At 61.1% G+C, this 55,702-nt stretch carries 55 protein-coding genes and 1 tRNA gene (1 of these 56 cut by a window edge); 22 read left to right on the top strand and 34 right to left on the bottom strand.

What is annotated here, in order from left to right; translation table 11 throughout:
- Window positions 1-135: 135 nt before the first annotated feature.
- The 3 genes from msrQ to AQS8620_RS15790 form a co-directional block, all read right to left on the bottom strand.
- Entirely contained in the window at window positions 136-816 is a 681-nt protein-coding gene (gene msrQ / locus AQS8620_RS15780) for a protein-methionine-sulfoxide reductase heme-binding subunit MsrQ (RefSeq protein WP_306345913.1), read from the bottom strand.
- A gap of 16 nt (window positions 817-832) precedes the next feature.
- Complete coding sequence (msrP, locus tag AQS8620_RS15785) at window positions 833-1,759, bottom strand: protein-methionine-sulfoxide reductase catalytic subunit MsrP (RefSeq protein ID WP_085837993.1); 927 nt, start codon at window positions 1,757-1,759, stop codon at window positions 833-835.
- A gap of 101 nt (window positions 1,760-1,860) precedes the next feature.
- Entirely contained in the window at window positions 1,861-3,360 is a 1,500-nt protein-coding gene (locus tag AQS8620_RS15790) for an FMN-binding glutamate synthase family protein (RefSeq protein ID WP_085837994.1), read from the bottom strand.
- 305 nt (window positions 3,361-3,665) lie between these two features.
- On the opposite strand from AQS8620_RS15790, the gene AQS8620_RS15795 reads away from it, so the two are divergent.
- Window positions 3,666-4,886, top strand: a complete 1,221-nt coding sequence (locus AQS8620_RS15795) for a fasciclin domain-containing protein (RefSeq protein WP_143267564.1) — start codon at window positions 3,666-3,668, stop codon at window positions 4,884-4,886.
- 113 nt (window positions 4,887-4,999) lie between these two features.
- On the opposite strand, the gene clpB is transcribed toward AQS8620_RS15795, so the two are convergent.
- Window positions 5,000-7,630 carry an ATP-dependent chaperone ClpB gene (clpB, locus tag AQS8620_RS15800; protein WP_085837996.1) on the bottom strand — a complete coding sequence of 877 codons (2,631 nt, stop codon included), beginning with the start codon at window positions 7,628-7,630 and terminating at the stop codon, window positions 5,000-5,002.
- A 201-nt stretch (window positions 7,631-7,831) separates the two neighbouring features.
- On the opposite strand from clpB, the gene AQS8620_RS15805 reads away from it, so the two are divergent.
- Together AQS8620_RS15805 and pyrF are read left to right on the top strand one after the other, a co-directional pair.
- Complete coding sequence (locus tag AQS8620_RS15805) at window positions 7,832-8,119, top strand: hypothetical protein (protein ID WP_085837997.1); 288 nt, start codon at window positions 7,832-7,834, stop codon at window positions 8,117-8,119.
- An 85-nt stretch (window positions 8,120-8,204) separates the two neighbouring features.
- Entirely contained in the window at window positions 8,205-8,927 is a 723-nt protein-coding gene (gene pyrF, locus AQS8620_RS15810; protein ID WP_085837998.1) for an orotidine-5'-phosphate decarboxylase, read from the top strand.
- Window positions 8,928-9,030: 103 nt separating this feature from the next.
- Here pyrF and AQS8620_RS15815 read toward each other — a convergent pair whose 3' ends face one another.
- The gene (locus tag AQS8620_RS15815; RefSeq protein WP_085837999.1) at window positions 9,031-9,276 is read right to left on the bottom strand and encodes a hypothetical protein; all 246 of its coding nucleotides are present in this window, start codon (window positions 9,274-9,276) and stop codon (window positions 9,031-9,033) included.
- Between the two features lie 52 nt (window positions 9,277-9,328).
- The gene (locus AQS8620_RS15820; protein ID WP_085838000.1) at window positions 9,329-9,766 is read right to left on the bottom strand and encodes an NUDIX domain-containing protein; all 438 of its coding nucleotides are present in this window, start codon (window positions 9,764-9,766) and stop codon (window positions 9,329-9,331) included.
- Window positions 9,767-9,853: 87 nt separating this feature from the next.
- On the opposite strand from AQS8620_RS15820, the gene AQS8620_RS15825 reads away from it, so the two are divergent.
- A complete protein-coding gene (locus AQS8620_RS15825) occupies window positions 9,854-11,107 on the top strand; it encodes a DNA polymerase IV (protein WP_085838001.1) in 1,254 nt (417 codons plus the stop codon).
- Window positions 11,108-11,111: 4 nt separating this feature from the next.
- Here the strand turns inward: AQS8620_RS15825 and AQS8620_RS15830 are convergent, their stop codons facing one another.
- Window positions 11,112-11,972, bottom strand: coding sequence for an N-formylglutamate amidohydrolase (locus tag AQS8620_RS15830; protein ID WP_085838002.1), 861 nt, complete (start codon window positions 11,970-11,972; stop codon window positions 11,112-11,114).
- A gap of 189 nt (window positions 11,973-12,161) precedes the next feature.
- Here AQS8620_RS15830 and AQS8620_RS15835 point away from each other — a divergent pair.
- Window positions 12,162-12,236: transfer RNA gene (locus tag AQS8620_RS15835), tRNA-Val, on the top strand.
- A 90-nt stretch (window positions 12,237-12,326) separates the two neighbouring features.
- Entirely contained in the window at window positions 12,327-12,452 is a 126-nt protein-coding gene (gene ykgO / locus AQS8620_RS15840; RefSeq protein ID WP_005850168.1) for a type B 50S ribosomal protein L36, read from the top strand.
- A 93-nt stretch (window positions 12,453-12,545) separates the two neighbouring features.
- Here ykgO and AQS8620_RS15845 read toward each other — a convergent pair whose 3' ends face one another.
- The 10 genes from AQS8620_RS15845 to AQS8620_RS15890 form a co-directional block, all read right to left on the bottom strand.
- Window positions 12,546-12,941, bottom strand: coding sequence for a DUF3775 domain-containing protein (locus tag AQS8620_RS15845; RefSeq protein WP_085838003.1), 396 nt, complete (start codon window positions 12,939-12,941; stop codon window positions 12,546-12,548).
- A gap of 99 nt (window positions 12,942-13,040) precedes the next feature.
- Window positions 13,041-14,201: a DNA recombination protein RmuC gene (locus AQS8620_RS15850; RefSeq protein WP_085838004.1), complete on the bottom strand. Its 1,161-nt coding sequence runs from the start codon at window positions 14,199-14,201 to the stop codon at window positions 13,041-13,043.
- Complete coding sequence (mutL, locus tag AQS8620_RS15855; protein ID WP_234990521.1) at window positions 14,201-16,096, bottom strand: DNA mismatch repair endonuclease MutL; 1,896 nt, start codon at window positions 16,094-16,096, stop codon at window positions 14,201-14,203. Before mutL ends, AQS8620_RS15850 begins: the two co-directional genes overlap by 1 nt.
- Before the next feature lie 103 nt (window positions 16,097-16,199).
- Window positions 16,200-17,621: a M16 family metallopeptidase gene (locus AQS8620_RS15860; protein WP_234990522.1), complete on the bottom strand. Its 1,422-nt coding sequence runs from the start codon at window positions 17,619-17,621 to the stop codon at window positions 16,200-16,202.
- Window positions 17,618-19,012 carry a M16 family metallopeptidase gene (locus AQS8620_RS15865; RefSeq protein WP_085838006.1) on the bottom strand — a complete coding sequence of 465 codons (1,395 nt, stop codon included), beginning with the start codon at window positions 19,010-19,012 and terminating at the stop codon, window positions 17,618-17,620. Before AQS8620_RS15865 ends, AQS8620_RS15860 begins: the two co-directional genes overlap by 4 nt.
- Window positions 19,013-19,133: 121 nt before the next feature.
- The gene (locus tag AQS8620_RS15870) at window positions 19,134-19,634 is read right to left on the bottom strand and encodes a DUF3035 domain-containing protein (RefSeq protein ID WP_085838007.1); all 501 of its coding nucleotides are present in this window, start codon (window positions 19,632-19,634) and stop codon (window positions 19,134-19,136) included.
- Window positions 19,635-19,692: 58 nt separating this feature from the next.
- Window positions 19,693-20,208, bottom strand: coding sequence for a signal peptidase II (gene lspA, locus AQS8620_RS15875; protein WP_085838008.1), 516 nt, complete (start codon window positions 20,206-20,208; stop codon window positions 19,693-19,695).
- Between the two features lie 11 nt (window positions 20,209-20,219).
- Entirely contained in the window at window positions 20,220-21,809 is a 1,590-nt protein-coding gene (purH, locus tag AQS8620_RS15880) for a bifunctional phosphoribosylaminoimidazolecarboxamide formyltransferase/IMP cyclohydrolase (RefSeq protein WP_085838009.1), read from the bottom strand.
- Between the two features lie 21 nt (window positions 21,810-21,830).
- On the bottom strand, window positions 21,831-23,537 hold the full coding sequence (locus tag AQS8620_RS15885; RefSeq protein WP_085838010.1) for a heparinase II/III family protein: 1,707 nt from the start codon (window positions 23,535-23,537) through the stop codon (window positions 21,831-21,833).
- A 169-nt stretch (window positions 23,538-23,706) separates the two neighbouring features.
- Window positions 23,707-25,002, bottom strand: a complete 1,296-nt coding sequence (locus AQS8620_RS15890) for an RsmB/NOP family class I SAM-dependent RNA methyltransferase (protein WP_085838011.1) — start codon at window positions 25,000-25,002, stop codon at window positions 23,707-23,709.
- A gap of 57 nt (window positions 25,003-25,059) precedes the next feature.
- On the opposite strand from AQS8620_RS15890, the gene AQS8620_RS15895 reads away from it, so the two are divergent.
- On the top strand, window positions 25,060-25,239 hold the full coding sequence (locus AQS8620_RS15895; protein WP_085838012.1) for a DUF1674 domain-containing protein: 180 nt from the start codon (window positions 25,060-25,062) through the stop codon (window positions 25,237-25,239).
- A 42-nt stretch (window positions 25,240-25,281) separates the two neighbouring features.
- On the opposite strand, the gene dapB is transcribed toward AQS8620_RS15895, so the two are convergent.
- Window positions 25,282-26,097 (bottom strand): 4-hydroxy-tetrahydrodipicolinate reductase, encoded by an 816-nt coding sequence (gene dapB, locus AQS8620_RS15900; RefSeq protein ID WP_085838063.1) that lies wholly within the window; start codon window positions 26,095-26,097, stop codon window positions 25,282-25,284.
- Window positions 26,098-26,210: 113 nt separating this feature from the next.
- Between dapB and rbfA the strand changes: the two genes are divergently transcribed.
- From rbfA to AQS8620_RS15915, 3 genes are read left to right on the top strand one after another with little or no spacing between them, the layout of a single operon-like run.
- Complete coding sequence (gene rbfA / locus AQS8620_RS15905) at window positions 26,211-26,624, top strand: 30S ribosome-binding factor RbfA (RefSeq protein WP_085838013.1); 414 nt, start codon at window positions 26,211-26,213, stop codon at window positions 26,622-26,624.
- Window positions 26,624-27,529: a tRNA pseudouridine(55) synthase TruB gene (truB, locus tag AQS8620_RS15910; RefSeq protein WP_085838014.1), complete on the top strand. Its 906-nt coding sequence runs from the start codon at window positions 26,624-26,626 to the stop codon at window positions 27,527-27,529. The genes rbfA and truB overlap by 1 nt, the downstream gene beginning before the upstream one ends.
- A 22-nt stretch (window positions 27,530-27,551) precedes the next feature.
- Window positions 27,552-28,064 carry a DUF1643 domain-containing protein gene (locus tag AQS8620_RS15915; RefSeq protein WP_085838015.1) on the top strand — a complete coding sequence of 171 codons (513 nt, stop codon included), beginning with the start codon at window positions 27,552-27,554 and terminating at the stop codon, window positions 28,062-28,064.
- On the opposite strand, the gene AQS8620_RS15920 is transcribed toward AQS8620_RS15915, so the two are convergent.
- Window positions 28,061-29,602, bottom strand: a complete 1,542-nt coding sequence (locus tag AQS8620_RS15920; RefSeq protein WP_085838016.1) for a calcium-binding protein — start codon at window positions 29,600-29,602, stop codon at window positions 28,061-28,063. The genes AQS8620_RS15915 and AQS8620_RS15920 overlap by 4 nt on opposite strands.
- Before the next feature lie 168 nt (window positions 29,603-29,770).
- Between AQS8620_RS15920 and AQS8620_RS15925 the strand changes: the two genes are divergently transcribed.
- The 3 genes from AQS8620_RS15925 to pnp all read left to right on the top strand — a co-directional run bounded on the left by AQS8620_RS15925 (window position 29,771) and on the right by pnp (window position 32,930).
- Window positions 29,771-30,067: a DUF5665 domain-containing protein gene (locus tag AQS8620_RS15925; RefSeq protein WP_085838017.1), complete on the top strand. Its 297-nt coding sequence runs from the start codon at window positions 29,771-29,773 to the stop codon at window positions 30,065-30,067.
- Between the two features lie 201 nt (window positions 30,068-30,268).
- Window positions 30,269-30,538, top strand: a complete 270-nt coding sequence (rpsO, locus tag AQS8620_RS15930) for a 30S ribosomal protein S15 (protein ID WP_085838018.1) — start codon at window positions 30,269-30,271, stop codon at window positions 30,536-30,538.
- Between the two features lie 259 nt (window positions 30,539-30,797).
- The gene (gene pnp, locus AQS8620_RS15935) at window positions 30,798-32,930 is read left to right on the top strand and encodes a polyribonucleotide nucleotidyltransferase (RefSeq protein WP_085838019.1); all 2,133 of its coding nucleotides are present in this window, start codon (window positions 30,798-30,800) and stop codon (window positions 32,928-32,930) included.
- A 168-nt stretch (window positions 32,931-33,098) separates the two neighbouring features.
- On the opposite strand, the gene AQS8620_RS15940 is transcribed toward pnp, so the two are convergent.
- Window positions 33,099-34,298, bottom strand: coding sequence for a capsular polysaccharide export protein, LipB/KpsS family (locus tag AQS8620_RS15940; protein WP_085838020.1), 1,200 nt, complete (start codon window positions 34,296-34,298; stop codon window positions 33,099-33,101).
- 97 nt (window positions 34,299-34,395) lie between these two features.
- Window positions 34,396-35,049: a peroxiredoxin gene (locus tag AQS8620_RS15945; RefSeq protein ID WP_085838064.1), complete on the bottom strand. Its 654-nt coding sequence runs from the start codon at window positions 35,047-35,049 to the stop codon at window positions 34,396-34,398.
- A gap of 163 nt (window positions 35,050-35,212) precedes the next feature.
- On the opposite strand from AQS8620_RS15945, the gene AQS8620_RS15950 reads away from it, so the two are divergent.
- Window positions 35,213-36,154: a ring-cleaving dioxygenase gene (locus AQS8620_RS15950; RefSeq protein ID WP_085838021.1), complete on the top strand. Its 942-nt coding sequence runs from the start codon at window positions 35,213-35,215 to the stop codon at window positions 36,152-36,154.
- A 3-nt stretch (window positions 36,155-36,157) separates the two neighbouring features.
- Here AQS8620_RS15950 and AQS8620_RS15955 read toward each other — a convergent pair whose 3' ends face one another.
- Both AQS8620_RS15955 and msrC read right to left on the bottom strand, forming a co-directional pair.
- Window positions 36,158-36,814: a pseudouridine synthase gene (locus AQS8620_RS15955; protein ID WP_085838022.1), complete on the bottom strand. Its 657-nt coding sequence runs from the start codon at window positions 36,812-36,814 to the stop codon at window positions 36,158-36,160.
- 82 nt (window positions 36,815-36,896) lie between these two features.
- On the bottom strand, window positions 36,897-37,358 hold the full coding sequence (gene msrC, locus AQS8620_RS15960; protein ID WP_085838023.1) for a free L-methionine (R)-S-oxide reductase MsrC: 462 nt from the start codon (window positions 37,356-37,358) through the stop codon (window positions 36,897-36,899).
- 89 nt (window positions 37,359-37,447) lie between these two features.
- On the opposite strand from msrC, the gene AQS8620_RS15965 reads away from it, so the two are divergent.
- Together AQS8620_RS15965 and AQS8620_RS15970 are read left to right on the top strand one after the other, a co-directional pair.
- A complete protein-coding gene (locus AQS8620_RS15965) occupies window positions 37,448-37,792 on the top strand; it encodes an STAS domain-containing protein (RefSeq protein ID WP_085838024.1) in 345 nt (114 codons plus the stop codon).
- Entirely contained in the window at window positions 37,782-38,285 is a 504-nt protein-coding gene (locus AQS8620_RS15970) for an ATP-binding protein (RefSeq protein ID WP_085838025.1), read from the top strand. Before AQS8620_RS15965 ends, AQS8620_RS15970 begins: the two co-directional genes overlap by 11 nt.
- A 244-nt stretch (window positions 38,286-38,529) precedes the next feature.
- On the opposite strand, the gene hspQ is transcribed toward AQS8620_RS15970, so the two are convergent.
- Complete coding sequence (gene hspQ / locus AQS8620_RS15975) at window positions 38,530-38,856, bottom strand: heat shock protein HspQ (RefSeq protein ID WP_085838026.1); 327 nt, start codon at window positions 38,854-38,856, stop codon at window positions 38,530-38,532.
- Window positions 38,857-38,941: 85 nt separating this feature from the next.
- On the opposite strand from hspQ, the gene AQS8620_RS15980 reads away from it, so the two are divergent.
- Complete coding sequence (locus AQS8620_RS15980) at window positions 38,942-39,823, top strand: AEC family transporter (protein WP_085838027.1); 882 nt, start codon at window positions 38,942-38,944, stop codon at window positions 39,821-39,823.
- Between the two features lie 74 nt (window positions 39,824-39,897).
- Complete coding sequence (locus AQS8620_RS15985) at window positions 39,898-40,482, top strand: transglycosylase SLT domain-containing protein (RefSeq protein WP_085838065.1); 585 nt, start codon at window positions 39,898-39,900, stop codon at window positions 40,480-40,482.
- 72 nt (window positions 40,483-40,554) lie between these two features.
- Here the strand turns inward: AQS8620_RS15985 and AQS8620_RS15990 are convergent, their stop codons facing one another.
- The 4 genes from AQS8620_RS15990 to AQS8620_RS16005 all read right to left on the bottom strand — a co-directional run bounded on the left by AQS8620_RS15990 (window position 40,555) and on the right by AQS8620_RS16005 (window position 47,285).
- On the bottom strand, window positions 40,555-41,169 hold the full coding sequence (locus tag AQS8620_RS15990; RefSeq protein WP_085838066.1) for a LolA family protein: 615 nt from the start codon (window positions 41,167-41,169) through the stop codon (window positions 40,555-40,557).
- Window positions 41,170-41,277: 108 nt separating this feature from the next.
- Entirely contained in the window at window positions 41,278-44,625 is a 3,348-nt protein-coding gene (locus AQS8620_RS15995; RefSeq protein ID WP_085838028.1) for a DNA translocase FtsK, read from the bottom strand.
- A 10-nt stretch (window positions 44,626-44,635) separates the two neighbouring features.
- Complete coding sequence (locus AQS8620_RS16000) at window positions 44,636-45,814, bottom strand: aminotransferase class I/II-fold pyridoxal phosphate-dependent enzyme (protein WP_085838067.1); 1,179 nt, start codon at window positions 45,812-45,814, stop codon at window positions 44,636-44,638.
- Between the two features lie 130 nt (window positions 45,815-45,944).
- A complete protein-coding gene (locus AQS8620_RS16005; protein ID WP_085838029.1) occupies window positions 45,945-47,285 on the bottom strand; it encodes an amidase in 1,341 nt (446 codons plus the stop codon).
- 82 nt (window positions 47,286-47,367) lie between these two features.
- On the opposite strand from AQS8620_RS16005, the gene AQS8620_RS16010 reads away from it, so the two are divergent.
- Entirely contained in the window at window positions 47,368-48,591 is a 1,224-nt protein-coding gene (locus tag AQS8620_RS16010) for a UbiH/UbiF/VisC/COQ6 family ubiquinone biosynthesis hydroxylase (protein WP_085838030.1), read from the top strand.
- Between the two features lie 59 nt (window positions 48,592-48,650).
- Here the strand turns inward: AQS8620_RS16010 and AQS8620_RS16015 are convergent, their stop codons facing one another.
- From AQS8620_RS16015 to AQS8620_RS16035, 5 genes are all read right to left on the bottom strand, one after another.
- Window positions 48,651-48,878 carry a Trm112 family protein gene (locus AQS8620_RS16015; protein WP_085838031.1) on the bottom strand — a complete coding sequence of 76 codons (228 nt, stop codon included), beginning with the start codon at window positions 48,876-48,878 and terminating at the stop codon, window positions 48,651-48,653.
- Window positions 48,878-49,516 carry an LON peptidase substrate-binding domain-containing protein gene (locus AQS8620_RS16020; protein WP_085838032.1) on the bottom strand — a complete coding sequence of 213 codons (639 nt, stop codon included), beginning with the start codon at window positions 49,514-49,516 and terminating at the stop codon, window positions 48,878-48,880. Before AQS8620_RS16020 ends, AQS8620_RS16015 begins: the two co-directional genes overlap by 1 nt.
- Before the next feature lie 26 nt (window positions 49,517-49,542).
- Window positions 49,543-50,451 carry a thioredoxin gene (gene trxA / locus AQS8620_RS16025; RefSeq protein WP_085838033.1) on the bottom strand — a complete coding sequence of 303 codons (909 nt, stop codon included), beginning with the start codon at window positions 50,449-50,451 and terminating at the stop codon, window positions 49,543-49,545.
- Window positions 50,452-50,508: 57 nt separating this feature from the next.
- A complete protein-coding gene (locus AQS8620_RS16030) occupies window positions 50,509-51,297 on the bottom strand; it encodes an exodeoxyribonuclease III (RefSeq protein ID WP_085838034.1) in 789 nt (262 codons plus the stop codon).
- 219 nt (window positions 51,298-51,516) lie between these two features.
- Entirely contained in the window at window positions 51,517-52,203 is a 687-nt protein-coding gene (locus AQS8620_RS16035) for a response regulator transcription factor (protein ID WP_085838035.1), read from the bottom strand.
- 301 nt (window positions 52,204-52,504) lie between these two features.
- Here AQS8620_RS16035 and ribA point away from each other — a divergent pair, with 301 nt between their 5' ends.
- The gene (gene ribA, locus AQS8620_RS16040; RefSeq protein ID WP_085838036.1) at window positions 52,505-53,593 is read left to right on the top strand and encodes a GTP cyclohydrolase II; all 1,089 of its coding nucleotides are present in this window, start codon (window positions 52,505-52,507) and stop codon (window positions 53,591-53,593) included.
- Window positions 53,590-54,096: a L,D-transpeptidase family protein gene (locus tag AQS8620_RS16045; RefSeq protein ID WP_085838037.1), complete on the top strand. Its 507-nt coding sequence runs from the start codon at window positions 53,590-53,592 to the stop codon at window positions 54,094-54,096. The genes ribA and AQS8620_RS16045 overlap by 4 nt, the downstream gene beginning before the upstream one ends.
- Here AQS8620_RS16045 and AQS8620_RS16050 read toward each other — a convergent pair whose 3' ends face one another.
- Window positions 54,097-54,750, bottom strand: coding sequence for a YggS family pyridoxal phosphate-dependent enzyme (locus AQS8620_RS16050; protein ID WP_085838038.1), 654 nt, complete (start codon window positions 54,748-54,750; stop codon window positions 54,097-54,099).
- Between the two features lie 173 nt (window positions 54,751-54,923).
- Here AQS8620_RS16050 and AQS8620_RS16055 point away from each other — a divergent pair, with 173 nt between their 5' ends.
- On the top strand, window positions 54,924-55,702 hold the 5' portion of the coding sequence (locus tag AQS8620_RS16055) for a porin (protein WP_085838039.1). Its footprint extends 349 nt past the window's final position; only the first 779 of its 1,128 coding nucleotides appear in the window; it begins with the start codon at window positions 54,924-54,926; the stop codon falls past the right edge of the window.

Below are 55,702 nucleotides of genomic sequence, written 5' to 3' on the forward strand. Positions count from 1 at the left end.
CACCCCAAACGATAACAAAAACCACTTACCCACACCCCAAAGCGCAACTTTCGAAAAATCAAAACCAAACACACCAAATCACCCCCGAGTCACCAAAACAAAAATCACCAAATAAATCCAAAACAACGCAGCACATCACCCGGAACGACGCAAAGCGAGTCGCTTGATGCTGATGCGAGTCGCGAGCACGGCCAGCACGATGGCGAAATAGACCAGAGGTTCGACCTGCCAGCCTTTCACAAGGATGACGAAGTGCAATGCGCCCAGAACGGTGGCCGGATACGCCAGCCAGTGCAGTCTACGCCAGTTGCGCCCGAGCTTGCGGATCGACAGCGTGTTGGAGGTGAGCGCAAGCGGGACGAGCAGCGCGAAGGCAACCATGCCGATGATGATGTAGGGCCGCTTTACGAGATCCGCGAGGATCAGAGAGACATTGCGCACGTCAAGGAACAACCAGACATTAAGATGCAGGAAAATGAACCAGAACCCGATCAACCCGAGAGCGCGGCGATAGCGGATCAGGTTCACGCCGGTGTATTTGCGCAGCGGCGTCACGCAGAGCGTCGCGATAAGCACCTGCAGCCCGCGCAGGCCGATGGTGTGTTCAAGCTCCTTCACCGGATCGATCCCGAGGGTGCCGGTGACCGCCTGATAGAACAGCCACGCAGGGTAGATAAGCGCGAGTATGTAGAGCGGCCATGCAGGAACTTTGCGCAGCGCGCTGTTGATGCGGCGCGAGACAGGCTCGCGCGGGGGCGCGTTGGGGGTCATGGCAATGGCTTTCAGGTCTAAAGAAACGTCAAAAGGGCGGACCATTGGCCCGCCCCCACAATCAGAAGAATTTGGTGAGGTCCATTCCGGCATACATATCAGCGACCCAATCGCCGTAGCCGTTGAACATCAGTGTCTCTTGCGGCTTGGCAAAAACACCGCCGCCGATGCGGCGTTCCTGTGCCTGTGACCAGCGCGGGTGATTCACCGTCGGGTTCACATTGGAATAGAACCCGTATTCGCGGAAATTGGCGTCCTTCCACGTATTCACGGGTTCTTCGGCGGTAAGGTCGATCTTGACGATCGATTTGATCGATTTGAACCCGTATTTCCACGGCACCACGAGACGCAGCGGCGCGCCGTTCTGTTTGGGAAGGTCTTCGCCATACAGGCCCGTGGCCATCAGGGTGAGCGGATTCATTGCCTCATCCAGACGCAGCCCTTCGACATAGGGCCAGTCCAGAATGGCGCGGCGTTGGCCGGGCATTTCATCGGGTCGATAGAGCGTCTCAAAGCGCACATATTTTGCCGAGGGCTGCACCCCGACCTGTGCCAGAAGCTGGTTCAGCTCGAAGCCGTTCCACGGGATGACCATCGACCAGCCCTCGACGCAGCGAAACCGGTAGATCCGCTCGTCGATGTCCTTGCCACCGATCACATCCGCCAGATCATAGGTGCCGGGCTTATCGACCAACCCCCCGATCTCCACGGACCAGGGGTCGGTGGTGAGTTGGCCGGCATTGGCTGCGGGATCTTCCTTGCCGGTGCCAAATTCGTAGAAGTTGTTGTAATTGGTGATCTCTTCAAAGCTGTTGGGCTTTTCGGAGGTATCAAAGCCGTTAAAGCTGACATCCACCTTTTCCTGTGCAAAGGCCGGTGTCGCGGCCAGCAGGCCGGTTCCCGCAGCTGCCGCCATGATCTGGCGCCGATTGAGGTAAGCGGCACGCGGCGTGACCTCGGAATATTTCAGCTCGCTCTTGAAACGCATGTGCGGGTCTCCTCCTGTTGCCCGACATACAGTTCGGGCAGGTTCATGTAATGTTACGTCCCACCCTAGCTTTTGGTTCAATCAGAGCAAACGAAAGCCTCTCACTTCTGCGTTGGGCCGCTGTAACTAGGGAAAATCTTGTTGAAGGGGATGGAAATACCGTCCGCATTGATGATGCGCACGTGACGCCGCCGCATCATGCGGGGTTCGGCAACGCCCACCGAGTGCGCGATCATCTCGACCTCCTTGATCACGCTTTGCGCATAGGCCGCGACGCGTTTGTATTTTTCCTCCGGCACAAGGCCGCGTTGCAGATGGGGATCATGGGTGGTGATGCCCGTGGGACAGGTATTCTTGTTGCATTTGAGCGCCTGAATGCAGCCCAGCGAGAACATAAAGCCGCGCGCAGAGGTCACAAAATCCGCGCCAACACAAATGGCCCAAGCCACATCCGCCGGATTCACCAGCTTTGCGCCGGCAATGATCCGGATACGATCGTGCAGGCCGTGTTTGTCGCGCAGATCGACAATGCGCGGCAGCGCTTCACGGATTTGCATCCCCACAAGATCAATCAAGGGCATGGGCGCGGCCCCTGTACCGCCCTCCCCGCCGTCGATGGTGATAAAGTCCGGCGCGCTTTCAAAGCCACGCTCGACGATCAACTCGAAGAGCTCTTCCCAAGGATCGGCCGAGCCGACGACCATCTTGAACCCCACCGGTTTGCCCGTCACCGCGCGGATGTGGCCGATGAAATCCAACAGGTCGCCGAAATCATCGACACCCGCGTGGCGATTGGGGGAAATCCCGTCTTCCCCCGGACGCAGGCCCCGGATCTGGGCAATTTCCGGCGTGATCTTGGCCGCCGGAAGGATGCCCCCTTTGCCCGGCTTTGCCCCTTGGCTCAGCTTGATCTCGAACATACGGACGTTTTCATGGGCGGCCATCGCCGCCAAGAGACCGTCGTCCAGATTCCCCTCAGCATCGCGAATCCCGAATTTGGCAGTGCCGATCTGATAGACAAGGTCGCAACCCGACGAGAGGTGAAAGGGCGACATGCCGCCTTCGCCCGTGTTCATCCAGATGCCTGCCTCTTTCGCACCACGCGCCAGCGCCTCGACCGCAGGTTTGGAAATCGCGCCAAAGGACATGCCGGAAATGTTGAAAATGGATTTGGCCACATAGGGCGTGCGACAGTCGGCACCGATCACCATCGGCTCGGTGTTTGCGAACTGGTCGTCGAGCGGCGGGAAGGCCGCGTTCACGAAAATCGGCGTGCCCGGCACCGTAAGGTTGCGCGTCGAGCCGAAGGCAACGGTGTTTCCCTCACCGCTCGAGGCGCGATAAATCCAGTCGCGCTGTGCCCTGTTGAACGGCATTTCCTCGCGATCCATCGCAAAGAAATACTGTCGAAAGAACTCGCCCAGCGCCGAAAACATATGCCGGAAGTGGCCGATCACCGGAAAATTGCGCAGCACCGCGTCATCCGTCTGGCGTTTGTCGAGCACGAAAAGCACGAGCGCCCCGAACGACAAGGTCCCCAGCGCCAGCACAAACACAAGCGCCAACACTTCGAGAACATGCGAGGTATAGGTCCAGAGCATTCAAGCCTCCTACTTTTCCACAGCTAAGCCTAATGCGTTGAAACACGGTTAACGCGGCTCGAACAACCAGAATCACCCCAAGACGGAGTCACGTCAGCGTTGCAGGAATTCATGCACAAGATGTGAAACCACCCACAACACTGCGCCCGGAATCCCGCTTCTGTTTCGCAAAACGCCCCTGCGCGTCCGGCTCCTGCCACAATGAGAGCAAAATTCTTGCACAAAGCCCGTCGCGCGGACATGGTTAACGCTCTTTCCTTTTCGGCGGCACCCCCGCCCCAGTTTCGTTTTGCAGGAGTTTTCGCGTGCCAACTGTTTTGAATGTCCTTGAAGCCGACCCCCAATATTCCATGCTGATGACGCTCGCCGATCGCGTGACGCGCGCCAGCGGCGTCGATATCGCCGCCGCGCTTTCTGCCAGCTACAGCGGTGATTTCACCCTTTTCGCTCCCACGAATGCGGCGCTGATGGCTTTTGCTGCACAGCTTGGCTACGATGGAAGCAACCCGAATGCTGCCGTGAACCACATTGTCCTTGTTGTGGCTCATATCGACGGGGAGGCCGGTCTGGTCGACCTGTTCGAAGGCCTTGCCACCGGCGGGCTTGTGACCTCCGATGCGCTGCCTGACAGCCTTGCGATGCTGGAGGGAACGGTCACGGCCGAGGCTGGCGTGCTGTCGGACGGGTCAGCCCTGACCCAAGACGCAACCATCGTTCAGGCGGATGTTGCCGCCGACAACGGGATGATCCAGGGCGTCGATAGCCTGCTGACCACCTTCAACACCGTGCTGAACACCCTCGATGCGACCAACAAAGGTGACACGCTCGGCGGGACCGACGGCAACGACATGGCCTATCTTGGCCGTGGCGCGGACCAGATGGATGGCGGCGCGGGGGCGGATTTCATCTTTGGCGAAAGCGGCGCGGACAAATTGAGCGGCGGCGAGGGCGACGACTACCTCGATGGCGGATCGGGCGCGGATATCCTGCATGGGAACGCGGGCGATGACACCCTGTTTGGCAGCTCCGGCAATGACCTGATGTTTGGCGGTACGGGCGACGACATGCTCAATGGCCAAGCCGACAACGACCGCCTTTACGGGGGCTCGGGTAGTGACACGCTTTTGGGGGACAACGGCAACGATCGTCTCTACGGTGACGCGGGCGCCGACACCCTGTCGGGCGGCGCGGGCAAGGATATCCTTGAGGGCGGCACCGGAAATGACGTGCTCGACGGCGGCAAAGGCATGGATGTGCTGACCGGCGGCTCGGGCGCGGATATCTTTGTCTTTGGCGAATATTCCAACCTCGACACGCTCACGGATTTCAGCAATGGCGAAGACCGTCTGGATGTATCGGGTTGGGGCATCACCGGCTTTGGCGATCTCGATATCGCGCAGGTGGACAGTGACGCTGTCATCACCTTCCAATCCGGTGACGCCGTGACGGTGCAAGACCTCAATGCCGCGCTGTTGGATGAAACCGACTTTCTGTTCGCGGCGCCTGCCCTGGAGGTCATCCACTAAAACGCCCCGCGCGCGTCCACGACGCGCGCCGGCGCATCGCATGGCACAAAAAGGCCCCGCAGCGCGACACTGCGGGGCCTGTCTCAATCGCCGGTTTCACACCGCAGCGGGGATCAATGCACCACGGCGTCATCGGGTTTGGGACGATGGGTGCCGCCGGTGCGATCCCCGATCAACAACCCGTCCGCACCCGCCGTAACAGCCAAGACATCCCCGTCTTTGAGATCCCCCGCCAACAGCAGTTCGGCCAGCGGATCCTGGAGCGCACGCTGGATCACCCGTTTCAACGGACGCGCGCCAAACACCGGATCGTAGCCCTCGTTCCCAAGCCAGAGCTTCGCATCTGCGTCGAGCGACAGGGTGATGTCGCGCCGCGCCAGCCGCTTGGCAAGAAGCCCAAGCTGGATCTCCACGATCCCGCCCATGTCCTGACGTCCCAAACGGTCAAAGATGATCGTCTCATCCAGACGGTTGAGGAATTCGGGGCGGAAATGGGCCCGCACCGCATCCATCACGTGACGTTTGGCATCGGCACTGTCGCCGCCCTCGGGCAGTTGGCTCAAGGCCTGCGCGCCAAGGTTCGAGGTCAGAATGATCAGCGTCTGTTTGAAATCAACAGTCCGTCCCTGACCATCGGTCAGCACCCCGTCATCCAGCACCTGCAACAGCACGTTGAACACGTCGGGATGGGCTTTTTCCACCTCGTCGAACAGGACGACCTGATAGGGACGCCGCCGCACCGCTTCGGTCAAGACACCGCCCTCATCGTAACCGACATAGCCCGGAGGGGCACCGATCAGCCGCGAGACCGCGTGTTTTTCCATGAACTCGGACATGTCGATCCGCACCATCGCACTGTCGTCGTCAAACAGGAATTCCGCCACGGCTTTGGTCAGCTCGGTTTTGCCCACGCCCGTTGGCCCGAGGAACAGAAAGCTGCCCAGAGGTCGGTTTTCGTCGTTCAGCCCGGCGCGCGCGCGGCGCACGGCATTGGCGACGGCATGCACCGCCTGATTCTGGCCGATGACCCGCTTGTGCAGACCGTCTTCCATCCGCAACAGCTTGTCGCGCTCGCCTTCCAGCATTTTGGACGTTGGAATCCCCGTCCAGCGCTCGACAACCTGCGCGATCTGCTCGGGGCGCACCGCTTCCTCGACCATCATGCCCTCGGCATCGGCCATCGCCTCTTTTTCCTCGGCATCGGCCAGCTGTTTTTCAAGCTGCGGGATCACCCCGTAAGACAGCTCGCCCGCCTTGGCGAGGTTGCCCTCGCGCTTGGCGATTTCCAGATCGGCGCGCGCGCGGTCCAGATGCTCTTTCAGCTCGCGGCTTGCCTCCAGCTTGTCGCGCTCGGTCTGCCATTTCGCCGTCATCGCGGCGGAACGGTCCTGCAGATCGGCAAGCTCGGCTTCAAGTTTGACCAGACGCCCGCGCGAGGCATCGTCATCCTCTTTCGACAGGGCCATGGCTTCGATCTGCAATTGCAGGATCGAACGGTCAAGCGCGTCGAGTTCTTCGGGCTTGCTGTCCACTTCCATGCGCAGACGCGAGGCCGCCTCGTCCACAAGGTCAATCGCCTTGTCGGGCAGGAATCTGTCCGTGATGTAGCGGTGCGACAGGGTTGCCGCCGCCACCAGGGCGCTATCCGAAATCCGCACACCGTGGTGCATTTCGTATTTGTCCTTGATGCCGCGCAGAATCGACACGGTGTCCTCGACGGTGGGTTCTTCGACCACGATGGGCTGGAACCGCCGCGCAAGGGCTGCGTCTTTTTCCACGTATTTGCGGTACTCATCGAGCGTGGTCGCACCGATACAGTGCAACTCCCCACGCGCCAACGCCGGTTTGATCAGGTTGGCCGCATCCATCGCGCCATCCGATTTGCCCGCGCCCACAAGCGTGTGCATCTCGTCAATGAACAGCACGATTTCCCCCGCTGCCGACTCGATTTCCTTGAGGATCGATTTCAACCGTTCCTCAAATTCACCGCGATATTTCGCACCGGCAATCAGCGCGCCCATGTCGAGCGCCAGCAGGCGTTTGTTGCGCAAGGACTCAGGGACATCGCCGCTGATGATGCGCAGGGCCAAACCTTCGGCAATCGCGGTTTTCCCCACGCCCGGCTCCCCGATCAACACGGGATTGTTCTTGGTCCGGCGCGACAACACCTGCATGGCGCGGCGAATTTCTTCGTCGCGGCCAATGATAGGGTCGATTTTGCCCTGCTCGGCGGCTTCGGTCAGATCGCGGGCATATTTCTTCAAGGCCTCATAACCGTCTTCGGCAGAGGCACTGTCGGCGGTGCGGCCCTTGCGCAGATCATTGATCGCGGAATTCAACTTCATCGCGGTGATGCCACCTGCATCCAGCGCGTCCTTGGCTTTGGATTTCACCACAGCCAGGGCGGTCAGGATACGCTCGACGGGCACGAAACTATCGCCCGCTTTGGTCGCAATCTTTTCGGCCTCGTCGAGCACTTTGACGACAAGGTTGTCCATATAGACCTGCACACCGTCACCGGTGACCTGAGCGATCCGCTTCAGGTCGCCCTCGACTGCAGTGGTCACGATTTTCGCATCGCCCCCCGCGCGGGTGATCAAATTGGCCGCAAGACCTTCGCTGTCATCCAATAGTGCCTTCAGCAAATGTTCGGGCACCAGGCGTTGGTGATTCTCCCGCATCGCGATCGTCTGCGCGGCCTGAAGGAACCCGCGCGACCGCTCCGTGAACTTTTCCATGTTCATCGGTCGTCTCCTTTTCTTATGAGCACCCCATCTCTCGATGCCCGCTTCTTGCAGCGCATCAACGTTCGAGGCCTTGATTTGGAACATGGGAATTGGCGGCCACACAAACAAGTGACCAGAATGCCACGCGGGAACCTTTTTTAAAATCGCGGGTTGTGGATAAGTTGGAAGCATAAACCCGAGCAGTAAAAGAGGTCCCACATGCAACTCTATGGCGCAGAAGTCAGCGGTCTCACCTACAACGCCGCAACCCAAGCCTTTGAGGCCCTCGTCGTGTTCCACGAGAACGCAGACAAGGTGTCCTATCCCACCGAACTCCAGGCCCCGATCAATGCGGATTTCGACAGTATCGCCCGTGGTCTTGTGCTGCGCGCGCGGATGCGTCGCGCCCGCTCGAACGGTACCGGCGATCATGACTGCATCTCCCGCCTGCACAGCGCTGCGGTAGCGGCAGCATCGCAAGGCCAGATGAACCCGCACGCCGCCTGAGCGGCGCAGCTATCGCGCCTCCAGAGCTTGACCTGCGGGGCGCAGGTCGCCAAGACAGGGCAAATCCCGCCAAGGAGTTGCCCCAATGTCTGATTTGTCCCCGACTGCTGCCCACGATCTCGACAAGCTGATCGTCGCCCTCGACGTGCCAAATGCCCTTGAAGGGCTGGAGTTGGCCCAAAAGATCGGCAATGCCGCAAGCTTTTACAAAATCGGCCTCGGGATGCTGACCGGTGGCGGTCTGGCTCTGGCCAACGAGCTCAAACAAGAGCACGGCAAGCGCATTTTTCTGGACATGAAATTCTTCGACATCGGCGCGACGGTGGAAAAAGCCGTGCGCGGTATCGCGCAATATGACCTCGACTTTCTCACCGTTCACGGCGACCCCTATGTGGTGAAAGCCGCCAAGGAAGGCGCGGGTGGCAAGGACCTGAAAATTCTCGCCGTTACCATTCTGACCTCACTGGACCGCAACGATCTGGACGGCGCGCTTGTCAAAGAGGGCGACATCCGCGATCTCGTGCAGGAGCGCGCAGGGCGTGCCCTCGCCGCAGGTGCCGATGGTGTGATCGCCTCTCCCCAGGAAGCCGCGCTGATCCGCGCCCTGCCCGAAGCGCGCGGCAAGCTGATCGTCACCCCCGGCGTGCGCCCGAGCGGCAGCGATGCAGGGGACCAAAAGCGCATCGCGACTCCTGCCACGGCAATCAAGGACGGTGCGGATCACATCGTTGTCGGGCGTCCGATCTGGCAAGCAGACAACCCCCGCGCTGCCGCCATCGCGATCCAGAAAGAAATCGTACAAGGCTGATCCCCGCCACCATCCCAGACGCAAAAGGCGCCCCTGGCGGGGCGCCTTTGTTATGTCTGAACGCGGCGCGCCTGCGTTACTGAGCTGCGTTATTGGGCCTGCGTTACTGGGCAGGTGCTGCCTCTGGCGCGGCGGGGGCCTCGTTGGTGATCGACACATCGGGCGACGGTGTGGGCGCGTCGTTGTTGTTGATCGTCACCGAGCCGCCATCAGAGGCGGGCATGCTGATACCGGAATCGTTGCCTACCAAAAGGTAGACCACCACACCAAGCACGACGACAACCGCGCCGAGAATAAAGTACAAACCGCCATTGCTGCGGCCTTCGCGAACATAAGTTTCATTGGCCATGGGATGCTCCTAGCTCTCAGGTCATTTGGCGATACAACGCGCCTGCGCTTCCTCAGGTTCCCCCTGTCTTGCGCCTGTCTTGCGCCAGACACATCTTGAGGCGTGCAACCTGCGACGGGATCGCTTTGGGATGCGCAAGAAACGCGGCCACCGGCATATGCTGCCAGCGTTGGCCCTCTTCCCCCAGTCGCACGGCGCGCAGGTCAAGATCATCCCACCGCGCGCCAAAGAAATGCACGCGCGCTGCAGACCCGCCCGCGCCGTCGCTTTCCACGTGAAACATCACCCGCGCCGGATCAAGCACCAGCCCGAGTTCTTCGTGCAATTCGCGCAACGCCGTTGCCAGCGGCGTTTCAAGACCCTCGCGCCCCCCGCCGGGCAAATCCCAAAACCCGGGCCAAGGGATGTCACGCCGCAGATCGCGTTCGATCACCAGCACGCCCCCACGCACCAGAACGGCGATCTTTGCCCCGTCAAAAGGTTCGTCCATCTCGCCACTCCCCGATTTCGCGGTGTTGCGCGCCCGCAAACACGATATACTGCCGCCATTCCCCGCACCACAACCACAGGCACCGTCATGCCCTCCCTCTGCCGCGATTGCCTGACACGTTTCCAGACCGGCCCCCGCTGCCCTGCCTGCGGCCGTCCCCGCATCCTGACGCATGACGAACTCGACACGCTGACCATCGCCCATATGGATTGCGATGCGTTTTACGCCAGCGTCGAGAAACGCGACAATCGGGCATTGCGCGACAAGCCGGTGATCATCGGTGGCGGGCGGCGCGGCGTGGTCTCCACCGCCTGCTACATCGCGCGCATCCGCGGCGTGCGCTCGGCAATGCCAATGTATCAGGCCCTCAAACTCTGCCCCGAGGCGGTGGTCGTAAAAGGCCGCATGGAGGTCTACGCCGAAGTCTCGCGCCAGGTCCGCGCCCTGATGGACGAGCTGACGCCGCTGGTCGAACCTCTGTCGCTCGACGAGGCCTTCATGGATCTTGGCGGGACGGCGAAACTGCACGGCGCACCGCCTGCGGTCATGTTGGCGCGCCTGGTCAAGCGGATGCAGGACGAAATCGGCATTTCCGGCTCCATCGGCCTCAGCCACAACAAGTTTCTCGCAAAAATTGCCTCCGACCTCGACAAGCCACGCGGATTTTCGATCATCGGCAAGGCCGAGACCGCGCGCTTTCTGGCAGGCAAGCCCGTGCGGCTGATTTGGGGCGTCGGACAGGCGATGCAAACCTCGCTCGACAAAGCGGGTATCCGCAGCTTCGACGATCTTCTGCGCTGGGAAAAAACGGACCTGATCGCGCGCTTTGGCAGCATGGGCGAGCGTCTGTATCACCTTGCGCGCGGCGAGGATTTTCGCCGCATCAGCGCGCGCGAAAGCGTCAAAAGCATTTCCAAAGAGACCACTTTTTCCGAGGACACGGCCGATCCCGACCAATTGGACGGGCATCTTTGGCGGCTGTCCGAACAAGTATCGGATCGCGCCAAAGCCAAAGGACTGGCAGGGCGCACCGTGACCCTCAAACTCAAACGGGCCGATTTTTCGCTGATCTCGCGCCGGCATGCCTTGGGAGATCCGACGCAAATGGCAGACCGCATTTACCGGACCGCGCATGACCTCTTGGTGGCGACCGGGAAAGGGGGCCCCTACCGGCTGATCGGTGTGGGCATCAGCGACCTTGCCAGCGCCGATCTTGCGGACCGCTCGGGTGATCTTCTGGATCCTGACGCGGGCAAACGCGCCGCAGCCGAACGCGCTGCCGACGCGATTCGCAAGAAATTCGGCAAAGATGCGATCCTCAAAGGCCGCGCCCTGCGCTGACGCGCTATTCTGCCGCTAGGGGCAGCGCCTCACCGCCATAGCGTGCGATCTGCGCGCTGGCCTGCATCAAGGCCGCTTTGACCTCGACAAACTCCGGCTTGGGTTCAATCCGCCGCTCGTCCATGTAGAGAGAGCGGTCGATTTCGATCTGCACCGCGTGCTGCCCAAGCGAGGGGCGCCCGTAATGATGCGCCGTATAGGCCCCCGCGAAAGGCGTGTTGCGCGCGACCTGAAAGCCCGCGCGCTGAAACGCGGTTTCGACCATCTCCACCACATCGCGCGAGGCCGCCGCACCAAAGCGGTCCCCGATCACGATCTCGGGTCTGCGGCCCGACGCGGCACGCACACCTGCCACCGCTTCACGCGGCATCGAATGACAGTCCACCAACAGCACCTCCCCGTAGAGGTCGCGGGTCTCGCGCAGCAGCTGCACCAGCGTGCGATGGTAGGGATGCCAGACCGCCGCCAACCGCGCGCGCGCGTGTTCCAGCGGCATCTTTTGCGGGTAAATCGCCCGCCCCCCCGCGACCACGCGCGGAATCACCCCAAGGCCCGAGTTGATGCGCGGGTTCAACGAGGGGCGCGCCAATCCGGTGATCAAGGCAGGGTCCAGTTCTTCGGGGCCACGGTTGAGATCAACGAAGGCCCGCGGATATAGCGCCGCCAGCAAAGGCGCGCCCAAAGCGGTGACATCGCCAAACAAGCGATCAACAAAAGCGTCTTCAGAGGAGCGCAATACATGGGGATCAAGCTGGGACGCCCCCAGAAACTCCGGCGTGTAGTCGCAACCGCTGTGCGGCGAGCAAAACACAACAGCGCTTGTGCGAACGCGCGGCCGTGTGAGACGATAAGGCGCCTTGGTCATCCGGTTTCCTCTTTTGAGGGACTATAGCATTGCAAATAGATGCCAAAAGCCCTTGATCAATGCGCCGACTCCTTTTATACGCCTGCGAACCGAAGCGGCTATGCCCGTGTTTCTGACAGAGTGTTCAAGGATAACCTCCTGAAAGCGCTTGACGAATGAGGCACAAATGGCGGATACGCAGCGGCGGATGGGTGTATAGCTCAGTGGTAGAGCACTTCGTTGACATCGAAGGGGTCACAAGTTCGAACCTTGTTACGCCCACCATCCACCGCCTTTTTGCAAGCCCTTGCGGGTTTTCACGAAGGCACAGGTTTTGAAATGGCGCGCGCAGCGCCGCGATGAAGGAGAAGGCCGATGAAAGTCCGCAATTCACTCCGCTCGCTGAAGAACCGGCACCGCGATTGCCGCGTCGTGCGCCGTAAAGGCCGCGTCTACGTGATCAACAAGACGCAGCGCCGTTTTAAGGCACGTCAGGGTTAATCCCGGACTGCCTTTCGCCTCAGCAGCGATATAAAAAAGCCCGTTGGATTTATTTCCAACGGGTTTTTTCGTGTCAAACGGGGTCAAACGGCCTTAGCGGTAGAGTTCGTCCTCTTCTTCCTCGGGATCGATCCCGAGCAGGTTCAAACCCTCTTCCAGATAATCGGCCAAAAGCGGAATCCCGAGCAGGTAATCCTCGGTCGGCGTGTCGCCCGATTCGCCCTTGGCGGTCTCCACCGCCTCGTCCCAGTCATCGGTGGTGAAGGTATCGCGACCGATCCACATGATCGCGACCAGTTCCGCCTTTTCGTCATCGTTGAGGGAGGTCATGAATTCGCGCAATTCCTGATCGGTCGCATCGGTCGCGCGCGCCTCCAGAATCGCATCCGATTCCATCGCATCGCCGGGTTCATCCCAACGACCGACTTTCACGTCGATTTCGCGGGCCCGCACGATGACATGGGCCACGATGCTCGGTGAGATTTCCATCCGGTGTTCCTTTCGCAAATGCGTCTGTCAAATCCTGACGCAGAGCCACCCTGCGTCACTATGATTTGGGTCAAACGCACCGCCGCGCTCGGATGTTCCCTAGTCCGGGCGGCTCACTTGCATCACGCTTTCGGCACCTTTGGGCGGATCGGCGGCGAGCTCCTCGAAATCGAACTGGTCAAGGCGTCGCGCGCGCCGCCCCGCCTTATCCGCGGAGGTTTTGATTTCCTCGATATCGCGGGCCGCTTGCCCGAAATGGCGGTCCAGATTTTCCACCCGTACCCCCAGCCGTTCGACATCGCCGTTAAGCAGCGCCAGTTCTTTGCGAATCGCGCCTGCCTGTTCGCGCATCCGCGCATCCTTCAACACCGCGCGCATCGTGTTCAGCGTCGCCATGCAGGTGGTCGGCGACACGATCCAGACCCGCCGGTCAAAGCCTTCGCGCACGACTTCGGGGAAATTCGCGTGGATTTCGGCATAGACCGCCTCGGACGGCAAAAACATCAGCGCGCCCTCGGCTGTCTCCCCCTCAAGGATGTATTTATCTGCAATGGCTTTGATATGTGCGCGCACAGAGGCCCGCATGAATTTGGCCGCCTCGCTCACCTCCCATTGGGTTTTCGCCCGTCGAAGTGCCTCATAGGCCTCCAGCGGGAACTTGGCATCGACCACGATCGGACCCGGAGGATTGGGCAGGTGGATCAGGCAATCCGCGCGCCGGCCGTTCGACAGCGTGGCCTGCATCGTATAGCCATCCGAGGGCAAGGCCTTGGTCACGATGTCATGCAACTGGATTTCCCCAAAGGCGCCCCGTGCCTGTTTGTTTGACAGGATATCCTGCAAAGACAGAACATTGCCCGACAGCTTTTCGATATTGGCCTGCGCCTTGTCGATGGCAACCAAGCGTTGCTGCAAGTCCCCCAAGGATTGCGCCGTGCGCCGCGCCGAACCGTTGAGGTTTTCGGTCATCGCGAGGCCAACATCGGCCAGACGCCGTTCCATCAGCTTTAGCATATTTGCCTGCGCGGCGGACTGCGCTTCGGACACGTGATTCAACCCGCCCGCAAGCTGGTGTTGCCCGTCTGACAGATGCTGCACCCGTTGACCGAGAGTGGCCATCTCGCGCGCAATCGGCAGGACGGCGCGCGCCGCCTCACTGGTGCGCCGCAAAAGCACACCCATCAGAATCAGGACCAATAGGGCAATGAGGCCGCCCGCCAGCCCCGCAATCACCAGCGGATCGGCCAGATCAACCTGCATCAGGTGCGCCCGAACAAGCGTTCGATGTCAGATAATTTCAGCTCGACATAGGTCGGACGGCCATGGTTGCACTGGCCCGAATGCGGCGTGGCCTCCATTTCGCGCAGCAGCGCGTTCATCTCGTCGGCGCGCATCTGGCGGCCCGATCGGATCGAACCGTGACAGGCCACGCGGCTCAACACTGCCTCGATCCGCGCTTGAACGGTCGAGCTGTCACCAAGATCAGACAGCTCGTCCAGAATATCGCGGATCATCCGTTTCGCATCGACGCGCCCCAACACCGCAGGGGTTTCACGCACCGCAATCGCACCACCGCCAAAGGGCTCGATCCCCAGACCGAGCGTGGCCAGATCTTCGGCAATATCAAGCAGGCAAGCACAGTCATTGTCGCTGAGTTCAACGATTTCGGGAATCAGCAGCGCCTGCGAGGCCACGCCGTTTTGCGCCATCTGTTTCTTGAGCTTTTCATAGACCAACCGCTCGTGCGCGGCGTGCTGGTCCACAACCACAATGCCGCGCGCGGTCTGTGCGATGATGTAGTTTTCATGCACCTGCGCGCGCGCCGCGCCCAAGGGAAGATCGCTGTCAGGGGTGTCGAACGGGGTCGGCTCAACCCGCGCGGAGGCGGCCATCTGGCTGAACCCCGCTTCGGCAAAGCCGCGCGGGCTGTCACGCTCGGGGGCCTGCGACAGATAGCCCGCAGCGCGCGCCTCCTCGCTGGGACGCTCGGGCGTATAGCTGGCAAAGCTGCGCTCGAATCCCGTGGCGGGCGCCTGATAGCGATGCGGCGGGGCAGTGTCAGCGGCACCTGGTTCGGGGCGAAACGCCCCCAGGGTCGCTTGGGCCACCGTTGTCGAGGCGCGGTGCCCCGCCTCCGCCAGAGCGTGGCGCAGACCCGACACGATCAAGCCGCGCGCCATGGACGGGTCGCGAAAGCGCACCTCGGATTTTGCGGGATGGACGTTCACATCCACCAGATGCGGATCGCAATCGATGAACAGGCAGGCGGCGGGGTGACGGTCGCGGCTGAGGTAGTCGAAATAGGCGGCACGCAAGGCCCCGATCAGCACCTTGTCCTTCACCGGGCGCCCGTTCACGAAAAGATATTGCGCCACAGCAGAGCCGCGCGAATAGGTCGGCAACGCGGCATAACCCGTCAGGTGCAGCCCCTCGCGCTCGGCATCGATCGCAATGGCATTTTCCGCAAATTCGCGCCCCAACACGCAGGTCAGCCGCCCGTGCAGCGCGTCGAACATGTCGCCGCTTTCCGGCTCGGCGCGAAACAGCACACGCCCTTCGCCGCCGCCCGTGACATCGCGCAATGTGAAGCCGACAAAAGGTTCGGCCATCGCAAGTTTGCGCACCACCTCGCCAATCGCCTGCGCTTCGGCGCGGTCGGTGCGCAGGAATTTCAGCCGTGCGGGCGTGGCGAAAAACAGATCGCGCAGCTCGACCACGGTGCCGCCAGACAGGGCCGCAGGGCGCACCGGCTCGGCGTGGCCACCGCTGACGCTGAGCACACAGCCCTCGCCGCCTTCAACACGGCTGGTGATGGACAACCGCCCCACCGCCCCGAGCGAGGGCAGCGCCTCGCCGCGAAACCCGAAGGTGTGAATGTCGAGCAGATCGGAGCCGTCGATTTTTGACGTGGCATGACGCGACAGCGCCAGCGGAAGATCGTCAGCCGTCATACCGCAGCCGTCATCGGTGATCCGGATCAGGCTTTTGCCACCATCAGCGTAGGCGATTTCGATGCGGCGCGCGCCCGCATCGACGGCGTTTTCGACCAGTTCCTTTACCGCAGAGGCCGGACGTTCGACCACTTCACCCGCCGCGATACGGTTGATGGCACCTTCGTCGAGTTGACGGATCACAGGGCGCTCAACAGCACCCATCTTGGGGGTCACGGAATTCATGCCACTAGACGTAGCACGCCTCGCGGGATTTCTAAACCGATTCTGCGGCGCGAATTGTTCAAATCCGCGCCACTGCGCAGCGCTACTCTGTCGCGGATTCGGGCAGGGTTTGCGTGGGTGGATTGGTAAGATCGTTTTGATCCAGGGGCTGCAATCCGGGTGCGGGGTCCGGCGTTGCGGTGACCTCCTCGCCCTCGACGCCCAGCGGGTCCCCGACCACGACAACATGCAGCGCCTCGGGGTCATACAACCGCTTTGCCATCGCATTTGCCTGCTCCAGCGTCACCGCCTCGACCATCGCATTGCGGTCTTGCACATATTCCGGCCCAAGCCCGATCATCTGCATGCCAACCATAATTTTGGCAATCGGCGCGTTGCCATCAAAGCGCAGCGCATAGGCACCGGTCAGATAGGTTTTGGCCGCGTCGAGTTCCTCTTGGGTGATCCCGGTTTGCGCCATCTCGGCCCATTCCTGACGCACCACCGCAAGCGCTTCGCCCATTTTGTCATTGGCCGATGCGAATTGACCCAAGATCAGTTCGGAATAATCAGAGGGCAGCAAATAGGTGCCGATTCCATAGGTCAGACCCCGCTTTTCGCGCACTTCGCTCATCAATCGCGCCTCGCGCCCCCCGCCGAAAATCTCGTTGACGATATAGGCAACCACGTAGTCGGGATCGTTGCGGCGGATGCCTTCATGGCCAAAAACGGCGATGCTTTGGGGGGTGTCAAAGGGCACAATCGTTGTGCCCCCCGCAAGCTGGTAGGTCGCGTGATCGGGCAAAGGCGCCCCCACTTCGGGCAGGCCCGCAAAGAGACGATCCACCAGCGCGGACACTTCGGCGGCACTGATATCGCCCACCGCCGACACGTAAAGCCGGTCACGGGTCAAAATACGGTCGCGCGTGGTGAACATGTCGTCGCGCGTCAACCCCTCGACCGACACCGGCGTTCCATCCAGCGACGTGGCATAGGGGTGACCGGCAAAGGCCAGCCGATCAAAGGTCTGGATGGCGATATCGCCCGGATCAGTCGCCTCGGAGGCTATGATGGATTGCACCTGCCCTTTGACGCGTTCCACAGCATCTTCGTCAAAACGGGTTTCCATCAGCGCAGTGCGCAACAGATCGACCGCTTGCGTGCGATTTTCCGTCAAAAACTTGGCCGAAATGGCAACGCCGTCATCATAGGCATCGAATTTATAGGAGGCCGCCAGCGCTTCGCGGGCCTTGGCAAAGCCCTGCGCATCCATGTCGCCCGCGCCCTCTTCGATGAGCGCCATCATCAGGTTGACCTCACCGCGCTTGCCCGGACGGTCCAGCACCGCACCGCCCTTGAAGCGGATTTCGAGTGCGGTAAAGGGGATCGAATGCTCTTCGACCAGCCAGACGTTGATCCCGCCGGGCGTCTTGAGGGTCTGGATATCGACAGCCGCGCGCGCCGTCGGGGCGAATGCGACACAGGACAAAGCGCTGGCAACAACCAGCATCAAAACGCGGATCATTGCATCGCCTCCCCGGTGACTTCGCTTGGTAGGGTGATCGGCCCGCGCGCAGCACCCGTTTCGGGATCGGGCAAAAGCCAGCCGTTAACGGCCTTGCGCTCGTCAAAAATCAGACGCGCGGCCTCCATCACCTGATCGGCGGTGGTGGCGTCCAGAATGTCGGGCCAAGCGGCGACATCGGCAAGCGTCAACCCGCTGGTCAATTCCGCCCCGTAGCGGCGCGCAACCGATTGAATGTCGTCTTCCTCGTAGATCCGCGCCGCGCGCATCTGCATCTTGAGGCGGGCAAAATCCTCGTCATTGATGCCCTCAGCGAGGAACTCGGCGATCGCGGCGTCGAGCGCCGCTTCGGCCTCTGCTTGGGATGTGCCCGGCGTGGGCATCATCACCAAGCCAAAGGTCGAAGGATCAAGCGCCACATCGTCGTAAAACGCCGATGCGTAAATTGCCACGCGGTCGCGAAATTGCAGTTTTGATCCCAGTACCGACGTTGCCCCTTCGCCGCCCAAAAGCGATGCCAGCAAGGCCAACGCCGCAGGTGTTTCCTGCGCGCCGGGATTTCGTTCGGGCGCAAGGTAGGTGCGGATCAGATAGGGCTGTGACACGCGCGGATCGGAAAATTCCAACCGCCGTTCGGACAATTGCGGCGGCTCGGAAGGGCGCACACGTTCGGCAAGCCCTTCGGTCGGGGCAAGCGGGCCGAAATGTTCTTCGGCCAGCGCTTTGACATCCTCGGGCCGCACGTCCCCCGCCACGATCAAAATCGCATTATTGGGCGCGTAGTATTTGGCGTAAAAATCAAAGGCATCATCGCGGCTGAGGGCTTCGACCTCATGGCGCCAGCCGATGATCGGGATGCCATAGGGGTGATTGAGGTACTGCGCCGCGCTGCGCTGCTCGGAAAACAAGGCCCCCGGATCGCTATCGGTGCGCTGGTTGCGTTCCTCCAGAACCACCTCGCGTTCGGTGGCAACATCCTCTTGGCTCATTTGCAAATCGCGCATCCGGTCGGCTTCCATCTCGATCATGATGGGCAAACGGTCTGCGGCGACACGTTGGAAATAAGCGGTGTAGTCCCATGAGGTAAAGGCATTATCCGAACCGCCGTTTTGCGTCACGGTCGCCGATAATTCCCCCGCCGCCAGATCATCGGTCCCTTTGAACATCAGATGTTCAAGGAAATGCGCGATGCCGGATTTCCCCCAGGGCTCGTCAGCGGCTCCGACTTTGTACCAGACCATATTGACGACGACAGGGGCGCGATGATCCTCAAGGACGACCACCTCCATCCCGTTCTCAAGCGTGAAGGTCGTGGGCGTGGCCGCCTGCGCTGCAGAGAGCGAAAGTCCGGCGGACAGAACGAGCGAAGCAAGGCGTGTGAGGGTGCGCATGGGAGTCCTGTCTAATTCCAATGCACAACTCTTACCCTATGTGCGCACAGTGGCAACATCGGGTCGCACCGCACCGACATCAAAGTGATCGGGCGTGACAGGCGAACGGGCCGGATCGGCCCTAGCGCGCGGGCGCCATCGGGGTGACGATGCCAAGCGCAGCAAGCCGTTCGCTTTCGTCCCAAGGATTGATCCCGTAGCGGCGATAGGCTTTTTCATATTGGTTGCGGGCAATCATCCGGCTGATGAAATTGCCATCGTGAAACCGGCGAAACCGCAGGTCCGCTGCTGCCAATTCGGCACGGATCGACGGGGTTATGCCATAGCGTCCGGTCTGCGCCAGCAGCGCCCCGTTGCCTGTCACCGGCGCTCCCCGACCGCCCAGGGCCGCGATCGCGTCGGCTTTGGGTGTCTGGTCCGCGCGGTTCGACCCACCCGGTGTCGGGACGGGCAAAGCAGCGTAATTGGCGGGTTCTTCCAATGGTTTGAACGGCACAATCGCGAAAGCATCCGGCCCCGCACTGCGCGTGGTCAGGTCCAGTTTCGGATCACCGGCACAGCCCGCAACGACGAGCAAAGCAGCGCACAGCACAAAAGACGTAGATTTTACACCTACTGACATCAACGTAACCCCCCAAGGTTTGTCTTGTCGTTCGGTTTACCGGATTGCGCGGGTAACGTCACGCACGGTTTTCAGGACGTGGCGGCTTGGCGCTGTCACCGCCGGATTTTCCGTTCGCGCCCGGCGCAAAGAGGATCAACCCCAAAGCCCCCGCAAAGATCGCGATATCGGCCACGTTAAAGCTGTAGGGATTGCGAAACCCGCAGCAGGAGGTGTTCAGAAAATCGGCCACCGCGCCATAGAGCAGGCGGTCGATCACATTGCCAAGCGCCCCCCCGACCAGAAAACCCGCGGCAATATGGGCAAACCTGCCCATTTTCTCGCGCCGCACCCAGAGCAACACCCAGATCGAAATCGCAAGCGCCAACAGGATCAAGATCCAGCGGGTGAGGTCTTGTTGGCCCGAAAACAGGCCAAAGTTGATGCCGGTGTTCCACGCCATGCGAAACACCAGAACGGGGGGAAGCACGTCGATCTCCCCCACCGAGGCCAAATTCATGCCATGCACCACGACCACTTTGGTCAGCTGGTCGAAGAAAAACACAACGAAAGCAGTCAAAGCCGTCAGGCGCATGGGATCATTCCTTAGTGGCGGAAGTGGCGCATGCCGGTGAACACCATCGCCAAACCCGCAGCATCCGCGGCATCGATCACCTCCTGATCGCGCATGGATCCGCCCGGCTGGATCACGCAAGTGGCGCCTGCCGCGGCCGCTTCAAGCAGACCATCCGCAAAGGGGAAGAACGCATCCGAAGCGACAGCCGACCCGATGGTCAGCGGCTGGGGCAGGCCCATGGCCTCGGCCATACGTTCGGCCTTTTTCGCGGCGATCAGCGCGCTGTCAATGCGGCTCATCTGGCCTGCGCCCACGCCCACGGTGGCCTGATCCTTGACATACACAATGGCGTTGGATTTGACGTGTTTGGCCACTTTCCACGCAAACAGCATGTCTTTCATCTGCTCGGGCGTGGGGGCTTTTTTCGTCACAACCTTGAGATCATCAAGACTGATGAAGCCCGCGTCCTTGTCCTGCACCAACAGGCCGCCCGCCACCTGACGCACGGTCAGCGACTTGGCCAGCACATCGGGCAAACCATCGGTGGTAAGCAGGCGCAGGTTCTTTTTCTTGGCGAAAATCGCGCGCGCCTCCTCCGATGCGCCGGGGGCGATGACGACTTCGGTGAAAATACCCGCCATTTCTTCGGCGGTTTCAGCGTCCAGCGGACGGTTCAGCGCCACAATCCCGCCAAAGGCCGACGTCCGGTCGCAATCGAAGGCCGATTTATAGGCCTCCAGCAGGGTCGCGCCCTTGGCGACACCGCAGGGGTTTGCGTGCTTGATGATGGCAACCGCCGCCGTTTCGGCAGGATCGAATTCCGCCACCAGTTCAAAGGCCGCATCGGTGTCGTTGATGTTGTTGTAGGACAGCTCCTTGCCCTGATGCTGCGTGGCAGTGGCCACACCGGGGCGCTTGGACCCATCGGTGTAAAAAGCCGCCGACTGGTGGGGGTTCTCGCCATAGCGCAGGGTTTGGGCCAGCTCGCCCGCAAAGGCACGGCGGCGCGGCGCGGCCTCGCCGATGGCCGCCGCCATCCAGTTGGACACAGCCGCGTCGTAAGCGGCTGTGCGCGCATAGGCAGTCTGGGCAAATTTCTGACGGAACGCATAGGAGGTCTGGCCATCATTGGCGTCGAGTTCGCCAAGCAGGGCTGCGTAATCCTCGACATCGACCACAGTGGTGACAAACCCGTGATTCTTGGCCGCAGCGCGGATCATCGCGGGGCCACCGATGTCGATATTCTCGATCATGTCGTCGTAATCGGCACCGCGCGCCAGCGCCGCTTCGAACGGGTAGAGATTTACCACCAGCAAGTCGATGCCGCCGATGCCGTGATCTTCCATCGCCTGCGTGTGCTCGGCGTTGTCACGCAGCGCCAGAAGGCCGCCGTGCACTTTGGGGTGCAGCGTTTTCACACGCCCGTCCATCATTTCGGGAAAGCCGGTCACATCGGCCACATCCTTGACGGTCAGGCCCGCCTCGCGCAGCGCCTTGGCAGAGCCGCCAGTGGACAGCAACTCGACACCACGCGCGGCCAGCGCTTGGCCCAGCTCGATCATGCCGGTTTTATCGGATACGGAAATCAGCGCGCGGCGCACAGGATAGAGGTCAGTCATCAGGGGTCCCCGAGGGTAAGGTCAGTCCGGTGTCGCGCTGTCGTCCATTTCAAAGTCGCGCAGAGCCGTGGGCGTCTCTGTGGCCTTCGCCAATGTCCAGCGGACGCGCGTCGCATAATCCATTGCGACCGCAGAGAGAACCACTTGTTTTGTCGCACGGGGCTTTAATCGGCCTTTTTCGAGGTAAACCGACCGTTGCAGGCTTAATTTTGCCCGACCATCGTGACGAAACACCCAGATTTCGCCAGACTTGAGCGCCATCGACACGGCGGTGTCGCCCATGTCCAGCGTCGCCTCGACATCGGGATGCAGATGGAAGCGGACGTGGAACGGGATGCCTTGCAGCGTGCTTCGATCCATCGCCGCGTCGAAAATCCGCTCGTCTGTGTTGGTGATCGTCGCAAGCGTATCCTCGCCCACAATCCCGCGCCCGTCCCCCGAGAGATCGAGCTGGCGGATATGGGTCAGCCCGTGGGTCGGCAGATAGCCGTTGTGCCCGCCAACAAACCCCGCACCCTCCTCCGAGCGATGCGCCTCGACGCGCACGTCATCGGGAACATCGACCAGCAATTCACGCTCATGTCCGCCGATGTTGCGACGCGGCCCCAGACGCGACGACGAAAACCCCTCGATCCCCAGCGTGGAATGGGACGGGGTCGCGCGGCCCGCACGTCGCCATTCCTCGCCAAAATGCACCCCCGAGCCGCAGCTGACGATCACCGGTCGCCGCCCGGAGGTCATTTCGAAAGCCAGAGTCGAGGCATGGGCATTGTAGCTCGCGTCAAGAGGCGGCGGCGAGGCGGCATCCACAATCACCGTGGTGCGCCCTGCCGACAGGCGCAGATAGCCCATCGACAACGCGCCGTGATCCTTGGGTTTTACACCTGCATTGGCCAGCGCATGATCCAGCCGTCCGTCCATGCCCCGCCCGCCACCGTGAAACCGCGCAAGCCCGCCGTCGGCATGGCGCAAGGCCCGCAACGCCGGTGCAATGCGCGCAATCGCGGCCAGAATGTCGGGATCGGCAATGCGCCCCGCTTCCGACAGCGCCATGGTGACCCAGTTGAGCAGGGTGAACACCTCCAGCAACTCCTCGGGGTTGCGGGTCGGCAAGCCGCCCGCACCGTCGATTTGCGTCGCGCAGTCAACGGCCAGCGCCTTGATCGCGGAAGCGATGTGTTTTTCCATGCCGCGCAGCGCAAGCCCTGCGTAGATCAGCCCCGCCAAGGCCTCAAAACGCGGCAAGCCGCTTGACGCGACGCGCCACCGGCGGCTGAGAAACAGCGTCTGCTGTGCAAGCGTGCGGTAAAACGCATCCGAGGTCTCGCTCGACTGCCCCGACAGGAAAAACAGCGCATGGTTGATCCAGCGGATCAGACGGCGACCGGTAAGATCGGGCGTCCAGCCCACACCTTTGCCGGTCGCAAACCGTTCCATCCACTGGCGCATCCAGTCCTGCGCGCGCGCCTGCGCTGCCATGTCCCCGACCGCCGCCAGATCGTCGAGCCACGAAAACCCGTGCAACTCTTCGTCAAATCCCGGCCCCGGAGCACCAAGATCCCAGATCGACGTCTTGGGCGCTTCGACCAGATATCCGGCAAAGAGGAAATTGCCCGCGATCAACTGACGCCCGCGGGCAAAGGAGCCGATGGTTTTGGGTTCGGGTTGGGACTGGAATCCCGTTGCAGGGCGCGTCAAAGACGCCCGCCACGCATGAAACCGGTTCATGCGGCGTGTCTTTCGAGCACTCCAGCTATTGTCTTGCAACACGGAAGACATCGGGAAACGATCCTGCCTGATTTCACTGCGACCGGTCTTTGCGACCATGTTTTGCCGCAGCATAGGCCGCGCGACCCCGACTGTCATGCCGCAAAATCATCCACCGGGCCGCTTGTGCTCAATCGCGGCGCAAAACCGTGATGAAGAAACCGTCAAGACCGCCCAGATCGGGCCAGTAATCAGGCCGTGTCCGAAGCCCCTCCGGCCCGATCCACGCCGGATCAACCCCCGCAACCTCAAGCGCCTCCAGATCGACCCGCAGCCCCGCGTGGCGCGCCAAAGCGTCGCGCACCTGTTCCTCGCCCTCGTCGATCAGCAGGCTACAGGTGCAAAACACCAACCGGCCTTCGGGCTTTAGCAGGCCCAGCGCACGGTCGATCAGATGCTCTTGCAACTCGAACAGGCCGGGGAAATCTTCGCCATCCTTGGCATGGGGCAAATCGGGGTGACGCCGGATCGTGCCGGTCGCGGTACAGGGCGCATCCAGCAAAATTGCGTCGAATTTCTCGGCCTCGCCGTCGTATTCCAGCGCATCGCAAACAACCACCTTGGCGGGCAGTTTGACCCGCGCAAGGTTTTCGCGCACCCGCGCCATGCGGCCCTCGGAAATATCCAGCGACGTTACCTGCGCCCCCATCGCCGCCAGTTGCAGCGTCTTGCCACCGGGCGCGGCACACATGTCAAGCACCCGCGCGCCTTTCGCAGGGGCCAGAATTTTCGCGGGCAAGGCCGCGGCCGCATCCTGCACCCACCACTCCCCCGCCTCGAAGCCCTCAAGCGCCGTGACCTGCGCCACATCATGCAACCGCACCGATCCCGTCGCCAAAAGCGTGCCGCCCAACCGCTCGGCAAGCAGCGCCGCATCGCCGCGCGCCGACAGGTCCAGCGGTGCGCCTTTGGCATGGGCCGCTTCCATCAGCGCCACGCTGGCTTTGCCAAAATCCGCAACCAGCACTTTGCGCAACCATTTGGGCAACATTGGCGCGGGCAGACCGGCCCATTTATCACGGCTTTCGGCCACTTTGCGCAGCACGGCGTTTACCAGACCGGAGAAATGGCTGGACTTGGGGCGTTCGCGCATCAACGCGACAGAGGAATTCACCACACCATGCGCGGCCTCACCCGTTTCGCACAATTCGAACACGCCAAGGCGCAGCGCGTTCATCACATGCGGCGCGGGCAGCTTGGCCAAATGGGGGCCCAACATCCGGTCACAGCGGTCCAGCACCCGCAAACACCCCACCGCAAGGCGCTGGGCGCGGGCACGATCACCCGGATCAAGGCGCTCGGTCTTGGCGGCAAGCACTTCGGAAAGCTGGCGCTTTTCGATCAGAACGGCATCCAGCAGCGCAAGGGCGGCACGGCGAGCGTCCAGCGCGGGGTCTTTGGCGGTTTTGTCAGGTCTTGTTCCCATGACATAGCGGCGTATATCAGGAATGGTCCCGCGCCAAGAGTGACATGAGGAAGAACCATGACAGAACGCGATATCAGCCACCTGCCCCCCGCCGCGCAACGCGCCCTCGCCGAAGCGGCAGAACGCAAGCGCACAGCGGAAAAGACCGAGATGCCGCTCGAACTGGGCGGGCGCGAAGGCCCCGAACCCGTGCGTTTCGGCGATTGGGAAAAGAAAGGCATCGCCATCGATTTCTGATGGCACTGCCCTGATCGTTTAAAAAGCGGTCACCAGCGGGGGCTAGTCGGCCAATCCCAGCACATCGAGCATGTCGTATTCGCCCGGCGCGCGGCCCTGCCCCCAAATCGCCGCCCGCACAGCGCCTTTGGCAAAAAGCGAGCGGTCCGAAGCGACATGGCGCAGGATGATACGCTCGCCCTCGCCCGCAAACAGCACATCGTGTTCGCCGATGATGTCACCGCCGCGAATGGCGCTAAAGCCGATATCGCCCTGCTGGCGCGCGCTGGTGATGCCATCGCGCCCCGAATCACGCACATCCGCCAGTTTGACACCGCGCCCCTGTGCCGCAGCCTCGCCCAGCATCAGCGCCGTGCCCGAGGGCGCATCCACCTTGCGGTTGTGATGCGCTTCGATAATTTCAATGTCGTAATCGACGTCGAGGGCCGCTGCGACCATCCTGGTCAATTTGGTCAAAAGGTTCACGCCCAAGGACATGTTGCCCGCCCGGATGATCGTCGCATGGCGTCCCGCCGCCGTCAGCTTGGCAAGCTCGGCCTCATCCATGCCCGTCGTCCCGATCACATGCACGATGCGCGCCTGAGCGGCCAGAGCGGCAAATTCGACCGTGGCGCTGGGCGCGGTAAAATCAATGACGGCATCGGCACTTGCAAAGGCTTCAAGGGCATCGTCGCTGACCATAACGCCCAGCGCGCCGCCGCCCATGCACAGGCCCGCATCGCGGCCGATCCAGTCATGCCCGCTACGTTCGATCGCGCCCACAAGGGTGCATTTGTCCGAGGCGCTCACGGTCTTCATCAACATCTGGCCCATGCGGCCCGAAGCCCCCGTCACCACGATTTTCGGCAAGTCGCCCATCTGCGTCATCCTCTTTCTCTGTTGTGCCGTTCTTAGCCGCCCGCAAGCCCCCTTGCAAAGCCCCGCTTGCATGGTGCTTGCATGGCGCGGGCAAGAGCACTATTTCGCAGGGCATGGCAAAACGTTCCCATTCCGGCGGACCCAACGGTTCGCACCGCACCCTTCGAGTCGGCGAGGCGATCCGCCGCCGGCTGTCAGAACTTCTCCAGCGTGGCGAAATCCACGATCCGGACCTCACCGCGATGTCCATCACCGTGGGCGAGGTGCGCGTGTCGCCGGACCTGTCCTCCGCGACGGCCTATGTGTTGCCGCTTGGCGGCGGAGACGCCGATCTGCTGCTGGACGCGCTGCGGCGCAATCGCGGCGAGATTCGCCACCACATCGCCAAGGCGCTTCAAATCAAACATGTCCCCGACCTGAAATTCGCGGTCGATGACACGTTCGACCGCATGGACGCGACCCGCCGCATGTTCGCGGACGAACGGGTGCGCCGCGATCTGGACACCGAAGGCGATGAGGAAGAATAATGGCGCGCCGCAAAAAGGGTCGTGACGTTCACGGCTGGCTGATCGTGGACAAACCTGCCGGGCTGACCTCCACCGCCGTTGTCAACAAGGTGCGCTGGGCATTTGACGCCAAGAAGGCAGGCCATGCAGGGACGCTTGATCCAGCGGCAACCGGCGTGCTGGCGATTGCTCTGGGAGAGGCCACGAAAACGGTTCCCTTCATCACCGATGCGCTGAAATGCTACCGCTTTCTGGTCACGCTGGGCGCGGCCACCAACACCGATGATGCCGAGGGCGAGGTGATCGAGACCTCTGATCTGCGCCCCACGGACGGCGACATCGAAGCCGCCTTGCCGCGCTTTGTCGGTGACATCGAACAGGTGCCGCCCAAGTTTTCTGCGGTCAAAATCGACGGCGAGCGCGCCTACGCGCTGGCGCGTGACAACGAGGACTTCGAAATTGCGGCCCGTCCGCTCTATGTCGAAGAGCTCAAATTCATATCGCGCCCTGACGCCGATCACGTCGAGTTGGAAATGACCTGCGGCAAGGGCGGCTATGTGCGCGCCATCGCCCGCGATCTGGGCGAGACGCTTGGCTGTCTTGGGCATGTCGAGTGGCTGCGCCGCGAATGGTCCGGCCCGTGGGATGTCGAAGAGGGCATTTCGCTGGCCCTTGTAGATGATCTTGCCAAGACCGAGGCGCTGGATATCCACCTGCGCCCCCTTGAAGAAGGCCTTGCCGATCTGCCCGAATACATGCTGACGCCCGAGGGCGCGGTGCGCATGCGCAACGGCAATCCGGGCATGATTTACCCCGGTGAGGCCGAATGGGGTGACGAGGTCTGGTGTTCCTTCCAAGGGGTTCCGGTCGGCGTTGGCATTCTGAAAGGCGCCGAAGTGCACCCCTCGCGCGTCTTCAACCTTTGAGCCTTCTGGGGCCCCGAGCGCGATGATCACCCGCACCCATCTGAAAGGCGATGCGCCCTCGACCGCGGTCTATTCCGACTGCGAGCGGTTTCGCTATTCGCTGGAGCGCAGTTGGGATGCGCAGGGGCGCAAAGTGTTGTTCGTCATGCTCAACCCCTCAACGGCGACCGAGGTGCAAAACGACCCGACGGTTGAACGCTGCGAGCGACGCGCGCGGGCTTTGGGCTACGGGGCCTTTTGCGTCACCAACATCTTTGCATGGCGCGACACGGACCCCAGGAAAATGCGGGCCGCCAGCGATCCGGTGGGACCACAAAACGACGCCACACTCGTACGGTTTGCGCAGTGGGCCGATGACATTGTCTGCGCCTGGGGCACCCATGGCGCGCATCTGGGACGCGGCGCGCAGGTCGAGGCACTGCTGCGCGCGACCGGCAAACCGCTGACGCATCTTGGCTTGAGCAAAGCGGGCCACCCCAAGCATCCGCTCTACATCGGATACCACCAGCAACCCCAAGCCTGGGATAAACCCTAGCGGGCCGCACCGTAGCTCGCGGAAATATCCGCCGCCGAGACATTCGTCACATTGTGCAAAACAGCGACCAGATCACCATCGATGCTGACGGTCGTGCCCGTGCCATCTTCCGAGGTGCCAAGGGTAATTTCAGGTGTCCCCTCAGCCCCATCAGGGGCATCATAGGTGATGTGCAACAGGTCTTCGCCCGTGGTGAAATCCGTGATCGCCGCATGGCCGCTGTCCGCAGCGCCGCCGTGATACAGCAAAAAGCTATCCGCGCCAGCGCCACCGGTTGCGGTATCATCGGTATCCATCACGAGGCTATCGTCGCCCCCGCCGCCCGACAGCACATCCGCCCCCGCGCCACCGATCAGCATTTCCGAGGCCGCGCCGCCATGGATCTGATCATTGCCCGCGCCACCGTCCAGAACATAGCTGCCCGCGCCATCACTGCCGTAAAGGGTGTCATTGCCCCCCTCACCGTTCAGAATCGCAGAGCCATCCGTCGCACCGAGCGTGTCATCGCCGTCACCGGCATTCACCACGGCGGCGGCATCCCCCGTCACAATCGTGTCGTTGCCAGCACCGCCGGTGACATCCTCGAACGTGACGCCGTCCTCGAACGCGAAGGCATCTTCGTCGAACCAGATGTCATCCGTTGCGCCCTGCTCATTGGGGTCATCACTTAGAACCAGCGTTTCGCCACCATCGCCCAGCCTGTAGCTATTGCCTGCGGAAGGGGCGGCATCACCGGGCTCTGGCGTCAGAATATCGTCCTGCGAGGTGTCGACATCACTATGGTCCTCTTCGGCATCAGGATCATTCGCGCCAATGGCCAGTTCTTCGCCCTCGGTGCCGCCGGGCGTGTCGATCGCGTCCCCGTCCTCAGGCGTCAAGGCCGTGCTGACAAGCCAGTCGGACAGCGATTGCGACACATCCTCACCGCTTTCGGGATCGGTGAATTCAAGCCAGATATCATCCGACGGAACAGAGGACAGGCCGTTGAACCCGATCGAGGTCTCGCCTGCCTCATTGGTATAGCTGAGAATGGCATCATTGGTGCCCGCATCCTTGCCAAAGCTGAAGGACCCTTGCGCACCATCTTTGAGCGAGAGGGACAAAACATCCTCGCCCGCCACAAACCCGTCGATTTCCACGGCGGAGCCATCTGCGTCCATTTCGTAGACATCGCTTTCGCCATCGGTAAAGCTGACCGTTTCCGGTGTGCTCTCATCGCTGTCTTCGAGGCTATCCTCGTCAAGCGCCTGACCGGAGTCCTGCGCGTCGGCGGAACCGGCCTCTTGCGCGGGGTCTTCGCCTGCGCTGTCGGGAGTACCCGCGCTGTCCAGACTGTCCGCACTGTCGGAAGTGTCCGCGGCGGCATCCACATCTGCACTCATATCGTCCAGCAAATCCGGCACATCCGCGCCAGCAGAATTCACCGACGCCTGTTCCAGATCGGCTGCATCATCGGTCTCATCGTCCGTCTGTTCCGGCGCTACATCTGGCATCAACGCCACTGGCAGCATACCGAGCAACAAAAGTGCCCAAAGCATCACGTAACCTCACCACAAACCCAACACCCAGCTAACACATCCCCCTTGAAAACACTACAAAGCAATTGCAAAAATTCAAGCTAAACCACTGTTAATAAAGGTTAACACGCCAACCTCACGGCGTGAGGAACTGCTTTACCTGGCCCGAGAACCTGCTAACTTGCGGGGATGTCACGTGAAACCGAAGAACTCATGGCGGATCTGGAAGGCTTGCGAATTGAAGTCGCACGCCTGAACAACCACCGCTTTATCAAAATTCACAACTCCACTTTGCGCCTTGTCTGGTTCCAGCTTCTGCGCGGACTGGCCTTTGGTTTCGGGTCGGTGGCAGGGGCGACGGTGGTCGTGTCCATTGCGGGCTATTTCCTCAGCCATATCGACTTTGTACCGATTCTTGGCGATTGGGCCTCGGCGCTGGCCGAAGAAATCATGTCCAACACCCAGAGGGTCGAAACCGGCCAATAGACCGCAATTTCATTGGATTTTCGCGCCTGCAGGGCAGCTCTGCCAGTGTTTTGCACGCGATCGGGCAAAAACGCTTTCTTTTTGATGCCCGTTTGCCTATATGCGCGCATCCGGTCAAAACTTTGCACGGATACCTCCATGGGCCTTGCTGGACGACATCCCGGCCTGCGCCATAACCCTTTTCCTTGAAAGGAGACCCCGATGTCGATCACTGTTGAAGAAAAACAACGCCTGATGAAAGAATTCGCGACGAAAGAGGGCGACACCGGCTCCCCCGAAGTTCAAGTCGCAATCCTGACCTCGCGCATCGCGACGCTCACCGAGCACTTCAAATCGCACAAAAAAGACAACCACTCGCGTCGTGGTCTTTTGATGATGGTTGCCCAGCGCCGCAAGCTGCTCGACTACACCAAAGCCAAAGACGAAGAGCGCTACAAGTCGCTCATCGCACGCCTCGGCATCCGTCGCTAATCCGACGCCCCGCCCGAGCAAGTTTGAAACGCCCGCCCGTCATCGGAGCGGGCGTTTTTTATGGGCACCTGTCACAGGGCTGTGCAAAAGCAATCCCTTCCCAAATTGCCTGTTTTCCTGTAAGAGGCGCCCATCTGAGACGTGGTGCGACGACCCCCGCACTGTGCATTTGAGATGACGGGGTCGGCGGCAATGGGGCCGCCATTCAAAACGGGAGCCTCGACAGGGGTCGAGACTGCTCCCTCACAGGATACGCTTGATGTTCAACGAAGTTAAAAAATCCATCCAGTGGGGCGAAGAAACGCTTACGCTGGAAACCGGCAAAGTCGCGCGTCAGGCCGACGGCACGGTCATCGCCACGCTGGGCGAGACCTCCGTCATGGCCAACGTCACTTTTGCAAAACAGCAAAAGCCCGGTCAGGACTTCTTCCCGCTGACGGTCCACTACCAAGAAAAATACTACGCAGCCGGCAAAGTGCCCGGCGGCTTCTTCAAACGTGAAGCCCGCCCGACCGAAAAAGAAACGCTGACCGCGCGCCTGATCGACCGTCCGATCCGCCCGCTCTTCGTGCCCGGTTTCAAGAACGAAGTGCTCGTCATGTGCACCGTTCTGTCGCACGATCTGGAAAACGATCCCGATGTTGTGGCCATGATCGCCGCCTCTGCCGCGCTGACCATTTCCGGTGCGCCGTTCCGTGGCCCGATCGCCGGTTGCCGCGTCGGCTACACCGAGGGCAACTACGTCCTCAACCCCGCGGTTGACGACATGCAGGGCCTGCGCAACAACCCCGACCAGCGTCTCGACCTGGTCGTTGCAGGCACCAAAGACGCCGTGATGATGGTGGAATCCGAAGCCTACGAGCTGACCGAAGAAGAAATGCTCGGCGCGGTCAACTTTGCCCACGAACAAATCCAGCCCGTGATCGACCTGATCATCTCGCTGGCAGAGGCCTCGGCCAAAGAGCCCTTCGAATTCGCAGCCCCCGACTACTCGGCACTCTACGAGACGGTCAAAGCGGCGGGCGAACAAGCCATGCGCGACGCCTACGCAATCACCGACAAACAAGAGCGCGTTGCCGCTGTGTCGGCTGCGAAAGAGGGCATCAAATCCGCTCTTTCCGAAGAGCAGCTGGAAGACGAGAACCTCGGCTCCGCGCTGAAGAAACTCGAGTCCGCCGTCCTGCGCGGCACGGTTGTCAAAGAAGGCAAACGCATCGACGGTCGTGCGCTAGATCAGGTCCGCGCGATCGAGGCCGAAACCGGCCTGCTGCCGCGCACCCACGGTTCCGCGCTGTTCACCCGTGGTGAAACACAGGGCCTCGTGGTCACCACGCTGGGCACCGGCGACGACGAGCAGATCATCGACGCGCTGCACGGCAACTTCCGCTCGAACTTCCTGCTGCATTACAACTTCCCTCCCTACTCGGTGGGTGAAGTTGGCCGCGTCGGTTCGCCCGGTCGTCGTGAAATCGGTCACGGGAAACTTGCATGGCGCGCCCTTCAGGCCGTTCTGCCCGCCCCCACCGATTTCCCCTACACCATCCGCGTTGTGTCCGAGATCACTGAATCCAACGGCTCGTCCTCCATGGCGTCCGTCTGTGGCGGTTCGCTGTCGATGATGGATGCCGGTGTGCCGCTCAAAGCCGCCGTTGCCGGTGTGGCCATGGGCCTGATCCTCGAAGAAGACGGCTCCTACGCTGTTCTCACCGACATCCTGGGTGATGAAGATCACCTTGGTGACATGGACTTCAAAGTGGCTGGCACCGAAGCGGGGATCACCTCGCTCCAGATGGACATCAAAGTCGCCGGCATCACCCCCGAGATCATGCAAAAAGCCCTTTCCCAAGCGAAAGAAGGCCGGATGCACATCCTCGGCGAGATGAACAAAGCGCTTTCGGGTGCTGGCCAATTCTCGGCTCACGCCCCGCGCATCGAGACCATGCAGATCCCCACGGATAAAATCCGCGAAGTGATCGGTTCGGGCGGCAAAGTGATCCGCGAAATCGTCGAAGTGTCCGGTGCCAAAGTGGACATCAACGACGAAGGCATCATCAAGATTGCCTCCTCCAACGGGGATGCCATCCAGAAAGCCTACGACATGATCCATTCGATCGTCGCAGAGCCCGAAGAAGGCAAGATCTACAAAGGCAAGGTCGTGAAAGTCGTCGATTTCGGCGTTTTCGTGAACTTCTTTGGCAAGCGTGACGGTCTCGTCCACGTCAGCCAGATCGAAAACCGTCGCCTGAACCACCCCTCCGACGTGCTCAAGGAAGGTCAGGAAGTGTTCGTCAAACTTCTGGGCTTCGATGATCGCGGCAAGGTGCGTCTGGCCATGAAAATGGTCGACCAAGCCACCGGTGAGGAACTGAAAGAAGACGCTGCAGAGGCCTAAGCCCTGACGCCATGACACAGGAAGCCCCGCTGGAGACAGCGGGGCTTTTTCGTTGCGACCTGTGACGCTGGTTGCACAGGAGGTCGTGTCGTTGCTGGGTCTGCTGGGGGATGGTTGGTTGCCGCGCGTTGCAAGCCGGACATGCAGCCGCGCAGGCGGTTCCAGGCCTCAGCCGGCCCCGCGCGTAAGGATCTGGTCGCGCAGCTTGTCCCGCGCGACGAGGTCTGCCAGCCCAAACGACCCATCGATGACCGCGGCCACCCGCGGATAATAGGCGGCGTCCAGATAGGACATGAACGCATCCCGCGCGCCTGCATCAAAGGCCAGTTTTTCAGGGGCGGACAGGACCTGCGCCAGCTCCTGCGCGTCGGACACCTTGTGCGCCAGATGATCAAACGCGTAGAACGCCTCGCCAAGCACCAGAACCGGCTTGTCAAAAAAGAAGGCTTGCAAACCGACCGAGGAATTCACGTTCACAACGGCGCGCGCGGCGCTCACCTGCGCGAAGGTATCCGTACTATTGTCGACGCGAAATTTCGGCCCCGCGAGGGCGGCGAGTTTTTCGCCGAAAGAAATGCGTGCCGACGGGTGTTCCTTGATGCGCAAATGCCATCCGTCGGGAAGCGCCTGCGCGGCGCGCGCAAGTTCGTCGATCATATGGTCAACCGAAGTGATCCAGTCGCCGTAAATCGTGATCTGGCTGTCACCGGGCACTTGCAGCGGGCAGAAAATGAACTTTTCCGCGCCCAGCGCCGCATCCGAGGCCCCCTGCCCGACATCGTCGCGATCGGCCTTGCGCGGGACAAGCTGGCTGCGCAGATCACGCCAACGGTCGGGCGCAACACCGCTTTGCGCCAGCCAGTCGTGGTAAAATCCGATGCGTCGGGGCAGGGAGGACCCGAAATTCACCCCTGCAAAATCAATCGTGACTCGCGCGGGAAGCGGGGCTTCCTCGAAATAGATCACCGGCATGCCCCGCGCCGTTGCAGCGTCCGCAAGCACACGACGATGCCCCTTGATCCCGTTCCAGATGACCACAAACGCATCGGGCCGGCGCGCGAAAAACCGATCGCACCAGTTGAACTGCCACGTCAGGAACATGCGCTTGGCCCATTTCGCGACAGCCGTCTTATGCTGTTTGTTGCCCGACTGCGCGGCATATTCAATCTGTGCAGCGTCGGGCACTGTTTTCCCGAAGGGCCAGATGCCGACATCCTTGAAACCCACCGCCGCCTGCAGATCGAACAGCCCGCGATAAATCGCGTTGATCCGCTCTTTGCGCGACCAATGAATGATCGGCGTCCCCGTCATAAGCCGCTCCACGTCAGGCGCGACAGGTCGGGCATGCGCAGGTTTTGGCGGGGTCATCTGATCTCTCTTTCACTGGGTGCTTCAGATATGCCCCAAGGCAAACGCAAACGCCACCCCGAGGGGTGGCGCGCGCAGGGCTCACAAAGAAGAGCGCTTATTTGGGGTCTTTGGCAAAACGCAGGTACTTCAGCTTTTTGTCCAAGCTGCCGTATTTTTCCTCTGCGGCAGCGTCATCCAGCGACAAGGCCACGATCACATCCTTGCCGGTTTCCCAGTTGGCAGGGGTTGCCAGCGGGACACCAAAGGTCTTTTGCAACGCATCCAGCGCGCGCAGCACCTCGGCAAAGTTGCGGCCCACCGACATCGGGTAGGTCATCGACAGTTGCAGTTTCTTGTCGGGCGAAATGATGAAGACCGACCGCACCGTGGCCGTATTGGCCGGCGTGCGGCCTTCGGGCAGATAGGCCTCGGCGGGCAGCATGTCGAAGGCTTTGGACACCGCCAAATCGCCGTCGGCGATGATCGGGAAGCCGGCCGCGCAGCCCGCAAAAGATTCGATATCCGCTTTCCAGCCTTTGTGTTCCTCGACGCCGTCCACCGACACGCCGATCACCTTGGTGCCACGCTTGGCCCATTCCTCCGACAGCTGCGCGACGGCACCGAATTCGGTGGTGCAGACGGGGGTGAAATCTTTGGGATGGGAAAAGAGAATGGCCCAGCTATCGCCAATCCAGTCGTGAAAGCTGATCTCGCCCTGATCGGTTTGGGCGGTAAAATCGGGAACGATATCGTTAATGCGCAGAGCCATGTCTGTCTCCTTTTTGAAATCTCTGCCCCCTAGATAGAGGGTCACGGGCGCGGTTGCATCCCCCTTGCCGCGGGAATCGTACATCCCCGCGCGCCGCGATCACGGTGAAATGTTTGCGCAAGCCAGAGGACGCGCTATCTGTGGTGAAACTCAGGAGACGCCGATGCTTAGCCAAATCAACGGATTGCACCATATCACGCTTTTGGCCTCGGATGCGGAGCGCAACAACGCCTTTTACACCCGCGCGCTTGGATTGCGGCGCGTCAAGAAAACGGTGAATTTCGACGCGCCCGACGTTTACCATCTGTATTTCGGTGACAGTCAGGGCACACCCGGCACCGTGATGACCGCCTTTCCCTTTCCGCGGGCGAAACGCGGGGCGCATGGCACGGGTGAGGTGGGGCTGTCTGCCTTTGCCATCCCCCAAGGCACCCTTCCCTTCTGGACCAACCGCCTTGCAGAACTCGACATGATCAACCTGCGCGAAAGCGAAGTCTTCGGACAGGCGCGGCTCGATTTCGAGGGACCGGATGGCGAGGAACTGGCGCTGGTCGAAACCGCGACGGACCCGCGCGATGGTTCGGACCGGCTGTGGAGCGCGCGCGTCCCGCCCGAGGCCGCCATCCGCGGCTTTCACTCCGCGATTTTGCGCGTACAGGACGGCGGCGCAACGGCAGAGCTTTTGACCGAAATGGGCTACCGGGAAACCGGCGCGCAGGCCACCTTGCGCCGGTTTGCGCGCGACAGCGGCAACGGCGCGCATATCATCGATCTCGAAGTCCTGAATGGCGCGCCGGTTGCTACCTCTGGTGCCGGCGCGGTGCATCACATTGCCTTCTCGATCAGCACGAGCGCACAACAAAAAGCGATTCACGCCGATCTCGTGGCACAAGGGTTTCGCGTCACCGAGGTCATCGACCGCGACTATTTCACCGCGATCTATTTTCGCACCCCCGAAGGCATCTTGTTTGAAATCGCCACGGACACGCCCGGCTTTACCGTCGATGAAGACCCGGCGCATCTGGGCGAGGCGCTACAGTTGCCCGCCCAACACGCCCCCAAACGCGAACAGATCGAACGGCGCTTGAAACCCTTTGACGACTGACCTCTAGAACGGACATTTGGCAGAAAAGCTCATGCCCTGCCCCCCTTCGGGGTGGCGCAGCCGCAGGTTTTCGGCGTGTAGCATCAACCGCGGAGCCGCGCGGGCCGCGCCGGTGGCGTAAAACGGATCGCCCAGAATGGGATGGCCGATTTCGCGCATATGCACACGCAACTGGTGCGACCGGCCTGTTTTTGGATAAAGGCGCACACGCGTTGCCGTGTCCTCGTAGCGCACCACACGCCAATCGGTCACTGCCTCGCGCCCGCGTTCGAAATCAACCATCTGAAGCGGGCGATTTGGCCAATCCACGATCAACGGCAGGTTCACGGTGCCGGTTTTCTCCGCCAGCCGCCCAAAAACCCGCGCGACATAGGTCTTTTTCGTCATCCGCTTTTCAAATTGCAGCCCGATGTGGCGCTGCGCATTCGGCGTCAGGGCGAAAATCATCACCCCCGACGTGTCGCGGTCCAGGCGGTGGATCAACAATGCCTCGGGATAGACCGCCTGCACCCGCGCGATCAGGCAATCCGCAAGATGTTCTCCCTTGCCCGGCACAGACAACAGGCCGGACGGTTTATCGACCACGAGAATTTCATGATCGACATGCAAGATCACCAACGGGTCCTGCGGCGGGGTGTAGACACTATCGAATTGGATCATGCCGCGCCCCTTAGCATGGCTGTTCGGGCTTGGCGACCGTCCACGGCACACCCGATCTCCCCCGCGCGCCCGAGCATGGGCGTCAGGCCGCAACCACCGCCGCAAACACCTCGGCAAGCATCAGCGCAAGTTCATCGGCATCGGTCCGGGTGAAAGCGTCCGGCTGGTTGCTGTCGATATCGAACACCCCAAGCAGCACTCCCCCGCGCCCGAACACCGGAAGGACAAGTTCGGACCGCGTCGAAGAGGCGCAAGCGATATGCCCGTCAAAGGCCTCCACATCCGGCACAAGCTGCACTTTGCCCTCGCGCGCTGCCGCCCCGCACACCCCGCGCGAAAACGGGATCACCAAACAGCCGTGCCCGCCTTGGTAGGGGCCGATTTTCAACAGCTGCGGCGCGGTGACACGGTAAAATCCCGTCCAGTCGAAACGATCATCGCTGTGATGCACTTCGCAGGCAACCGTCGCCATCAGGGCGACCGAATCGTCCTCTCCTTGGGTTAGAGACCGGATCGTGCGGCGTAAATCGTCATAATCGGGCATAAAAACTCGCGTGGGTTTGAAGTGGAAAACGGGTTGGTAACCTTTGCGCCCTAATCTCTGGGGTGAAGGACGCAAGCAGGAGACAGCATATGGAATTCAAAACCTCGGAATATGCAGGGACCCTGCTTGTTCAAGTTGGATGTACACGCATTGATGCCGCCTGCGCCATCCAGTTTAAGGATGCGGTACGCGATCTTGCCGATTCCGAACAGGACCGGATCGTTCTGGACCTCAGCATGGTGGACTTTCTCGACAGCTCCGGTTTGGGCGCGGTTGTTGCCGCGCTCAAGGCGATCGGTCCGAACAAGACGCTGCAACTCGCAGGGCTGACCCCTACCGTCAAAAAAGTGTTTCATCTCACGCGGATGGATAGTGTTTTTACCATTCACGCGACCGCCACTGACGCCATCGAAGGATTAGCCAATGCGTCCTGAACGCGTACAGGAAACCCCCTCCAGCCCTGCTCATAAAATAGAGGGGCACGGGCGCAATGAAGTGCGACTGATCCTGCCTGCCACGCCGACCGCCGTGCGCCGCGCCCTTGGCAGCCTGCGCGCAGGCCTTTGCGCGCAAGACCTTGACGCCGAGGAATTGGGCACCATCGAGCTGGTGCTGGCAGAAGTCCTGAACAATGTCGTCGAGCACGCCTACGAGAACTCGGGTCGTGGCACCATCGAAGTGCGTGTGAACACAGGCGATCGCGGGCTTTATTTCACGGTGCAGGACGAAGGCAAACCCATGCCTGAGAACATGCCGCCGCTGGGCAGTCAGGTGCCGCAAGACTGCGATATCGCGGATCTGCCCGAGGGCGGGTTTGGGTGGTTCCTGATCCGCGAATTGGTCAAGGACCTGTTCTATTTGCGCGTTGATGAGGTGAACAAAGTGACCTTTCGCCTGGCCGTCGGGAATCTTCAAAACACGGTCTAGACCCGCCGACCAAGCGGGCAGACACATGGCACGACCTCGGCGCCAAACCCGCAAAAAGGCCAACAACCTTACGCATTGTCGCCGCATTCGGCGTGCAGGGTAGACGGGTAGCTAGACATGAGCTTCCCTCGGTGCTGTGGTTTACAGCCCCCACCCAGTCTGCGGCACCGAGGACTTTCCAGCAGACAGGCGCAGATCGCGCCTCTCCGAACTCGGTTCAACTGGTGCTCGGTTCAACCAGCGCTCAGTTCAAATGGAACTGAAGGGGGTAAGACCCATCCTCAAGCGGACCAAAGAGGTCCGGCAAATCGGGATGATCGACAGGCTCGCCGGAATAATCCGCAATCAGGTTTTGTTCCGATACATAGGCCACGTAGTAATTCTGATCATTCTCCGCGAGCAGATGGTAAAAGGGTTGATCCTTCTGCGGTCGGTTCTCTTCGGGAATATTCGTATACCACTCGTCGGTATTGCTGAACTCGGCATCCACATCGAAAACCACGCCGCGAAACGGGTGTTTTCTGTGCCGAACCACCTGTCCGAGGTAGTATTTTGCCCGTGCTTTGATCATGCGATTGAAACCTTCATATCGCGTTAGTATGCCGTTAACACAGTTGATGTCCATAAAAGCACGACCTTAATACAGGAAACAGTCTGTGAACCTTGTCCTTACAGTGCTCCAGACGGTTGCACCGGTTTTTCTTCTCGCCGCCATCGGCTACGTGTGGGTGCGCCTTGGCAACGAGTTCCGTTTGGAATTCGTCACGCGCCTGACGATGACCCTGTCCAGCCCTGCGCTGATTTTTACCGCCCTCGTGAAGACGGATATCGATCCCAATGCTTTGGCCACAATTACCGTGGCCGCGGTGGGGGCCTACGCTCTGGTCGGTCTTGCCGCCTATGGGGCGATCCGGCTGACGGGGCGCGATGTGCGCACCTATGTGAACCCGCTGACCTTCGGGAACACGGGCAATCTTGGCCTTCCGCTGGCGCTTTTTGCCTTTGGACCGACAGGTCTTGGCTATGCGGTTGCGATCTTCGCCGTCATGGCGGTCGGATCCTTTACCATCGGGGTCTGGCTTGTCGCGGGGCGCGGTTCCTTTGGCAAAGTGCTGCGCGAGCCGCTGGTCTGGTCCACGCTGCTGGGGGCGCTGTTCTTGTGGCAAGGCTGGTCCGTGCCGGTCTTTGCGATGAACACGCTCGACCTTTTGGGACAAATCGCGATCCCGATGATGTTGATCACCCTGGGCGTCGCGGTCGCGCGCCTCAAACCGGCACATATCGGCCCCTCCGTCGTCATGGCCTTGGGGAAACTGGTGCTGTCTTGTGGCGCGGCTCTGGCAATGGGCCTGTTATTCGGCCTTGAGGGCGTCGCTCTGTCGGTTTTGATCGTGCAGATCTGCACGCCCGTTGCTGTCACATCCTATCTGCTGGCGGAAAAATACGGCGCGGATGCGGATGCAACGGCGGGGTTGGTTGTGGCTTCGACGATGCTCTCCGTGCTCTATTTGCCGGTCCTGCTCGCTTTTGTGATGTGAGTTTACAGGGAATCCATTTCACGAAGCTTCCCGTTTTTGTTACTGTTGAAAAAAACCAAAAAAGCGAGGGGCAAATGAGCAGACTTCTTCGCGCGGTCGCACTTCTGATTTTGGTCGCAGCCTGTGGCAGCGGCAATTTTTCGGCACCGCGTAATCTCGATAACGCCTGTTCGATCGTCGATCAGCGTCCGAAATATCTCACCGCAATGCGCAAAGCAGAGCGCAAATGGGGCATTCCGGTCTATGTTCAGATGGCGACGATCCATCAGGAAAGCAAATTCATCGGCAATGCGCGCACGCCGTATCAATTCGCCTTGGGCGTGATCCCCATGGGGCGTCAAAGTTCGGCCTATGGGTACAGCCAGGCGCTGGACGCCACTTGGGACGAGTACCGCGATACCGAAGGCGGGCGCGGCGCCAAGCGGGACCGGATCGACGATGCCACCGATTTCATGGGCTGGTATATGAACGAAACCACCCGCCGCCTTGGCATTTCCAAGGGCGATGCACGCAACCAGTACCTTGCCTACCACGAAGGTCGCACCGGCTTTGCGCGCGGTTCCTATAACGCCAAACCGTGGTTGCTACGTGTGGCCGCACAGGTTGGCGAACGCGCCCAGATGTACCGCGTCCAACTGGTGTCCTGCGGCAAAATCTGATCCTTCGCGACGGACGCAAGGCATAAAAAACCCCGCCAGTGGCGGGGTTTTTCTTTGCGGCCCTTTAAGGGCTCAGAACCCGCGCGCACTCATTTCGGCGCGAATGTTGAACAGACGGTCCGACACGGAGCCACCGAGGCTCATTTGTGTAAGTTGCACCGTCGTCGCGCCCCCCGCATCGTCATTCACTACCCATGCTTTCAGCACCAAAGGGTTGCCGCCGAAATACAGGTCGATCGATCCGTATTCGGGATGGTCAGGATCTTGGGCGCGCACCATCGTATCCCCGTTGACCTCCTGGTGCGCGGTCACCATCCGGCTCGTGGTCAGGTCGATATCGCGCGCAAGAATGAGGTTCAGCGGTGTCGTTGCCATCGGAAACCGCGTCGGGGCTTCGTTGGATTTCCCGTCAAAGATCGCAACTTGTCCGCCCGACCCCATGACCATCGTCTTGTCCGCCGGATAGTCCAGCTTGATCCGGCCGGGACGTTTGATCGTGACATTGCCGCTGGAGGTCGATCCATCGTCATTGGTCTGGGTGAACTGGGCCTGTACCGTGCCCAGCCCGTTGAGATATTGCGACAGCGTGGCCAAAGGCACCACTTCCGCCGCCGCCGGAACGGCAGCGAGCGCGGTGGTAGCAGCAAAAGCTAGCGGGGCGAACAAGGCGCGAAAGGTCTGTTTCATGCCTTGCAACTTAGTCGGTTTTTGGCGTTCGAAAAGGAAAAGGCCCTCACGCAGCACCGAAATTTGCGTGAGGGCCTCGTAATATTGCGCAGGCTGATCCGCGTTAGCCTATTGTTCGGGAACCAGAATTTCGCGCTTCCCGACGTGGTTGGCAGCGGAGACAACCCCTTGATCTTCCATCTGCTCCACAAGGCGCGCGGCCTTGTTATAGCCGATGGCAAGTTTGCGCTGGATATAAGAGGTCGAGCATTTGCGATCCTTGATCACAATCGCAACGGCTGTGTCATAGAGCGCGTCTTCCATATCGGTATTGCCGCCCGAGGACAGGCCCAGCACCGCATCGATATCGCTTTCGCGGCCTTCATCCGGGCCTTCGACCACACCGCCGATGTAATCGGGGGGACCGTAGGATTTGAGGTAGGTGACGATTTCCTCGACCTCTTCATCGGACACAAACGGCCCGTGAACCCGCCCGATACGCGAGCCGCCTGCCATATACAGCATGTCGCCCATGCCCAGCAGTTGCTCGGCCCCCATTTCGCCAAGGATCGTGCGGCTATCGATTTTCGACGTGACCTGAAACGAAATCCGCGTCGGGAAGTTGGCTTTGATCGTCCCGGTGATCACATCGACCGAGGGGCGCTGCGTGGCCATGATCAGGTGGATACCCGAGGCGCGCGCCATCTGCGCGAGGCGCTGGATACAGGCTTCGATTTCCTTGCCCGCGACCATCATCAAATCGGCCATTTCGTCAACGATAACGACGATATAGGGCAGCTTTTCGGGTGCGAATTCTTCGGTCTCGAAAATCGGCTCGCCCGTGTCCTCGTCAAATCCCGTCTGCACCGTGCGCGAGAACATTTCGCCTTTGCCCAACGTGTCGGCAACGCGGCTGTTGTAGCCATCGATGTTGCGCACGCCCATCTTGGACATCTTGCGATAGCGCTCTTCCATCTCGCCCACGACCCATTTCAACGCCACCACGGCCTTTTTGGGATCCGTCACAACGGGGCTGAGCAAATGCGGGATGCCGTCATAGACGCTCAGTTCCAGCATTTTCGGATCAATCATGATCAAACGGCATTCCTCGGGCGTCAGCTTGTAGAGCAGCGACAGGATCATCGTGTTGATCGCCACCGATTTCCCCGAGCCCGTGGTCCCTGCAATCAGCAGGTGCGGCATCTTGGCCAGGTTGGCAACGACCGGATCGCCGCCGATATCCTTGCCCAGCGCCAGCGGCAGTTTCATGTTGCTATCGCCAAAGTCGCGCGCCGAAAGAATTTCGCGCAGCACCACTTTTTCACGGTTAGCGTTGGGCAATTCGATCCCGATAACGGAGCGCCCCGGAACAGTGGACACACGCGCCGACAAGGCCGACATCGAGCGCGCGATGTCATCCGACAAGCCGATCACCCGCGACGCCTTGAGGCCGGGCGCGGGTTCAAGTTCGTACATCGTGACCACAGGTCCCGGACGCACAGACACGATTTCGCCTTTCACGCCGTAGTCGTCGAGCACGGATTCCAGCATCCGGGCGTTTTCTTCCAGCGCCTCGTCGGACAGAACGTGACGGGTGATTTCCTCGGGATTGGCCAAAAGGGACAAAGGCGGATGCTCGTATTGGGCTTCCTGCGCATCGAACCGCAGCACCGGCTGCGCCTCGGCGCGGGCCTGTTTTGACGGCATTACCGCGCGTTTAAGCCCGTGCTGCACCACCTTTTTAGGCTCGGGTGTGGGGGCGGGACGATAGGGCGAGGGCTGGATATAGTCCGGCTCGTCGAGCGGGTCGATCGCGTCCAATTCCTCCATCGGATCCGCAAACCCATGCGAAACCTCCCGCTGAGCGCTGTCGTCCGCGCCAAACGCGCTGGCGTAGCCCGACTCATAGTCCGGCTCGTAATTGCGGTAGTCCGGCTCATCGCTATAGCCGAAATCTTCGTCCTCCATGCTTTCGGAATGGGGGACAAATTCGCGCCCCATCTGCGCTTCAAGCCCGCCACCGCGCGCGACACGCGGGCTGATTTGCGGCCCGCTGATCACAGGGGCCGCGCTTTCGCGCGCCACTCCGGCAGGGGGCACTGAGGCCAGCGGCGCCACCGCAGGGGCAAAGGCGGGGCCGTCAAACGGGGCTGCCTGAGGCGGCGTGTCATGGGGCACCTCGAAAGGGGCAGCCTCGTAGCCCGCCGCAAAATCCTCTTGCGCACTCTCGACCATGACCGGCGCGACCGGCGCACTCACGCGCGGTTCGATCCGGCGGACGGGATCTTTGGACAATACAACCGGCTTGGGACCTTTGCGGTATTTCATCGCCGCAGCCTGTGCAGCGCTCATCGGCGGTTCGCCCCGCAACGGCGTTGTCCCATTGGCCACCCGCCCGCGCACGCGCGACTTCACCGCATCGCTGATTTTCGAGGTGATCCGGTCATCGCTACCCGCATCATAGGCCACATCCGGCGCAAATCCGCGATCCACCAATTCGGGCTGCAAATCGGGATAGGCCGCAGGTTCGGCGGCACGCTGGAACACTTTGCCCAGAAATCCGGTTGGCTGCGCGGGCGCGTCGTAGGCCTCTTGCGCCTCTGTATAATACAGATCCTCTTGGGCGTCCTCATAGGTCGGCTGCGCATAGCTCTGCGCACGCTGCACGCGGCTTGGGTTTTGATAGGCCGGTTCGGGGGAATACCCCTCGTAATCCTCCTCAAAGAGGCGATCTTCTTCGGCCTGCGCACGCTCTGCGGCAATCCGGATTTTTTCAGCGCGCCGCGCCGCATTGCGCGCCTGGATTTGCGCGGCCAAATCAAGCGACCCGCGCGCTCCTTTGCCCATAGCTTGAAGCGCAACCACATAGAGCGTCACCAAACCCAAAAGCAAAAACCGGCCGCCGGTGCGGATTTCGGGCATGGTGAACCCCAGCGCAAACAGGCTCAAACCCGCGCTGGCGCAGAAAAACACAAAGGATAGAACCTTGAAGCCGAACGTTGTCGAGCCGGGCAAAATTTGCAGCAGCGCGGCCAGAACCGTATCGCCAAACAGACCGCCGTAGCTCTGTCCATAGGCCTCGGAGGGGGCATGGGTGGAGGCATAGACGGCCAGAACCGCAATCGCGATCGGCGCAAAGACCACACGCCCCAGCGCGCGATCCGCACCGTTATGGGTGACAAAACGCACCCCCCAGCCAATGAAGGCAACCGCAAAGCCCCAGCTTGCCAGCCCCACGATGATCGACAGGGGCGAGGCGATCGACGCGCCAAAGCGTCCCAGCATGTTGTGCGCCGGCGCGTCGGTCGCGGCCAGCCAGCTTGGGTCTTCGGGCACATAGGTTCCCAACATCAAGGCCACCAAAAGGCCGGTCACGATCAAGGCAACGCCGATCAATTCGCGCCCACGTCGTTCCAGAACCGCTTGGGTTTTACTGTCGAACAGAGGGTCGCGCCCGCGTGCTTGAAAGGATGCCATGTTGTGCCTCTTAACCGTACAGACAGTCGCGGATGGTTTCCAACCCGCGCTGCGTTTCTTCTTTTGGGGCCACAAGTGCGACCCGGATGTAAGTCTTGCCGGGATTTTCCCCGTTTATGTCCCGCGACAGATAGGCGCCGGGAAGAACCCGCACCCCCGTCTCGGTCCAAAGTTTCAACGCCGCCGCCTCGCCGTCCTCAACGGGCATCCACATGAAAAATCCAGCCTGTGGCGAGGAAATGCGCGGGATATCCGCAAAAATCCGATCCGCCATGTCAAATTTTTCGCGATAGAGCGCGCGCGACGCAATGACATGATCCTCATCGGCCCAAACGCGCGCCGACACAAGTTGCACCGGATTGGACAATGGTGCGCCCGAATAGGCGCGCAGCTTGCGGATACGCTCAAGCGACTTCGCCCCGCCCGCAACAAAGCCGGACCGCAAGCCCGGCAAGTTCGACCGCTTGGACAGGGAATGAAAGATCACCACACGTTCAGGGTCCGCACCCATGTCGCGCGCGATTTCCAACATGCCCTTGGGCGGCGCATCGCGCCAAATCTCGCTATAGCATTCATCGGCGAAAATCTGGAAATCATGCTTTTCTGCCAAGGCCACCAAATCCCGCAGATAGTCGGGGGTCGCGACCGCGCCCTGGGGATTGGAGGGCGAGCAGATATAGGCAATGGCGGTGCGATCCAGCACCTCGGCGGGCAAGCTTGCGTAATCGGGCAAATATCCCGTCTCGCGGGTCGCGGGGACAAAAACCGGCTCCGCCCCGACCGTAACAGCGGCGACGGCGTAGACCTGATAGAACGGGTTGGGAGTCAGAACGACCGGCTGTTTGCCGTTTTTGGTTTCCGGGCACAGCGCGATACAGGCATTCATCAACCCCTCGCGGGTGCCGTTCAGCGCCATCACCTCGGTCGCGGGATCGACACGCACCCCAAAGCGGCGCATGAGCCAGTCCGAAATAGCCCCAAGCAGATCAGGCAACCCGTTGTTATCGGGATATTTCGCAAAGTCAGACAGGTTGTCGGCAAGCACTTGGCCGACGAAATCCGGCATCGGGTGCCTGGGCTCCCCGATGGTCATATGCAGCACGTCACCGCCCGCCGGATGCACGTCAAGAAGCGCGCGCAAACGCGGGAATGCATACTCGGGAAGGGCCGCAAAGCGCTCCGGAAACATCATGATACTGCTACTGCCTCGTTCTCGGGATCGTTGTCGCCCCGAATTTTCCCCAAGGATAGCTGCGCTTGCGCCTCCGGTCCAGAAAAACGAGGTTAATTTTACGCCAGCTCGCCCTTGCCTGTGGCATTTAGGTCAGCGCCTGCCCCAAGACCGATTCGACAGCTGCGCCAATGGCAAGCAAACGCGCCTCGCTCATCGGCAGCGTTTGCAACAACAGTCCGCAGGACGCCACGCCCGTGGGCAGGGTCAGCCCCGGCAACCCCATCAGGTTTGCGATGCGGGTATTGCGCAGCGCCAACAGGTTTTCGGTGACGTAGTAGTCGCTGTCTTCCATCAAACGGTGCACATTGGGCGGCAGGATGGGCGCGGTGGGCAGCAACACAGCATCGAACGGCTGTGTTGCGGCCAGATAGTGCGCCCGCAGCTGGCGCAGCTTGGCCCAGCCGGCGATATAGTCCGGCGCACTGACCGTGCGACCGGCCCGAAAGCGGTCGAGGATGGGCGGGAACATGCGCTCGGGAGCCGCTTCGATCTGCGCGCGCTGGGTCGCATAGGCTTCGGCAGGGAACAGGACCCCTGACAGCGCCATGGCGTCGCGCACGGCGGGCACTTCGATCCGCGTGATCTTGGCGCCTGCTGCCGCGATCCGGGCCAGCGCCTGGTCGAACCCGCGCGCGGGCGCCGCGCGAATATCGTCGAACGCAACCGTTTCCAGCACGGCAAATTTTAGCGACGACAGATCGGGCGGCGTTCCCGTGCGGACATCCTGACCGTCCAAGGCCCCCAGCAACAGCGCGCAATCCTCGACGCTGCGCGCGATCGGGCCAACCGTGTCAAACGACGGGGCCAGCGCGATCACCCCCTCCAACGACAAGCGTCCGGATGTTGTTTTGAAGCCCACAAGATCGTTCCAAGCGGCAGGGATGCGCACCGATCCGCCGGTATCCGTGCCAATCGCAGCCGCAGCCAAGCCGAACGCAACCGAGGCCGCAGCCCCCGAGGACGAGCCCCCCGACACGGCACCTGCGTCATTCACGCAGGGAGAGGTCGCCGTGATCGGGTTGAGCCCGAGCCCCGAAAACGCCAGTTCGCTCATGTGGGTTTTGCCCAAGGCCACAAGGCCCGCCTGTGTGGCGCACTGCAAGACGGCGGCATCGCTCATCGGGATGTTGTCACGATACAGCGCCGATCCGGCTTCGGTCGCGATGCCTTTGGTGTTGAACAAATCCTTCCACGACACCGGAACGCCGTCCAGAAGACCGCGTCGGGTCCCGCTTTTCTGGCGCGCCCGCGCCGCTTGCGCCTCTTCACCTGCGCGTTCACGCATCAAACGGGCATATATTCTATCGCTCACATTGCAGGATTTTATTTCATCGAAGTAAAATTCCGCCAAGTCTATGGGATCAAGCGTGCCGTCCTCGATCGCCCGCCCCAATGCAGCCGCGCTTTTGTTCCTGATCCTGTCCATATCGCGCTCCTGCCAGATTTTACCTCAGCCTAGCGACAGCACAGCGCATGGACAATCCCACAGCAAAGGCCATATTTGCCCCATGGAAAAAAGCAGCGACATCCTGATCATCGGCGGCGGGCTAAACGGCCCGGCACTTGCATTGGCCTGCGCGCAGGCCGGTTTACGCGTGACCATCGTGGACCGGCTGGCCCGCGACAACCGCGCCCGCGACAGTTTTGACGGGCGCGGCTATGCGCTGTCACTCTCGTCTCAACGCCTTCTGGCGGCCATCGGACTCTGGGACAGTCTGCGTCCCCATGCCCAACCTATTCTGGATGTCTGTGTCAGTGATGGCGGCCTCGGCGAAGGCCCTGCCCCCTTTGTGCTGGACTTTGACCATGCCGAAATCGACGAAGGGCCGATGGGCTTCATGGTCGAGGACCGCTATGTCCGCCGGGCGCTTTTGGAGGCGCTGGATGCAACTCCGGCGATCCGTCAAATCAACGGTGCTGCGGTCATCGCACAAGAGGTCGGCGCGCAGGCCCATGTGACGCTCGACACGGGTGAGGTACTGCGCGCGAAGGTTCTGGTGGGATGCGACGGGCGCGGGTCGGGCACAGCAAGCCGCGCGGGCATCAAACGCAGCGGTCACGATTATGGCCAAAGCGCGCTGGTCTGTGCGATTTCCCACAGCCTGCCTCACAAGGGCTGCGCCCATCAGTTCTTTCTTGCGGCCGGCCCCCTCGCGATCCTCCCCTTGCCGGGCAATCAATGCTCGATTGTCTGGACGGAGAAAAGCAGCCAAGCCAAGGCGATCAACGCATTGGACGACGCGGACTACCTTGCGGTCCTGCGCCCGCGGTTCGGGGATTTTCTGGGGGATATTTCCCTTGCCGGACAGCGGTTTTCCTATCCGCTCAACATCACCCTCGCCAACCAGTTTGTCGCCCCGCGCATCGCGCTTGCAGGGGACGCCGCGCACGGGCTGCATCCCATCGCAGGCCAAGGGCTGAACGCCGGCCTCAAGGACGTGGCCGCATTGGCCGAAGTTCTTGTCGTGGCCCATCGGCGCGGCGAAGATATCGGTCGCGAAGACGTTCTGGCGCGGTATCAGCAATGGCGCCGCTTTGATGTGGCGACATTGGCGATGGCGACCGACGGCTTCAACAGGTTGTTTTCCAACGCGAACCCGCTGCTGCGCATGGGGCGCGATCTTGGCATGGGCGTGCTGAATGCCCTTCCGGCCCTGCGCCGCACAGCGATCCGCGAAGCCGCAGGCCTTACCGGCGATCTGCCCCGCCTGCTGACCGGCAAGCCGCTCTGAGCGCCGCGAAGCGGCACGTGCCCGCCACAAGATTTCGCAAGAAAGCCGGAAAAAACCCGTCAGTCGTCCAGACGACGCGCCTCATCGATCAGCATGATCGGGATGCCATCGCGGATCGGATAGGCCAGATGCGCCGCTTTGGACACAAGTTCCTGCCGCTCGGCATCAAAGCTGAGCACCGCATGGCTATGCGGGCAGACCAGCGCCTCCAGCATCTTGCGATCAAACGCAGGCGCGTTGCGGCGGGGCGCATCGGAACGCGCGGAGCTTTGGGTGTCGTCTGTCATCACATCATCTCGTCGCTGGAACCGCCGCGCAGGGCGAATTCCATCAGGGTTACCAGAGTTTCGCGGCGTGTGGAAAGAGAAGGTGCCTCCAAAAGCGCCTGTTTGTCTTCGGTTTCAAAGGGGCAGAGCATCGCCAGAGAGTTGATCAACAACTCATCCTCGGCATCTTCCAGCCCGTCCCAATCGGTGCGCAACCCTTCCGCATCCAGATATCGTTCCAGCAATGAAAACAGAGGCTTGCGATCAAAGTTATCGCTTTCGGGCTGACTGACAAGGTCTTTGTCAAACCCCGCCCAACTGACCGCGAAGCGCCGATAGGCCGCAAAACCGTCGACCTCCTGACCCAAGCGAAAGCGCGACATGCCCGCAAGGGTGATCATGTAGCGCCCGTCTTCGGTCTCGGAAAAGCCCGTCACGCGCCCCGCGCAGCCGATACTGTGCAACCGCGCGCCGTCATTGGCGTGCTCCATCGGCTGCACCATCCCGATCAAACGCGTGCCGGTCTTGAGCACATCCTCAAGCATCTGCAAATAGCGCGGCTCGAAGAGATGCAGCGGCAGACGCGCGCGGGGCAACAGCAGCGCGCCCGGCAACGGGAAAATCGGGATCGTAGACGGAAGGTCGGCTGCGTGTATCATTCGCATGAGCTAGCGCACCCCGCGCCTCAGGCAAATATGATCGACGACAATTTCCGCCGACCGGCAAGCACAAGCGGATCATTGGCTTTGAGGCTGTCGAAAATCTTGAACAATTGCTCTTTGGCCGCCCCTTCGTTCCAGTCGCGATCCTTGCGGAAGGCATCCAGAAGGGTGTCGATTGCGCCTTCGACATCGCCGCTGGCGTGCTGCGCTGTCGCCAGATCAAGGCGCAGCTGCATGTCATCAGGATTGGCGGCGACCTGGGCGGCCAGCTCCGCAACGGGGCCGGCATTTTCCGCCTGACGCGCCAGTTCGATCTGGGCAAAGGCGGCATCGAAGGCGGGATTGCTGTGCAGATCGGCGGGCGCGCCGTTCAGCACCGCCTCGGCTTCGTCAATCTCGCCCTTCACCAAAAGCCCTCGCGCGTAGCCGCCCCAGGCTTGGGCCTGCGTGGGATCCTCCTCGACAATGGCGGCGAAGGTCTGGATCGCGTCCTCGGTCTCCCCCGCCTCAAGCATGGCCTCTGCGGCTTCGATCGCTTCGGCCAAACCGCCGTCTTCCTCAACGAGAGCGGCAAGTTTGTCGACAAAAGCGGTGATTTCCGATTGCGGCTGCGCCCCTTGAAATGCATCGACCGGCTGGCCTTGCCAAAACGCATAGACGGTCGGGACGGATTGCACGCGCAACTGGCCGGCGATGGCCTGGTTCTGGTCCACGTCAACCTTGGCCATGAACACCTTGCCGCCCGCATCGTTTACGGCCTTTTCCAACATCGGCCCCAGGGTTTTGCACGGGCCGCACCACGGGGCCCAGAAATCCACGATGACGGGAATCTCCATCGACTTTTCGACCACATCGGCCATGAAAGTGGCTTCGGAAACATCTTTGACGAAATTGCCGGTCGCGGCGGGGGCGGGTGTGCCGATGAGGTCCATGAAGGTCGCTCCTGAAATCTGTGTGTCGCGCCCAATATGAGCGCCAAGAAGGTCGAATTAAAGGTCGAAGCTGGCAAAAACCGGCGCATGATCGGACGGTTTTTCCCATCCACGCGCGGCGCGCAACACCCGACTGGCGTGGGCGGCGCTGGAAATATCGCCCGTGGCCCAAATGTGATCGAGGCGCCGCCCCTTATCGGCAGCGTCCCAATCCTTGGCGCGATAGGACCACCACGAATACAACTTGCCCGTGGGAATATCCTGCCGCGTCACATCCACCCAGTTTCCGGCCTCTTGCACCTGCGCAAGATGTTCGACCTCGACGGGTGTGTGACTGACGATCTTGAGCAGCTTCTTGTGATCCCAAACGTCATCCTCGCGCGGCGCAATGTTGAGGTCGCCGACAAGGATCGCCTTTTGCGGGGCCTCGGCGTGAAAGGCGTCGCGCATCTGGGTGAGGTAGTCGAGCTTTTGCCCGAACTTTTCGTTCTTTTCGCGGTCCGGCTCGTCCCCGCCCGCGGGCACGTAAAAATTATGGATCAACACACCGTTGGCCAGCTTGGCCGCAACGTGGCGCGCATGGCCAAGCGCGGCGTAATCTTCGCCGCCCGCATCGACCATCGGAATTTTCGACAGGATCGCAACGCCGTTGTAGCCCTTTTGCCCGCGCGCCACGATATGCTCGTAGCCCAGCGCACGAAACCCTTCGAGGGGGATCTTGTCGACGGGGGATTTGCATTCTTGCAGGCAAAGCACATCGGGGGCTTCCTCGCCCAACAGCTTGACAACAAGCGCCTCGCGCAGCCGTACCGAGTTGATGTTCCAAGTGGCGAGAGTAAAGGACATGGCAGCGCTCCGGTTGTTCGCCGCCCTTCTACCCCCTTCCCTGCGAAACCAAAACCGCAAACAAAAAAAGGCCCAGCATAAAGCCGGGCCATAGTTCTGATATTCAAGGGACAGCGCATCTATCAATCCCCGATGCGCAGGGGCTTCATGGACCAAACGCTGGATGTGAGGATCGGTTCCCGCGTTTGGTCATTTTATTTCCAAATCTTTCGCCCGCCGTCAGGCGGCAAGGCGGTATCCACCGGATTCTGTCACCAGAAGCCGTGCGTTCGAGGGATCGGGTTCGATCTTTTGACGCAGGCGGTAGATGTGGGTTTCCAGCGTATGGGTCGTCACGCCCGCGTTATAGCCCCACACTTCGTGCAGCAACACATCGCGCGCCACCACGCCATCGGTCGCACGGTAGAGGAACTTGAGAATGTTGGTTTCTTTTTCCGTCAGACGGATTTTCTTGTCGTCTTCGGTCACCAGCAGCTTCATCGAGGGTTTGAACGTATACGGCCCCAATTGAAACACGGCGTCCTCGGATTGCTCATGGGTGCGCAACTGCGCGCGGATGCGTGCCAAAAGGACCGGAAACTTGAACGGCTTGGTGATGTAGTCATTCGCGCCCGCATCAAGGCCCAGAATAGTGTCAGCGTCGGAGTCATGGCCCGTCAGCATGAGGATCGGGCATTTCACACCGGATTTGCGCAGACGTTTGCACAGCTCGCGCCCGTCGGTGTCGGGAAGACCCACATCGAGGATCACGAGGTCATAAATGCCCTCTTTAGATTTTTCCATCGCCGTGGCGCCGCTGTCGGCCTCGAACACGTCGAAATCATCGGTGAGCAACAATTGCTCGCTCAGCGCCTCACGCAGGTCGTCATCGTCGTCGACGAGAAGGATTTTTTTCAAGGTGGCCATGGGGCTCTCCATTTCTGCTTTGAGATAGATCTGTGCCCGCCGCCCCGTTTCGGCAAGTTTTGCACAACTTCGCTCACGGCCTCGTGTGGATTAGGCATAGATGGAGAGCGTTTTGTTTCAAAAGTCCCGCCCGCGCGGGCAAATGTTACAGAGCGTGAGGCCGCTCTTGCAGACGCGCGCGCAGGGTTTGTGCGCCCGCTGAGAGAAATCGCCGCCCCCGCCCTGTTCCCTATCGCGCCGCGAGCGATTAGATCAAAGGGACCAAAGAGCACGAAAGAGCCCCACGCATGAGCCCCGCACGATGAGCCTCGCCCCCAGCTTGACCGAACGCCTTGCCCGCGCACGTGCCGATTTGCGCATGGGGGTCGGTGTGGCGATGCATAGCGCAAATGGCGATGCGGTGGTCTTTGCCGCCGAAGCGCTCAGTGATGCGCGGCTGGCCGACGCGCGCGCCCTTGGCGCGCCGGTTCTGGCGATCACCAGCTGGCGGGCGCAAACGCTCAAAGCGCGCGCCTATGACGGTGATCTGGCGCGGCTGTCCGTGCCTGCGGATGTCGATGCAAGCTGGATCGAGGCGGTCGCCGATCCGGCCGACGATCTGCGCGTGCCGATGAAAGGCCCGCTCGGCAGTTTGCGCACAGGAAGCCCTGCCGCGCATCGCGCCGCGATCGGCCTCAGCAAATCCGCACGGCTTTTGCCTGCCGCTCTGGTGGTCGACGTGCCCGATGCCCGCGCTTTGGCCGCGGCACACGGGCTGACGCTGATCGACATCGACGCCGCGCAAAGCCTGCTTGGCGATCTGTCGCCGCTCCATGATGTGGTCCACGCGCGCGTCCCCCTTGAGGCGTCGCAAAAGGGTCGCGTGCATGTTTTTCGTCCCGAAGATGGCGGCGAAGAACATTACGCCATCGAAATCGGCCGCCCCGACCGCGACCACCCTGCCCTCGTGCGCCTGCATTCGGCCTGTTTTACCGGCGATGTACTAGGGTCGCTGAAATGCGATTGCGGCCCGCAGCTTCACGCCGCCCTGCACCAAATGGGCCAAGAGGGCGCGGGCATTCTGCTGTACCTCAACCAGGAAGGGCGCGGCATCGGCCTTGCCAACAAAATGCGCGCCTACTCGCTTCAGGATCAGGGTTTTGACACGGTCGAGGCCAATCATCGCCTCGGGTTCGAAGATGACGAGCGCGATTTTCGCATCGGCGCGGCCCTGCTGCGCGATATGGGACTGTCGCGCGTGCGCCTGCTGACCAACAATCCGCGCAAGATTTCGATGATGCAGGATCACGGGATCGAGGTGGTCGAACGCGTACCGCTCAAAGTCGGGGAAAACGATTTCAACAGCCGGTATCTGGCAACCAAGGCCCGCAAATCGGGACATTTGCTGTGAGCGCGCAGGATATCGTCGTCACCGCGCAGGGCGCGCGGTTTTTGGGGCGGCGGTTTCCCTGTTCCATCGGGCGCGGCGGCATCCTTCCGGCGGCACTGAAGCGCGAAGGCGACGGGGCCACACCCAGCGGGACACATGCGATTTGCGCCGCGTTCTACCGTGCGGACCGCAAAGCGCGCCCCCTCGCTTGGGCCAGCCCCATTGGCCCGGGCGATCTGTGGTCCGATGACAGCACCGATGCGGCCTACAACCAGTTCACCCGCGCGCCCTATCCCTTCAGCCACGAACGGCTGCGCATGGGCGTGCCGCTTTACGATCTGTTTTTCGTCACCGACTGGAATTATCCCGAGGCGACACCGAAGATGGGATCGGCCATCTTCATCCACCAGTGGCGCAAACCCCGCCACCCGACAGCGGGCTGCGTCGCCTTTCGCCGGGATCACCTTCGCTGGATCGCCGCGCATGTGACGCCGCGCACGCGCCTTATCGTCAAGGCGCGATAGTCAACCGTAGTCGCGATCTCCGAAAATCGCCGAGCCGACGCGCACATAGGTCGCGCCCTGTGCGACGGCGGTTTCAAAATCCCCCGACATGCCCATGCTCAATTCGCTCAACCCGTTGCGCCTGGCGATGTCACCCAACTGCGCGAAATGCGGGGCGGGGTCTTGTCCGGCGGGCGGGATACACATCAGCCCCTCAACCGGCAGGTCCAAATCGCGACACTGCGCGATGAAGGCATCAGCCTCTTGGGGCAGGACCCCCGCCTTTTGCGGCTCTGCCCCCGTGTTCACCTGCACCAAAAGGCGCGGGCACTGGCCCAGCTCCTCCCTGAGTCGCGCCAGAGTCGCGGCCAGTTTCGGGCGGTCCAGCGTGTGAATCACGTCAAACAACGCCATCGCCTGTCGGGCCTTATTGGTCTGCAACGGGCCGATGAGATGCAGTTCGACCCCCGAAAACCGCGTTTTGAAGTCGGGCCACTTGCCAAGTGCCTCCTGAACCTTGTTCTCGCCAAAGCGGCGATGTCCGGCCTGCAAAACGGCCTCAACGCGCGCGTCCGGCTGCACCTTCGAGACCGCGATAAGCTTGATTTCTTCAGGTTTTCGGCCCGATTTCACGGCTTGCGCCGCGACGGCGGCCCTGATGTCTGCGAGCGGCATAAAGGTCTCTCCCTTTGATTTCGTTCTCTTTATCGCCCCCCGCCGCCCTCCCTTGCAACAGGTGTGTGGCCTTGTTGCATCATTTTCACAGCAGCTTCACACAAGCCCTCTCGCTTGCTTGACCAAAAGTGAGCTTGGGCGCATTCATTCCGCCATGTGTCGGGTTAGCCGGCATGCCTGATATTCAAAAATCCACGAGGGAAAAAATGAAAAAGATCCTTCTTTCGACCGTTGCACTCGCAGCGTTCGCTGGCGCCGCTTCCGCTGAGATCTCTTGGACCGGTACGGCCAAACTCGGCTACAACGACGACTTCAACGACGGCTTCTTCGCTGACGCCGACGTCGACATCAAAGCCTCCCAGGAACTGGACAACGGCTGGACCGCTGCCCTGACCTACGGCCTTGAGCTCGAAGAGCTGCGTTCCAACGACCGCACCCAAGACGGTTTCTCCGCTGACAACAACATCGTTGTGTCGCTGACCTCCGACTACGCTGGTCTGTACTACGGTGAAGTCGAGTACGCTGCTGTGTCCTACTGGGACGGCGTCTCCGAAATGGCTTCCGACTCGTTCTCCGAGCAGGACGACGAAGAAGTTCTGAAAGCCACCATGATGTACGCTGGCTTTGAAGGCGGCGTGTCGGGCATGGTTCTGCCGACTTCCGGCGACATCAACCAGGTTAACGCTGGTGTGTCCGGTTCGATCATGAACTACGGCTTCTCGGTTGCTTACCAAGAAGCAGGCGACGACGTGATCACCGCTGGTGACTACGCTGCTGGCAAAGTTGAAGACTACGACGCTTCGGAAGTCTTCGGCATCTCCGGCTCCGGCTCCTTCGCTGGCGCAGACGTGACCGTTGCTTACGCACAAAACAAAACCGCTGACACCGAATCCTACGGTGTTGAAGTGGCCTACCCCGTTGGCCCCGTTGTTCTCGGCGCATTCTACGTTGC

The sequence above is a fragment of the Aquimixticola soesokkakensis genome, assembly GCF_900172375.1.
Classification (GTDB): domain Bacteria; phylum Pseudomonadota; class Alphaproteobacteria; order Rhodobacterales; family Rhodobacteraceae; genus Aquimixticola; species Aquimixticola soesokkakensis.

Bases quoted from the DNA above. Each gene is read 5' to 3' on its own strand.
- AQS8620_RS15965 (WP_085838024.1), top strand. From the start codon at position 37,448: ATGGAATTCAAAACCTCGGAATATGCAGGGACCCTGCTTGTTCAAGTT.
- AQS8620_RS16035 (WP_085838035.1), bottom strand. From the start codon at position 52,203: ATGGCCACCTTGAAAAAAATCCTTCTCGTCGACGACGATGACGACCTG.
- lspA (WP_085838008.1), bottom strand. From the start codon at position 20,208: ATGCGCCTGACGGCTTTGACTGCTTTCGTTGTGTTTTTCTTCGACCAG.
- AQS8620_RS15850 (WP_085838004.1), bottom strand. From the start codon at position 14,201: ATGCAGGTTGATCTGGCCGATCCGCTGGTGATTGCGGGGCTGGCGGGC.
- AQS8620_RS15940 (WP_085838020.1), bottom strand. From the start codon at position 34,298: ATGACCCCGCCAAAACCTGCGCATGCCCGACCTGTCGCGCCTGACGTG.
- AQS8620_RS16050 (WP_085838038.1), bottom strand. From the start codon at position 54,750: ATGCCGCTCGCAGACATCAGGGCCGCCGTCGCGGCGCAAGCCGTGAAA.
- AQS8620_RS15945 (WP_085838064.1), bottom strand. From the start codon at position 35,049: ATGGCTCTGCGCATTAACGATATCGTTCCCGATTTTACCGCCCAAACC.
- AQS8620_RS15805 (WP_085837997.1), top strand. From the start codon at position 7,832: ATGCAACTCTATGGCGCAGAAGTCAGCGGTCTCACCTACAACGCCGCA.
- AQS8620_RS15830 (WP_085838002.1), bottom strand. From the start codon at position 11,972: ATGACCAAGGCGCCTTATCGTCTCACACGGCCGCGCGTTCGCACAAGC.
- AQS8620_RS16030 (WP_085838034.1), bottom strand. From the start codon at position 51,297: ATGTCCTTTACTCTCGCCACTTGGAACATCAACTCGGTACGGCTGCGC.
- ykgO (WP_005850168.1), top strand. From the start codon at position 12,327: ATGAAAGTCCGCAATTCACTCCGCTCGCTGAAGAACCGGCACCGCGAT.
- AQS8620_RS15995 (WP_085838028.1), bottom strand. From the start codon at position 44,625: ATGGCATCCTTTCAAGCACGCGGGCGCGACCCTCTGTTCGACAGTAAA.
- AQS8620_RS15860 (WP_234990522.1), bottom strand. From the start codon at position 17,621: ATGATCCGCGTTTTGATGCTGGTTGTTGCCAGCGCTTTGTCCTGTGTC.
- dapB (WP_085838063.1), bottom strand. From the start codon at position 26,097: ATGGGCGACTTGCCGAAAATCGTGGTGACGGGGGCTTCGGGCCGCATG.
- AQS8620_RS15895 (WP_085838012.1), top strand. From the start codon at position 25,060: ATGACAGAACGCGATATCAGCCACCTGCCCCCCGCCGCGCAACGCGCC.
- msrQ (WP_306345913.1), bottom strand. From the start codon at position 816: ATGGTCCGCCCTTTTGACGTTTCTTTAGACCTGAAAGCCATTGCCATG.
- trxA (WP_085838033.1), bottom strand. From the start codon at position 50,451: ATGGACCTCATCGGCACACCCGCCCCCGCCGCGACCGGCAATTTCGTC.
- AQS8620_RS15970 (WP_085838025.1), top strand. From the start codon at position 37,782: ATGCGTCCTGAACGCGTACAGGAAACCCCCTCCAGCCCTGCTCATAAA.
- AQS8620_RS15825 (WP_085838001.1), top strand. From the start codon at position 9,854: ATGCCCTCCCTCTGCCGCGATTGCCTGACACGTTTCCAGACCGGCCCC.
- AQS8620_RS15865 (WP_085838006.1), bottom strand. From the start codon at position 19,012: ATGCGCACCCTCACACGCCTTGCTTCGCTCGTTCTGTCCGCCGGACTT.
- rbfA (WP_085838013.1), top strand. From the start codon at position 26,211: ATGGCAAAACGTTCCCATTCCGGCGGACCCAACGGTTCGCACCGCACC.
- AQS8620_RS15870 (WP_085838007.1), bottom strand. From the start codon at position 19,634: ATGTCAGTAGGTGTAAAATCTACGTCTTTTGTGCTGTGCGCTGCTTTG.
- AQS8620_RS16015 (WP_085838031.1), bottom strand. From the start codon at position 48,878: ATGACAGACGACACCCAAAGCTCCGCGCGTTCCGATGCGCCCCGCCGC.
- ribA (WP_085838036.1), top strand. From the start codon at position 52,505: ATGAGCCTCGCCCCCAGCTTGACCGAACGCCTTGCCCGCGCACGTGCC.
- pnp (WP_085838019.1), top strand. From the start codon at position 30,798: ATGTTCAACGAAGTTAAAAAATCCATCCAGTGGGGCGAAGAAACGCTT.
- rpsO (WP_085838018.1), top strand. From the start codon at position 30,269: ATGTCGATCACTGTTGAAGAAAAACAACGCCTGATGAAAGAATTCGCG.
- AQS8620_RS15955 (WP_085838022.1), bottom strand. From the start codon at position 36,814: ATGATCCAATTCGATAGTGTCTACACCCCGCCGCAGGACCCGTTGGTG.
- truB (WP_085838014.1), top strand. From the start codon at position 26,624: ATGGCGCGCCGCAAAAAGGGTCGTGACGTTCACGGCTGGCTGATCGTG.
- AQS8620_RS15890 (WP_085838011.1), bottom strand. From the start codon at position 25,002: ATGGGAACAAGACCTGACAAAACCGCCAAAGACCCCGCGCTGGACGCT.
- AQS8620_RS15925 (WP_085838017.1), top strand. From the start codon at position 29,771: ATGTCACGTGAAACCGAAGAACTCATGGCGGATCTGGAAGGCTTGCGA.
- AQS8620_RS15885 (WP_085838010.1), bottom strand. From the start codon at position 23,537: ATGAACCGGTTTCATGCGTGGCGGGCGTCTTTGACGCGCCCTGCAACG.
- clpB (WP_085837996.1), bottom strand. From the start codon at position 7,630: ATGAACATGGAAAAGTTCACGGAGCGGTCGCGCGGGTTCCTTCAGGCC.
- msrC (WP_085838023.1), bottom strand. From the start codon at position 37,358: ATGCCCGATTATGACGATTTACGCCGCACGATCCGGTCTCTAACCCAA.
- AQS8620_RS15915 (WP_085838015.1), top strand. From the start codon at position 27,552: ATGATCACCCGCACCCATCTGAAAGGCGATGCGCCCTCGACCGCGGTC.
- pyrF (WP_085837998.1), top strand. From the start codon at position 8,205: ATGTCTGATTTGTCCCCGACTGCTGCCCACGATCTCGACAAGCTGATC.
- AQS8620_RS15920 (WP_085838016.1), bottom strand. From the start codon at position 29,602: ATGCTTTGGGCACTTTTGTTGCTCGGTATGCTGCCAGTGGCGTTGATG.
- hspQ (WP_085838026.1), bottom strand. From the start codon at position 38,856: ATGATCAAAGCACGGGCAAAATACTACCTCGGACAGGTGGTTCGGCAC.
- AQS8620_RS15815 (WP_085837999.1), bottom strand. From the start codon at position 9,276: ATGGCCAATGAAACTTATGTTCGCGAAGGCCGCAGCAATGGCGGTTTG.
- AQS8620_RS15820 (WP_085838000.1), bottom strand. From the start codon at position 9,766: ATGGACGAACCTTTTGACGGGGCAAAGATCGCCGTTCTGGTGCGTGGG.
- AQS8620_RS16005 (WP_085838029.1), bottom strand. From the start codon at position 47,285: ATGGACAGGATCAGGAACAAAAGCGCGGCTGCATTGGGGCGGGCGATC.
- mutL (WP_234990521.1), bottom strand. From the start codon at position 16,096: ATGGGTGCTGTTGAGCGCCCTGTGATCCGTCAACTCGACGAAGGTGCC.
- AQS8620_RS16020 (WP_085838032.1), bottom strand. From the start codon at position 49,516: ATGATACACGCAGCCGACCTTCCGTCTACGATCCCGATTTTCCCGTTG.
- AQS8620_RS15990 (WP_085838066.1), bottom strand. From the start codon at position 41,169: ATGAAACAGACCTTTCGCGCCTTGTTCGCCCCGCTAGCTTTTGCTGCT.
- AQS8620_RS16000 (WP_085838067.1), bottom strand. From the start codon at position 45,814: ATGTTTCCGGAGCGCTTTGCGGCCCTTCCCGAGTATGCATTCCCGCGT.
- AQS8620_RS16010 (WP_085838030.1), top strand. From the start codon at position 47,368: ATGGAAAAAAGCAGCGACATCCTGATCATCGGCGGCGGGCTAAACGGC.
- AQS8620_RS15985 (WP_085838065.1), top strand. From the start codon at position 39,898: ATGAGCAGACTTCTTCGCGCGGTCGCACTTCTGATTTTGGTCGCAGCC.
- AQS8620_RS15950 (WP_085838021.1), top strand. From the start codon at position 35,213: ATGCTTAGCCAAATCAACGGATTGCACCATATCACGCTTTTGGCCTCG.
- msrP (WP_085837993.1), bottom strand. From the start codon at position 1,759: ATGCGTTTCAAGAGCGAGCTGAAATATTCCGAGGTCACGCCGCGTGCC.
- AQS8620_RS15845 (WP_085838003.1), bottom strand. From the start codon at position 12,941: ATGGAAATCTCACCGAGCATCGTGGCCCATGTCATCGTGCGGGCCCGC.
- purH (WP_085838009.1), bottom strand. From the start codon at position 21,809: ATGACTGACCTCTATCCTGTGCGCCGCGCGCTGATTTCCGTATCCGAT.
- AQS8620_RS15790 (WP_085837994.1), bottom strand. From the start codon at position 3,360: ATGCTCTGGACCTATACCTCGCATGTTCTCGAAGTGTTGGCGCTTGTG.